The sequence below is a fragment of the Thalassotalea mangrovi genome (assembly GCF_005116735.1).
GTDB lineage: Bacteria > Pseudomonadota > Gammaproteobacteria > Enterobacterales > Alteromonadaceae > Thalassotalea_A > Thalassotalea_A mangrovi.
On sequence record NZ_SWDB01000031.1, the window covers coordinates 1 to 57,671 of the forward strand.

The following is a 57,671-nucleotide window of genomic DNA, read 5'->3' on the forward strand; positions in this document are numbered from 1 at the left end:
TTCTGCTGGTCCTGGTTCTGCTGGTCCTGGTTCTGCTGGTCCTGGTTCTGCTGCTGTTGCTGTTGCTCTTGTTGCTGCTCTAACAAGGCTTCGACCAGCGCTTTGTTTGCCAGGGCATCTGGGTGGTCGGCTTGCTCTGCCAACACTTGATCATAGGCGTTAATGGCCTCTTCAAAGCGTTGTAATTGTGCCAGGGTATTGGCCCGATTATATTGGGCGTCCAGGCCATCAAGTTCATCAAACGCCTGCAGTGCTTTTTCATAGTCGCCGGCTTTGTAAAGGGCTGAAGCCTGCCAGTCAGGGCGCTCAAACTGAGCCGCTGCTCCGGCATAATCTTCCTCATTAAACTTATCCTGAGCCTGCTGGTCACTTCGCTTCCAGAAATCATCCCAGACCGATGCCTGTACTGGTGTCGGTTGCAATAGTGAGATACATAGTAAGCCCGGCACGGCAAATGAAAGCAGCACCCCTTTGCGGCAATACATAAGTATCATGGGCAGGGCCAGTAGCAGCAGGTAAGGGCCAAACTCCTGCCATTGATCGCCCTGTATTGCCTGCTCCTGCATTTTCGCCGCATCGAGCAAACGCGATGAATCGGTCAGGTCATTGATATCTTTATCGTCCACTCGAATGGTCTGGTAATTGCCGTCGTTGCGCTCTGCAATGCCTGCCAGCAGGCGAGCATTGAGTTTAGGAATGACGATGTTGCCACCACGATCACGCATTAATTCACCATTGTCCAGGGTTATCGGTGCTCCCTGCTCGGTGCCGACTCCAAGAATGTTTATACGGTGCTGGTTATCGCGACCAAATTCATTAAGATCCTGCAAATCATCCATTGCAATACCATCGGTAAACCAATAAATATCGCCTTGCTGATATCCGGCGTTGGTTAGCATGTCATTGGCGAGAATTAATGCTGGATACGGATTAGAGCCAAGCTCGGGCATGATTTGTGGCGTTAACGATGGTAACAGCAGGCGGATATTGTTGATGTCTTCTGTCAGAGGGCTGATTACAAAAGCATCACCTGCATAGGCTATCAGGCCAACATCGCCATCGGCAACCTTTTCCAGTAAATCCAGTGCCTTAAAACGGGCACGGGTAAGGCGGTTGGGCTTGGTATCGGTAGCTAGCATGGAAAATGACATATCCATAATGATTACCGATGCTTTATCTGTCTGGTAGACCGGTTGCGGCAATTTTTTCCAGGTCGGTCCGGCAAGAGCAATGATCAGCAGACTACCCAGAACAAAGACGGGAAGCAGGGCAAGTGGCCTGGCTTTATCATCGCTAGTTAGTAACACTTTATTCAGGTGCCTGGGCACCACTCGTTGCCAGGCAGAATTTGCCAGACGTAGTTTTTTTAGCTGATAAATGACAAACAGTAAGGCAAAAAATGCCAGAAACCAAAGTGGCCGCAGAAAATGAAAATCTTCGAGCATTATTTTCTCTCCGTTTGCCAGTTCAGAAACGACCGGGTGGCGGCCTGCAGGCTGGGTAGCAGGCACAAGAACAGGATGATGCTGAGCATCAGTGCTAATGGATAATAATAAAGGGCAGTTAGTGGTCGCATTTGCTGTTGCTCTTGTTCCACCGGTTCGAGCTGATCTAACAGCTGATAAATATTACTCATTGAAGCACTATCGGTAGCCCGGAAATAACTCCCCTGGGTTTTATTGGCGATATTACGCAGGCTGTCTTCGTCCAGATCCCGTGACGGATTTACCTTGCGGTTACCAAACAATGAACGTTCCATCATCACTTCAGCGCCGATACCTATGGTGTAGATGGTGACATCATTGGCAACGGCAACTTCCAGCGCTTGTTCAGGGGTAATCTTGCCGGACGTGTTTTGGCCATCGGTCAGTAACAATAGTACCCGATTGGAATCTTCCTTATTGAGAAAGCGTTTTACCGACAAAGCAATCGCATCACCGATAGCGGTTTTTTGTCCGACCAGGCCTATCACCGCTTCGTCCAGCATTTGCCGGACCGTGTGCCTGTCATACGTCATTGGCGTCTGCATATACGCATCATCGGCAAATAGTATCAGGCCAAGCCTGTCGCCCTGGCGTCGTTCGATAAATTCTCCAAGTAGCTTTTTCAGCATGACCAGGCGATTTACCTGCCGCCCGTTGAGCTCCATGTCTTCAATCTGCATACTGCCGGATAAATCGACAGCAATCATCATTTCACGACTTTCACTGGCGACAGGGGCGGGCTCCCCCAGCCATTGTGGTCGCGTTAATGCAAGGACAAACAATCCCCAAAGTACAACGAACAAGGGGATCGGCAGGCTGCGGTTATTGGTGATCACCTGACGGGAACCAATTTCACCTAACCGGAAAGGCACTTTCAGGGCGGCATTGGATTGGGTCCTGGCGGGAAGGAGTTTCGCAACTATGAAAGGTAGTGGCAGGCACAGGGCTAACCAGGGCCAGGCAAACGTAATCATGACAGGCCTCCATTGCTCAATGCCTGCGATGAATTGGGAAGCTTTGCCTGCTGACACCATAACATCGCGGCTTTGTGTAATTCAGCGGCGTAAATGTCATGTTCATTTTTGCGATAGTGCTCGACAATCGCATTCTGCGCCAATACTTTGAATTTCGGCTGCACATCATCAGGAAGCTGTACCAGCAGGAAGCGCAATAATGCCTCCCCATGTAATGGGGCCACCTGCTGTCGAGGATAGTAGTGCAGGCAAACCCACTTTAATGTGTGTAAAATTTGAGCGCTGGAGAGTGAACCTGACTTACTCAGGAAAGCCAGCCCCTGACGTTTGACCCGCCAGTAATGTCGATATTGCCAGAATCGATACAGACCATATCCAACCAGGGCAATGATAAGCGTAATGACAATCCACCACCCGGGAGCGAGGGGCCAGAGAGGAATATCTTCAGGTAAATGGATGTCCTTTAAGTCTGCTAAGGGATCCAAGGTACAACTCCTGATTTTAACTGTTGTTCCAGACTTTCGCCGGCGCTAAACGATAAGCATCGAGCGTTGGCTTTGCGAAATTGAGCTTGTAAATCGAGATATCTTTGTTCCGCATGTTGCTGATAGCGCGTTGCGGTTTTTCTATCGCCCAGGGTCAGGCGTTGCTCACTTTCACCATTGTTGATTGCGACCGAGGTTTTTTGCGCTAAGCGCGGTAGTTTGGTTTCCAGCGGATCGAAAACGTGACAGATAACCAGTTCACAATGCTTAGAAATCTGACTTAACGGTTTGATGGCACGGTTGTCAAAATGATAACCATCGGTGATCAGGTAAACCAAAGCACCGGGCCTGGCGATTTGCTTAAGACGCAGGCAGTTATCGTAAAAATACTGGGTATCTCGATTTTCCATGGCCTCAGGTTGATGCATTTGTTCCAGGGCATGTAAATAGTGCAACACACCTTTTTGCCGGCTTTTCGGTTTTACTTCCAGATGCTGTTGCTGGTTAAATACCAGGCCACCGAGTCGATCACCACGTTTACTGGCGTGCCAGGCGAGTAGGGCAGCAATATGCGCCGCCTGGACCGATTTGAACAATAATCGCGAACCAAAATACATGGAGTTACCGAAATCGGTGGCTATCAGTACCGGACGCTCGACTTCTTCGCGAAACAGCTTGGTATGGGTCTTGCCAGTCCTTGCAGTAACGCGCCAGTCGATAGCGCGAATATCATCGCCGTTTTGATAATGACGAACTTCGTCAAACTCCATGCCCCGGCCCTTTGTACGAGCGAGGTAATTACCCGCCAATTGACCGGTGAGCGCTTTTTTCGGTGCCAGGTCGATTAACGACACTTTACTTTGATAATACAGCAATTCATCAATGGATAAATGCACACCATCGCTGGCCAGTGCTTCGAGTTGATGCTCGATCTGGGCATGGTTCAGGGAATCACTTACCTTATTAAACCACATCAGTTATTCACCATTGCATTAACCGACGGCTACAAGATTGAGCACATGATCCAGTACTTTATTGGTGGTGATACCTTCCGCTTCTGCCTGATAGGTGAGCAGTAATCGGTGTCTTAATACATTGTGGAACACTGCCTGAACATCTTCTGGACTGACAAAGTCACGGCCATGAAGCCAGGCTCTTGCCCGGGCGCAGCGGTCAAGGGCTATGGTTGCGCGCGGGCTGGCACCGTAGGCAAGCCAGCTTGCAAGCTGCTCGTCATATTTATCAGGTTGGCGTGTAGCCATGATCAAATCGACAATGTATTGCTCCAATACCGGCGCTAAATAGATTTCCAGCACTTCACGACGGGCTGAAAAAATAGTGTCCTGAGTAATAACAGTCTCTGGCAGACGTTTCTGTTGTAACGCTTCGCCACGATTCAAACGCAATATTTCCAGCTCGCTTTTAGCGTCAGGGTAATCAATCTCCAGATGCATTAAAAAGCGGTCAAGTTGCGCTTCTGGCAGTGGGTATGTGCCTTCCTGCTCTAACGGGTTCTGTGTTGCCATGACCAGAAATAGCTCGGGTAACTGATAGGTGGTTTTACCGACAGTAACCTGGCCTTCAGCCATGGCTTCAAGCAATGCCGATTGTACCTTGGCTGGTGCCCGGTTGATTTCATCCGCAAGGATCAGGTTTTGAAACAAGGGTCCTTGCTGAAACACAAAACTGCCATCTTCCGGACGATAAATATCGGTTCCGGTTAAATCCGCCGGTAATAAATCCGGTGTAAACTGAATGCGATGAAAGTCCGCATCCAAGCCCTCGGCAAGCGCATTGACGGCCCGGGTTTTTGCCAAACCTGGTGGCCCTTCAACGATCAAATGGCCGTCGGCGAGTAAAGCAATTAAAAGATTCTCAACGAGTTCACGTTGACCAATTATTTGTTCACTTAAATGTTCTTTTAATGAGGAAAAGTATTCAACTGCCATAATAATAATTATTTTCCTGAACGTTGAAACGACGACAGTATGAGTACAGTATTTAAACCATCGCCTATTAATTTTAACTAACAGAATATATGGTTACAGGTAATTCGAAATCAAGGCTTTTCATTTTTTTATTTAACCGATAGAATCGAATCACGATCAGGTCAGACCTCTTTGAATAAGGAATTACAATGACATCTATGCAAAGCTTGAAAACAGCTGGCGGGGATCGCGTCGCAATCGTCGCAGGCCTCAGAACGCCATTTGCCAAGCAGGCGACTGCCTTTCACGGTGTACCAGCCGTTGATTTGGGAAAAATGGTAGTTAACGAGTTAATCGCTAAACACGATTTAGATCCCGCTTTAATCGAGCAACTGGTGTTTGGGCAGGTAGTTCAGATGCCAGAAGCCCCGAATATCGCTCGTGAGATTGTGCTGGGTACACAAATGAATGTGTCGACCGATGCCTATAGTGTCTCTCGTGCCTGTGCCACCAGCTTTCAGTCGACCGTAAACGTTGCTGAGTCAATTTTGCTCGGCAATATTGATGTTGGTATCGCTGGAGGTGCGGACTCAACATCAGTAACCCCGATTGGTGTTTCCAAGAAATTTGCCCGTACCTTGTTAGACCTTTCCAAAGCAAAAACTTTTTCCCAACGGATGAAACTGATTTCTTCCTTAAAGTTCAAAGATATTTTACCTGTGCCGCCAGCCGTAGCGGAATATTCAACCGGCTTGTCGATGGGACAAACTGCCGAGCAAATGGCGAAAACTCATCAGATAAGCCGTCAGGCCCAGGATGAATTGGCGCACCGTTCTCATACCCTGGCAGCAAAAACCTGGGCTTCTGGCGTGCTTGGTGACGAAGTGATGACTGCTCACCCAGAGCCATTTGACCGCTTTATTGATAAGGACAATTGCTTTCGGGAAAACTCAGAACTGGCTGGCTACGCGAGGCTACGACCAGTCTTTGACCGTAAGCACGGTTCGGTTACGGCCGCGAACTCAACGCCTTTGACTGACGGTGCTGCTGCAGTATTGCTTATGCGTGAAAGTCGTGCCAAAGAGTTAGGTTATAACATTTTAGGTTACATTCGCTCCTACGCATTCAGTGCCATCGATGTATGGGAAGATATGCTGATGGGGCCGTCGTATGCGACACCAATGGCATTGAAACGAGCGGGATTAAATTTATCTGATTTGGATTTAATTGAAATGCACGAGGCATTCGCCGCCCAGGCACTTGCTAATATCAAGATGTTTGCCAGCACTAAATTTGCCCGGGAAAAGTTGGGCCAGGATAAAGCGATTGGCGACATTGATATGGATAAGTTTAACGTGCTCGGTGGTTCACTGGCGTATGGACACCCATTTGCGGCCACAGGGGCACGTTTGATAACCCAGACTCTGAATGAGCTGAAGCGTCGTGGTGGCGGTCTTGGCTTAACCACTGCCTGTGCAGCCGGTGGTCTTGGTGCGGCGATGATTCTGGAAGTGGAGTAAAGATAATGGACAATAATTCAACATTTACCCTCGAGCGTCAGGACAATGGCATCACATTGTTAAAAATGGACGTGGTTGGTGAAACTATGAACACATTGCGCGCCGAATTTGCTGATGAGTTCTCATCAGTATTGGCAGAGATTAAGGCCGATAACAGTATCAAAGGACTAGTCGTATACAGCGGTAAAGATAATTCCTTTATTGCCGGTGCTGATATCACGATGCTTGATGATTGTGAAACGGCTGAACAGGCGACGCAAATAGCAGCGCAGGGCCAGGCAATCTTTGATCAGATTGAACGTCTTAAAATTCCGGTTGTTGCTGCCATTCATGGACCTTGCCTTGGTGGCGGGTTGGAGCTGGCGATGGCATGTCACCAGCGTATCTGTAGTGACGATAACAAAACGGTACTAGGATTGCCGGAAGTGCAGCTCGGTTTGTTGCCTGGCAGTGGTGGAACCCAGCGATTACCTGCATTGGTTGGTTTACAAAAATCATTGGACATGATGCTGACCGGTAAACATTTACGCCCTAAACAGGCCTTGAAAGCTGGATTAGTCAGCGACGTAGTACCTCGTTCAGTATTGTTACAGGTAGCACAGGAGCTTGCATTAACGGCCAAAAAAGCCGGTAAGCGAAAGGCGCCTTTGGTTGAAAAAGCGCTGGAATCGAACCCCTGGGGACGTAAGCTGGTATTTGATCAGGCAACAAAAACCGTACTCGCCAAAACCAAAGGTAATTATCCGGCGCCGCTTAAAATTATCGATGCCATTCGCGTCGGCCTGGAAAAAGGTCGTGTACAGGGACTTGCTCGTGAAGCGGAACATTTTGGCCGTTTAGTCAAAACCACTGAATCGAAACAGTTACGCAACTTATTCTTTGCGACCACGCAAATGAAAAAAGAAACAGGCGTTGATGGTGTTGAACCGGCTACAGTTAGTCATGTCGGAGTCCTCGGTGGAGGCTTGATGGGTGGCGGCATTGCTTATGTAACCGCCAACAATGCCAAGTTACCAGTGCGTATTAAGGACATTAATCATCAGGGCATCAGCAATGCTCTGAAATACAGCTTTGATTTACTGAATAAAAAAGTTAAGCGACGCTTTATTAAGAAAAGCGAGATGCAAAAGCAGCTCAATATGGTGACTGGAACAACAGACTATAGTGGCTTCGCTAGCACTGATTTGATTATTGAAGCCGTGTTTGAAGATTTGGCTTTAAAGCAGCAAATGGTTGCTGATATCGAAGCAAACTGTAAACCAGGAGTCATTTTCGCGTCGAATACTTCGTCATTGCCGATTCATCAGATTGCCGCGAATGCCAAAGCGCCTGAAAATGTGATTGGCCTGCATTATTTCTCGCCGGTGGACAAAATGCCATTAGCGGAGATCATTGCCCATGAGAGCACTTCCGATGAAACAATTTCGACAACGGTAGCGCTGGCGAAAAAACAAGGCAAGACACCTATTGTGGTAAAAGATAAAGCGGGCTTTTATGTGAACCGTATCCTTGCCCCGTATGTTAATGAAGCCGCTAATATCCTGCTTGCTGGTGAGCCGATTGAAAAAATCGATCGCGCGTTAGTCAATTTCGGATTTCCGGTAGGACCGATCAAATTACTTGATGAGGTAGGTATTGATATCGGAGCAAAAATCAGCCCGATTCTCGAAGCTGAGCTAGGCGAGCGTTTTAAGGCGCCAGATGCGTTCAATAAGTTGATCGATGATAACCGTAAAGGTAAGAAAACTAAGAAAGGTTTTTATCTGTATACCGGCAAAAAATCGAAGCAGGGCAAAGCGGTTGATGAACAGGTTTACAGTCTGTTGGGTGTGGTACCGCAATCAAGATTATCGGAACAGGAAATCAGCGAGCGCTGTGTGTTACTGATGGTTAATGAAGCTGTCAGATGCCTGGATGAAAAGATTGTCCGCAATTGTCGTGATGGTGATATCGGTGCGATTTTTGGTATTGGTTTCCCACCTTTCCTTGGCGGACCGTTCCGTTATTTAGATACCCTGGGGGCGAGAACCGTCGTTGACAAACTTACCCAGTTTAAGTCTCAATACGGTGAGCATTTTGCTCCGTGTGACGCCTTAGTGGCCATGGCGGAAAACGAGAAAACCTGTTACTGATAAAAAATATGCGGAAAAATATTGCCGCATAAGGTTACTGAGGGGGCAAATCTTTGCCCTCTTTTTTTGGCCGCAGCCTAAACAAAGCATTAGGGCCATAAAGCTATAGGGCTTTACGGCTGTAGAGCTTTAAAGTTAGAGCGTTTTTACTTTACAGCTCTAAAGCGTTACAGCTTACAGCTTACCGCTTAAGGCTTACAGCTGATCTTTACACTCTTTAACTAAATGTTAATAGTGGCGGTTGATTGTTTTTGCTACAATGCCGTCGTTTCTTACCTTTAAGTAAAATTATCCCCGTAGGTGTATTAATGGCGTTGTTGTTTTTAGTTATTTCTTTATTGAGTGGATTATTTTTTTATTGTCAGGCGGTTAAGTCTGGACTTGGTTATAAACGCTGGACTGCTGCCGGTCTGATATTTGGTCCGTTAGTGTGGCCAATGTTTACGATGCAAAAGCGAATGGTGATATATCGTCAGCATGGCACATTGTTTAGCCTGATATATGTGTGACCCTGGATCCCAGGGCCCACGTACATGCATGCTTAGTCATTATCTGTGATGGTGTTACGTTTAGTAGCTTATGACCACCATTGATTGGCAGACATTTCCATCATCTCAATTTTTGCCACTGCAGGCTTGCGTGATTTAGTATTAAAAATATTTTTAATCATTTTAATCATAACGTTACTCCTTACGACCACCAGCTTTGCGCTGACATTTCTTTAATTTCGATACCTGAAACCGTCTTTTGAACCTGGTTTTTACTGCCTAAGATATTCTTGATAAATGTGATCATGTTCAAACTCCTTAGGCCTTGATGCGGTTTCTGGTGTTAATCGCAGGCTTGATGCGGATGCGAGTGTTAACGGTAGGCTTGATTCGAATACGTGTGTTTACTGTAGGCTTGATTCGAATGCGTGTGTTTACAGTAGGCTTGATTCGAATGCGTGTGTTTACAGTAGGCTTGATTCGAATGCGTGTGTTTACTGTAGGCTTGATACGAATACGCGTGTTTACTGTGGGTTTGATACGAATGCGCGTGTTAACTGTTGGTTTAATTCGAATACGAGTATTCACAGTATTTTCAATCAGAGGAAGAGTTGGACTCTCCATACTTGGCATTGCTGTGGTAGATAAAACTGCAGATAAAAGTAATGAGCTAAGCATAATAATTCCTAAGTGTATTTTAATTTTTATTAAGTTACGAAATATAATGCTAAAGGCGTGCCAACTTTTTGAAAATCTATAAAATCAATTGATTTTTATTAGGGGTGATAGAATAAATAGGTGATGAAAATGCGGTTGCAATCTATTTGACGCGATGAAAGGGTAGAAATGAAGTGGCCAGAGTTCGCTGGCCACTGTTAGAAGTTTAGTCGGCCGAGTAGGTAGTTGATTCGCGACTAATAATATGTGACAACAGGTATCGGCCAAAATCTTCTGAAGACAATGGCTTCGAATATAAGTAGCCTTGCAGTTGCTCACATTCTTTCGATTTCAGGTAATTCAATTGATATTCATTTTCAACACCCTCGGCAACCACATCAAGACCTAGGTTATGAGCAATCGTAATGATGGTCGCTACCATATTCTTGCCTTGTTCAGACACTTCGATATCATCGACAAAAGCTTTATCAATTTTAAGGGTATTGAGTGGGAACTTCTTCAGGTATGCCAGGGACGAATAGCCGGTACCAAAGTCATCCAGTGATAAGCTTATACCCATTCCCCGCAACCGGTGCATGGTATCGATTGCTTCCTGAGGAGAATTCATCACCGTTCCTTCGGTGATCTCCAGTTCCAGGTATTGCGCAGGTAACCGGGTTTCAGCCAGAACCGATTCTATCATCCGCACCAGATTCGGTTGGCGGAACTGAACCGCCGATAGGTTAACGGCTATGCGCCCATCAAAAATCCCCTTGTCGACCCATTCTCTGGTTGCCAGACAGGCTTTACGCAGGACGCTTTCGCCAATTTCAATGATTTGTCCGGTTTCCTCTGATATCGGAATAAAAATATCGGGGCGGATAATACCTTTGGAACCCGCTTCAAATCGCACCAATGCTTCCATACCACTGACTTTGCCTGTAGTGATATTAATTTTCGGCTGATAGTAGACTGTAAACAGGTCTTCTTTTAGACCATGTCGGATCAGGTTTTCAATTTGCAGTCGTTTAACCGCCTGGGTATTCATTGAATCATTAAAGAACTGATAGCAATCACCGCCTTTGTCTTTAGCATGATACATGGCAGTGTCGGCATTTTTTAATAGCTCGTGAGAGTTCAAGCCATCTTCAGGGAATAAAGCGATACCGATACTGCAGGATAAGGCAATTTCCTGATTGCGAATGTTGTATGGCTCAGCAACCGCTTTTAATATTTCATCGGCAATCGTGGTGATCTCATGAAGATCATTAGTGCCTTCAATGATCAGGCTGAATTCGTCACCACCGAGTCGATAGCAGGTATCCTTTAAGTTACCAACCGTTGCGATTCGCTCAGTAACTTTACACAGTAAAACATCACCAATTTGATGACCCAGGGAATCATTAATTTTCTTAAAATTGTCTAAATCGAATACCAGCAGGGCATGAACAGTTTGCTGATTAACCAATATGGTGTGGTTGGTCTGGAAATATGAGCGATTGGGCAATCCAGTTAAAGTGTCCGTATTGGCTAATTTTCGCAATTCTCGTTCAGTTTCTTTGCGTTTGGTAATATCAGAAAATACACCAACGTAATGGGTAATTTTCTGATTTTCGTCACGAATAACGTCCATGGTGATATCAATTAAATACCCCTGACCGTTTAAGCGCTTGCTCTCGATTTCCCCCTGCCAGGAACCGTGGTGAATTAGATTCTTTTTCAGATTTTGCAGGAAGCTTTGTGGATACGACTTAAATTCCAGTGGGCGGCCAATAGCCTCTGAACGCGTTTGTCCGGTAATTCGCTGAAATGACGGATTGCAGTCAACGGTCGAGAAATTCTCATCATAAACAACGACCGCATCAGAGATGTTGGCAATGCATTTGGCAAATAGTTTCAGGCTTTCTTCGGTTTGCTTAATTTTTGAAATATCTTTGATGGTCCCGGTCATCCGCGACGGGGCATTATTTATGTCTCTTTCCACCACCTTGCCTCGATCCAAAACCCAGGTCCATCGGCCTTGCTTGTTTTTTACTCGGTAAGCAGATTCAAAGTGTTCGGTTTTTTCCGATAAATGATCATCCAAAGCCCGGTTTACGCGGGCTGAGTCTTGAGGGTGAATATTTCCCTTACCATTGTTTTCGGTCTGATTACGTTGGCCGTCCTGAGGAAACTCAAGGATACCCCAGATATTTGAGCGGAACATTTGCCCTGTCTTGATGTTCCAGTCCCACATTTCATCGCCTGAACCCCACAAGGCCAGTTTGAGTCGTTCTTCACTTTCTTTGATTTGCAGATTGACTAGTTGCTTTTGTTGCGCTTGACGGTAGAAATAGTATGCAATCGCCAACAACAACACACCGTAGGTTAGCCAGGCCCAGTTTGTTAACCACCAGGGCGGAAGAATGGTCACAATTAATGTTGGCGCACTTTTGTATTCTTGTGACTTTGAGCTGAAAGCCTGAACATTGAATTCGTAACTTCCGGGGTCAAGCTTAGTGTATGTGGCTCGCTTATTTAGTGAATTTGTATATACCCAGGAGTCATCGATACCTTCCATTTTGTATCGATACTTTACTTCGCTGGAAAACGTTGCGTTTGGTGATGCAAACTCAATGCTAAAAGGAGATTGATCGTACTTTAGGGTTATATCATCTGAAAGGTATAGTTGGTTTATCGTTTGTTGTGTCTCTGTTGTTTCAGTTAGTTTTAATGGCTCCACACGCTCATTGGCTATTAATAAATGCATATTAAGAGGGGTGTTAATGGTCTCAGACTCCAACTTAATATTGTAAGGAAAAAAGCTATTAAAGCCGTTTACGCCACCGAAATAAAATTTATTGTCGCTTGCTTTTAAATAGGAAAATGAAAAAAACTCGTCTGCTTGAACTCCTTGATTTATATGGTAGTTTTCAATTTTTCCGCCGTCGGGGTCTAAACTTGAAATACCTTTGGCTGTACTGACCCAGGCTTTGCCATCGTCATCGGTCAATAGCCCTGCAATCATATTGTTTGCCAATCCGTTACTTTCGGTAAACTGCATAAATGTATTTCTCTGTTTATCTAGAGCGACTACTCCTTCACCATCAAATCCAAACCAATAATAGTCTTTAGACTCCTGAATGACGACGAGGGAATCGCCAGCAAAGAAATCGGATTGAGGAAGTTTCAGTTGTTCGAATTGCTCCGTTTCGATGTTAAACCGATAGACCTCTTGGTTAGCACTGTATGTCCAAATATTAGAATCAATATCAAAATTGATGGTGTACAGGTCATTCACTTTACCTTTGTCTAGAGAAAAGTGTTCGAGAGTCTGTTCACGAGGCGAATATTTGTATATTTTTGATGCTGATGAGCCAAACCAAAATGCACCCTTAGTAAAAATGTAGTCGAGTCGTCCGTGCTGTTCAGTGTATCCCTGTAACCAGTTTTTATGTTCACGAAGTTCACCTGTGTCAATGTTGTAACTTAAAAGGGACTCAATATTTGTGATAATCCAGAGTATGTTACCGTCAGCATGAATCGAGGATATGGTTTCATTTAATTGTACATCAAGTTTTTCGACCGATGTCGAGTTCGCGGGATGATAATAAATACCATTACTTTCAGAGGCGATCCAAATTATCCCATCCTCGGTTTCGGTAAATGCTTTTATGCTTTTTTTATCGTTATAATTACCGGACAAGTGATGAGTAAATAGGGAGGAGATAGAGTTATATCGACTAACGCCGTCGTAAAAGGTCGCCAGCCATAACGAATTGGAATTATCCTGGAATATGGTGAAAATATAGTTTTTAGTTACTTCATTGGCATTGTTAGGCGCGGATTCGAGAAAATACATTCTCTCATCAACAAGGTCTAGCTCTAGTAAACCCGCTTCAGTGCCTATCCAGAAAAAACGCTCATCGATTCGATGAATACTCCGCACCCGATTATTCCCGGGTTCTTGAGTAAACATTTGCGGTAAAAAATATAAAGCTATCGATTTATCAGCATTGACGGCGTAGACACCGTTATCCGTCGCTAACCAGATTTGCTGGTTGAACTCTTTAATCTCAAAAATTGACTGGGCATCAATATCTAATTTCCATATGTTTTCTCCATTTGCCGGAGATACAAAGTCGAGTTCCTTATTAATAATAAATAAGCCATTTTCGAAGGTTCCTAGCCAATAATTTCCACTTTCATCCTGATGAATAGTTTTAATTTCTTTGACCACGGAATTAAAACTTTTGAAGTTTAGTGCGGTAAATGAGTTACGAGCTTCGTTGTATTTATGAAGGCCTGTGGCAGTAGCAACCCATAAATTATTGCTGTTGTCTTCGTAGATACTCCATATGGTATTGTCTTTCAGAGTGTCCTGATTTCCTTTTTCATGGAAAAAATTATCAAAATTATCTTTTTCAGCGTTGTATCGACTCAGGCCATTTGTGGTGCCAACCCATAACCGGTTTTTGCTGTCAACAAACACGGTTCTAACAAGGTTGTTTGCTAATGAGTTGGGTTCATTAGCTTGATATTTATAGTGAGTAAACTCATAACCATCGAAGCGATTAAGACCATACTGGGTAGCCATCCATATAAAGCCGTGTTTATCTTGTGTGAGAGATGTAACGGTACTTTGTGACAACCCCTGCTCTACGGAGTATTGCTGAAATTTTAGAGGAGGTTGTTCAGCATTGGCGATAACACTCAGGCAGAGGCCAAAGACAAGAAAAATGCGTAGGAACAGCTGTACATGCCATGCATGCTTATTTTTATTAGTAAAGTGCACTATAAAACCCTGAAAGCTACAACTCAGTTATAAGTAACATTACATTAACTAAGGGATTGTAATTGAATCGAATCTTTGTTCGATTTTCTGACGTCAAAAATCATCTTAAAACAATTGCATGACAATTAAAAGCAAACGCCTTAATCAGGGGGTTTAAGCCGTTAATATTTATACGGATATTGCTGGTGAAAGTGCTCGATTTCTCGATAAACAATTTGCTCAGGCGGATCCGAGTTCACGTCATCGACAGAGGAATGGCTTGTAAGCACCAGAGGTTTGCACCTGGCTGCTGATGTTAATTGTGTTTTAATGAAAGTAAGCACCTGCTGATCCGAAAGGCGGGCGATTTCATTTCTCAATAGGGTGCGGTTATTGAAATGATAATCATGGTTGCTGATACTGTGCCAATATCTTTGCCCCTTCACCCTTGGGCCGCTATCTTTTTCATCCAGTTGATTTAGCACACCTTGTTTTAATTTTTCCCAACCTGCGATGGCCTTTTTTTCGGAAAATTTCTGAAGAAACTCCATTATTTCATCGCCAAGCTGAACCGAGGGCATATGTGGCGATTGAACATAGCAGGCCAGGCCAGGATACTGATTCATTGTCAGGTAATTGATGCCGAGTAAATACCCGAGCTGCTTTTCGGTCCGTAACTGATGGAAGTAATCTGGCGCAAGTACCTGGCTGGCCATTATTGCCAACGCTTTGGTCGAGAACGCTTTATCGGCCAGGGCAAAATATAAAACGCAGGCATGGTCACTGTCTGCCATAGCAACTGGAAAACCGACTGGGGTCGTTTCAGAATAATTTGTAACTAATGGTTTTACCTGAGCGTTATCATTCAGGGCATGGCTTAAATGCGACTCAATGGCTTTTGCCAGTTGCAAAGCTTGATCAGCAGGCCAGTTACCGTAAGCGAATGCTTCAACATTGATCGTTGAAAACAGCGATGCGCAAAATGCTTTGAACTCATCGAGTCCGGCATGCTGTAAATTGTTGGCAAGATCCGTCGAGTGTGGGCTGTGGGGTTTCAACAGGGCGTTAAGATAGGCAAAAAGCTGGGATACAGGTTTGTTAAGGTGATGGTTGCGCCAGCCCTGGATCAGTTGCTTTTTAAAAAGCTGAAAGCGTTCGGTGGCGAGCGAGTGGTCACAGATTGCCATGAGAAGATTATCAAGCAGTAATGGTTGTTTTTCGCTAATACCACTGATGTGTATGGTGATTCCACCTTGGTGGGCGTACACCTGATAATGAATCCCGGCTAGTTCAGCCTGGTAGTTTTGTTCTTGTACGGATTCCGAAAACAGCTCGACAAACAGGCGCATCATGGCAATGTTTCGTGCCGATTTCGTTGCCATTGGCGATTCGAGGCTGATATAGATCTGGCCCTTTGGGGACCTGAAGCTCTGGTCTTGTTTAAACCAAAACTTTAGACCGCTGGTTTCATAAATACAGTCGGGTTGTGACATCGATTCGCCCGGATAAATTTGCGGGTCACGCACGATATATGGGTTTGCTGGTGGCAGGGTTAATTCGTCGAAGGATGCAATATTTTCCCACCTGTTTAATAAAGCTTTGGGTAAAGCCTTGGTGCTATATGGTGTTTGATACCAGCGACTAACCTGATCGCATTCCAGGCCCGGTCTTATTTCCTGAACCCGCATGTTGTCTGGGGTAAAAAAGTCCAGAAAACGGTTAAGCAGCCCAGGATTGAACGCCTGCATTTTGTAGTCACCGTAAATGTAATCAGCTGGCGGGTAGTGCTGCATATTAATTGCGAGTTGATTGACATTGTCTAACGGTTTGTTGAGCTCCTTGTAACGAAAAGCAAATTCACTCAGCGCTCTTTTTTCGTCAAAATACAGCTGACGAATACCGTCACTGCGCATGAGTTGCAGGTAAGAAAACAACACATCAATGATTTCATGCTGATATTTAATTCCTTTTTCGGTTAATCGAATACTGATATTAAAATCTTTAAAGTTTGAGCCATTGACGCCACCGCCTGATGTCAGGGACAACGCCCAGTTGCGCTTTTTAAGGTAAGAGAGAATACTGCCCGGGCCTTCGTGACCGAGCAGATAGCTCAGGTAGCTGACAGGTTTATTTTCATAAAACGGGTCCAGTCCGGGTAATGCAAAACTGATCACCAGTTTATGCTGTAACTGGTGTGGTGTTATGGATAACGTTAATGCCAGGTGTTCGGGTAAATACAAAGGCTCAGCAATCACAGGTTTTAGCTTCGAGTTACTGGCAATGTCAGTGAAATACTTTTTTGTCCACGACTCAGACACAGCAACTGGATGAGGTGACTCTACGGCCAGTGTCATCAGCTGTGCATGGTAATGCTGGTGATAAAAGTCTGCGACAGCTTGCTGTAAGGTAAACCCCGGCTTATCGCGCAAGGTCTCGAGATTCCCGACCGAGAACTTTCGAAACGGGTGTGCAGGGTTGACGGTTTCCTTATGAACGTCGTAAATGCGTCGCAAATCCTCTTTGAGTTTGAGCTTAAATTCCGCATCGACATTATTGCGCTCACTTTCGATATATTGACGGCTAAGTTCGGGTTCACAAAAAAAGCGGCTAAAGCGGTGCAGAGCCGGTTCCAGGTACTGTTGATCAATATCGAAATAGAAACAGGTGTGTTCGGTTCCCGTCCATGCATTATTGCTACCATTGTGCTGAGTTATGAATTGCTGGTATTCGCCACTATCAGGAAAGCTTTTAGTGCCCAAAAATAACATGTGTTCAAGGAAGTGAGCCATTCCCTGAGCGTCATCGGGATCATCAAAGTGTCCGGTATTTACAACCAAAGATGCCGCAGCGCGGGTTGTCTGGTCGTTTTCTACGACGACGACACGCAATCCATTGTCCAGCACAAAGCTGTGATACTGGCGCGGATCATTTGGGCTCGATTTCAACAAAGTCTCCTGATTCAGTCACTTCTCAAAGAAAAAGATAGTTAACGTCTCTGTTTGTAATGCAAAGTATCTAATAGCCTGTTCCATAATATAGTTTAAAAATGCCAGGAGCATGAGTCTGGAGGAGGGGAAGCGCCCGCATATGTGATCGACTGGCGCGGGCGAGGTGAATAGGGGGTGGCTAACGTTTCAGCTAAGGTTTCAGGGTCAGGACATTGGTTTTTAAAAGGCTGAGGATTTCTTCGGCGGTATTGCCAATGAGTTTACCGGTGATACCTTTTCGGCCTACAGTACCGACGACGACCAGTCCAACGTGTAACTCAGCGGCCATGCTGGGAATCACTTTTTCAGGCTTACCCGCTTTAATATGAAAATTTTCCAGGGCAATACCATAGGTTTTAGCCAGGAAGGTGACTTTATTCCTGATGTCCTGCTTTGCATCGTCCTCAATTTCATCTTTAAATTGAATACCAAAGTCATTAAGGATCTCGGATACCACAGGGGTGTAGCAAACATGCAGAGGTACATCGAAAACGGCAGCCAGATATTTTGAGGTGGCGAGTATTTTCTCGTTCAACTTTTGCTTTTCCGGAGAATCGGTCTGTAAATCAACCGCGGCCAATATACCGCTGCGTTTTCGCCATTTTTTCTCGGCGACAATTAACACCGGGGCCGGGCATTCGCGGATCAAGTGCCAGTCCGTCGGTGTGTAAAACATGGTTTCTGAGCGATGCCCGGTTTTCAACACCATATCGGTATTATTCTGTTGCGCATAATGGCTTACCCAGGCGTGCAGGTTTTCTTCCCAGATAATTTCGAAGCTATAGGGAATTTCGTCCTGCAGTATGTCCTGTAATTGCTGGCTGGCTTTGTCGTTGAGTCGGGTCAGTAATGATTGTTTCAATGCATCGCCTTTGCTACCCAGACCACGCAAATCTTCATAATAAAAGTAGACGATGTGCAATTTTACATCATCGCTAACTGATAGTTTCTTAGCCTGCTCAATAGCGGTGCTAGTTTCGAAGTTTGGGTCGGCAACCACCAGGACATTACGCATGGGCATCTCCGCAAAATAGTCATTGTTTTGCTAATCATAATATTTTTTTTCAAGAATGCTTTGATTTAAATCAGCATTTTTTCGCTAATGATTAACTAAGGACAGCTTCCCTGATATTTGCTGTGGGTTAATTCGGTGGTTTAAATTAAATGCAGTTTTTTCTCTAACCTCCATTATCTTGACTATATTTTTAAGAAGTGACGGCCAATGATCTGCTACAGGTTCGCCGTGATGAGATTTATCAAACGCAGCTGCTGATTCCGTTGCTGCGGGTTGTTCTGGTGCAGGAAGTAAAGCCAGACACACAAAGACAGTATCCCTCTTATAAAATGGACAGATTATGAAATATTTAGTAACCGGCGCAGCAGGCTTTATTGGTCACTTTGTGGCAACTCGATTATGTGAGCAGGGACATCATGTGGTAGGCCTGGATAATCTAAATAACTATTACGACGTCAACCTAAAGCTGTCGCGGTTAAAAAAACTGCAATGTTTTTCCAGCAAACAACAATCTGGCAGCATGGTCGCGGGCTCTGATATTGTTACTCAGAGTCACACATCAGCGGGCCAGTTTGAGTTTGTAAAGCTTGATCTTGAAGATCGGGAAGGGGTGGCAAGCTTATTCGCCACCCATAAATTTCAACGCGTGATACATCTGGCCGCACAAGCCGGAGTTCGCTATTCCATTGATAACCCCATGGCTTATGCCGATGCCAACTTAATTGGTCATCTCGCGATTCTAGAGGGGTGTCGTCATCATCAGGTGGAGCACCTGGTTTATGCTTCATCCAGTTCTGTTTACGGATTAAACGCCAAGACACCATTTGCAACTTCTGACAGTGTCGATCATCCCGTATCCCTCTATGCCGCGACTAAAAAAGCCAACGAGTTGATGTCGCACAGTTATTCACACCTATATGGTATACCTACGACGGGATTACGGTTTTTCACAGTATACGGCCCTTGGGGGCGTCCGGATATGGCGCTGTTTAAATTTACTAAGGCCATGCTCGCTGGTGAAGCCATTGATGTATATAACTATGGCGATATGAGTCGAGATTTTACTTACATTGACGACATCGTTGAGGGTATACTGCGCGTTCAAAATCATATTCCGACCCAGAATAGCACCTGGACAGTAGAAGCTGGCTCAGCAGCAAATAGTTCTGCGCCATACCGTGTTTTTAATATCGGTAACGGTAACCCGGTGAGCCTGATGGATTTTATCAAGGCGCTGGAGCAGGCACTGGGTATGGAAGCGACAAAAAATATGTTACCCATGCAACCCGGAGACGTGCAAAAAACCTTTGCAAACGTTGACGACCTGTACTCAGTTACCGGTTATCGTCCGCAAACGTCAGTGGTTGAAGGGGTGGCAAATTTTGTTCGCTGGTATAAGGAATATTACCAACACGTGAATTAATTTAATCTGTAATTGTTATCATATGGCATTAATTCCGTGGTAAAAACATAACAAAGAAAAACGCTAATAAGGATGCAATATGTCTGACACTGCAGGAAAAAGTATTAGAAAAGCAGTTATTCCTGTCGCTGGATTAGGAACCCGGATGCTACCAGCCACTAAGGCTATCCCAAAAGAAATGCTGCCAGTGGTTGATAAGCCATTAATCCAATATATCGTCAATGAATGTATCGCAGCCGGTATCAAAGAAATTGTCCTTGTTACCCATTCGTCCAAGAATGCCATCGAAAATCATTTCGATAAATCATTTGAACTGGAAACCTCATTAGAAAAACGCGTTAAGCGAAAATTGTTAAATGAAATCCAGGCCATCTGCCCTAAGGATGTGACTATTATCCAGGTGCGTCAGGGCGAAGCGAAAGGGCTTGGCCACGCAGTATTAAAAGCCTTGCCTATCGTTGGTAATGAACCTTTTGTTGTTGTCCTGCCGGACGTACTGATTGACGATAGCTCGTATAATCCGAAAACGGAAAACCTGGCAGCCATGCTTGCCCGTTATCAAGATACCGGTAATAGCCAGATCATGGTTGAACCCGTTCCAATGGAAAAAGTCAGCTCTTATGGCGTGGTGGACTGTAATGGTCATCAGCTGGCTGAAGGTGACTCGCAAGCAATGTCAGCGATTGTTGAAAAGCCTGAAGTTGAAGAAGCGCCTTCCAACCTTGCCGTTGTTGGCCGTTATGTATTGTCGCAAAATATCTGGCAGCTGCTGGAATACACGCCACCGGGTGCTGGCGATGAGATTCAGTTAACGGATGCCATTGCCAGTTTAATGAAACTGGAAACGGTTGAAGCATTCCACATGACGGGTAAATCCCACGATTGCGGGTCAAAGATGGGCTACATGAAAGCCAATGTGGAATATGGCTTACGTCACCCAGAACTGGCTGATGAATTTAAACAGTATTTGCAATCGGTACTTGATAAGTAATCGGGCATTAATTTGCTGATTAATGAAAGGCTCAGAAGTTATCTTCTGAGCCTTTTTTGTTCGTTGATATCATTATTAATAATCAAATTGATGTTCACTGAACAACTGCTGTGCCTGGTGCCATACATCACCCACGCGACCACCGCCAACCGGGTTGTTGTCGATGGAAATGACCGGCGCGACCTGCTTAGTCGAGCTGGTGATCCACACCTCATCAGCATTTAATACTTCTGCTTTACTGACTGACCTTTCTTCAACCGTAAAGTGTGAATATTGTCGTAATACATCGAGTAAAATCAGTCGGGTAATTCCCGGCAACAGTTGGCTGTCCAGGGGCGGCGTGGCGATAACTTTGCCTGTAACCACAAAGGCATTACATGCAGCGGCTTCTGTCAGCATATTGTCCTGGTTAAACAGCAATACCTCGTCAAAACCTTCTTTATATCCTGTCTGAAAATGCATGACATTACCAAGCAGCGCCGTAGATTTAATATTGCAACGTTGCCAGCGTAGATCGGATAAGGTTTTTACCCGGTAGGCTTTTACTTTCTCTTTATCGGCGACTGGAGCCGGGGGAATCTCAAACGCATAAGCGAACACGGTGGGTTCAATATCGTCTGGATAGGCATGATAACGAACCGGACTTGTTCCCCTCGAAACCTGTAAATAAATCCCCAGGTTGCCATTACCATTTTTCTTAGCGAGTTGCTGACAAATATCCCGCCATTGTTGCAAGCCAATTGGCAGGTTTATTTCAATCTCGGCCAATCCTTGCTGTAAGCGAAGTATATGGGGCTCGAACCCAACAAATTTGCCGCCATAACTGGGGATAACTTCATAGATGCCATCACCGAATAAAAAGCCTCTATCCATCGGCGAGATTTTTGCCTGTTCAGAAGGCATATACTCACCATTGAGAAATACCCAATTCATATATGTTTCTACCTTAATTGTTGTGCTTTTTGTTCCGCGATAAAACGCTGACAAAGCACTGAGATTTGTTGAATGACATCGGCACCAGCGCTGAAGCATAGGCTATCTTCGGTTAACTGGTTTTTACGGGTAACCCCATCGACACTGCCTTTGGCTGACAGAAACTCGAGTAGCGACTTTACATCAACTGTCGCCAGTAAGTCCTTGTCGTGCCAAATGCCCAAAAACGCGATTAATCCGTACGCTGCCCAATTGGATACGTCAGCAATTAATAACTCATCACATTTGGTTACCGACGGAATGATTTGCAGGCCAGCGATATGCTTTGCGACATTACCCATGCCAATTTCATTACCACCGTCACCAATCGCAATCGTGGGGCATCCAGCGAGACGCATAAAGTCATCAAACCTGGCGCATCGATGCGAAATATTTTCGCCACGCATATTTCGATAGGTGTCGTCGGCGGTAAGTCCGGGGCGTTCAATGGCAATAATCAGCTCGGGCTTGATTTTATCAACAACCGCTTTGATCTGTAATTCCTTTCCAGTACCAAGAGGAATTTGTTCACAGTGATAGCGATCTTGCAGGGCCTGATATAAAGGATTAGCAAACACCATTACAACCGATTTTCCCAGCGCCTGCAGACTTTCGTACAATGCCAACGCACCAACCGGACCATCAGTTTCAAACGTGTCGGATACCGGAAATCCGGTGGTAATTACTATCGTGCCCTGACACTCATCAATACGTTTTGCCGCCCGCATTACATAACCAGGGTTAAGAAACTGCTGGACATACTTCATTTGCCTGAGGTCTTTTGCAACCAACAGATCTTCTATTTCCTGGCTAAGTTGTTGTGCGGCCGTGGTGCTCATCGGGTCACTGCCTCTTTAATAAACTGAATTTTCTTAAAACGTGACTGCGCTAAATGTAATTCATTGTGGGCATTTTCAATGCTAATCGGTTCAAATCGAATGCTGGCTCCTTGCTGGCATTGCCCTAATTTATCAGCATCTAAAGAAAATACTGAGCCGATTTTCGGGTAGCCACCTATGGTTTGTCGGTCGTTTAACAAGATTATAGGTTGCCCATCAGCAGGAATTTGTACGGCACCATAGGCAATACCTTCACTGAGCATGTTGGTTTTCGGAAATTGAATTTCAGGGCCGATCAGGCGGTAGCCCATACGATCCCATTGACTGGATACCTGATATTCGCTGCTGAAAAAACGACGTCGTTCGCGCTCTGAAAATTGTTGGTACTGGTAGCCGGTGATAACACGAAGTGTCAGCGATGTTGAATAGTGGGGCACGGCATCGTCAGGTAATCGATTGGTATGGGTGCATTGCACATTAGTTATCGGCAGCCAGTCACCTTTTTCTAAGGTAGTGCCATTTAGTCCGCCAATATGCTCCCTGACGACCGTCGAACAGCTACCAAACTGCTGCGGGATTTGAATCCCACCTTTAACCGCTAAGTAGGCTTTGATGCCATTACGACTATATCCGATTTCGATAAAATCGCCTTTCGATACGGCAATACTGCGCCAGTTACCGACGATTTCATTATTGATTTTAATTTCCACATCAGCACCGGTAATCGCAATGCTGGTGTCGCAGCTGCTGTGTAATTTCAATCCACCGTAGGTGATCTCTAATGCGGCGCAGCCCCTGGGGTTTTCCAACAATCGATTGGCCCAGTAAAATGCCATGCGATCGGCAGGACCACCTGTGGTCAGGCCGAGACTGGCTTTACCGATTCGGCCAGCATCTTCAATCAATGTGTGCATTCCAGGATGCTCGATGTACAAGCCGTTCATCAAATTTTACCGCCTAAAGCTAAAAACTGCTTTTCGCCAATGGCGTTAAAACGCACTTTATCACCAACAGCGACTGGGATTGGTGGTTGCTGGGCGGGATTAAACATTGGAATTGGGCAGCGACCAATGATATTCCAACCGCCCGGCGAAGTTTGAGGATATACGGCTGTTTGCTTATCGGCAATGGCAACCGAACCTCGGGCAACGGCGGCGCGCGGGGTGGCAAGCCGGGGCATTGCAATTTTATCACTGACCTCACCGAGATAAGCAAAACCCGGGGCAAAACCAATGGTGTAGACGTAATAGTCCTGTTGTTGGTGCAGTTCTATGACATCTTCAACACTTATGCCCTGGTGATCGGCAATGCGCTGTAAATCCGGACCTACCGATGTATGGTAATACACCGGTAAGGTAATGGTGCGGCCAGATTCCTGCTGATCTAAATACACGCCATTGAGTAAATTTTCTAACTGGGTAAGGATATGGAAGTGGTCGACCTTCCAAATGTCATAGGTGATTAGCAGGGAAGCATAGGATGGAATGGTATCGACAACCAGTGCGCCCAGTGATGAGCGGATTAAAGCCTGAGCCTTAGTTATCGCCGCACAAAGCGTTGGCGTTATTTGTACCTGCTGGCTGGCATTACTGACGCCAAAATAGATGATCAGGGAATTCTCTGATGCCACTTCCACATAAAATTGCACTGGCTTTGCCTTGGTGTGCTGGACAGCTTGTGAGTCAGGCGTTAGCGACATAGGGCTTTTATTTCCTTAACCAGGGCGACAGCTTCGATGTTATCACCGTGCACACATAAGGTATCGGCTTTGAGGGTCAATCGATTGTCGTTATTGGAAATCACTACCCCTTCGGTAATCAATAACGTTACCTGTTCTATTACCTGCTGTTTATTAAGTACAGCACCGGGTTCAGTGCGTGGCGTCAGACGTCCCTTGTCGGTATAACGGCGATCAGCAAAGGCCTCGAACAAGAGGTCAACTGAATATTTGCTGGCAATATGTTGGTATCGCTCGTTATCGGCAGTGGATAAGATCATCAGTTTTAAAGGCCGGTAATAACGATCAATACTTTTTACTACCGCACTAAATACCTCGTCGTTTGCCATCATGTCGTTATATAAGGCACCATGAGGTTTAACGTATTTGACCAGGGCTCCTTGTGATTGCGCCATACCGTCGATGGCGCCTATCTGATAATGCATCAGATTAATAATTTCCTGCTCGCTGTGTTTAATTGAGCGACGTCCGAAACCAATCAGGTCATGATAGGAGGGGTGGGCACCAATAGTGACTTTGTGTTGTATCGCCAAAGATAAGGTCTGTTGTAATGTATTTGGGTCTGAGGCATGAAAACCACAGGCAATATTAGCCATATCAATATGTGGCATCACTTCGTCGTCCAAGCCCATTTTCCAGGCCGCGAAGCTTTCTCCTAAATCACAATTTAATTTCATCGTTAACGTCTCTATCCACACTTTATTCTACAAAACTGACAACTGACTATTGCGAATATCGGTGATCAGCATACAGCCGGGACTGTGAGTGATGCTGATTGCTGGTTTAGCATTACTGATGGCTACCTGCGGCGTGACACCACAAGCCCAGAACACCGGCACTTCACCAGGCTTTATCGTTACCCTGTCACCATAATCCGGATTATCTATGTCATAAATACCAATAAGTTCCGGATCGCCAAAATGCACTGGTGCGCCATGAACGTTTGGAAATCGGCTGCAAATCTGGATCGCCCGAATCGCATCGCTGGCTTTCATTGGCCGCATACTGACAACCATGTTTGCACTAAATGCGCCGGCGGGTTTGCAAGCAATGGTGGTGTTATACATAGGAACATTGACACCCTCAGCAATGTTGCGAATTTCGATGCCGTCGTCGATTAGGGCTTCTTCAAATGAAAACGAGCAACCGAGCAAAAAGCTGACAAAATTGTCCTGCCAAATATCCTGGACGTCATTAACCTGCGCGGTTAATTTACCGTGTTCAAACACTTTATATTGGGGAACATCGGAGCGAATATCGACATCCTTTCCCGCGCCACTAATCCGTGGATTACCCGGCGCATCGGACATGGCTACCAGGGGGCAGGGCTTGGGATTTTTTTGACAAAACAGCAGGAAATCTGCCGCCAGCTCCTGTTCCAGGATTACCAGGTTACACTGCACATAACCTTTTGCCAGTCCTGATGTGTGAGAGCGGAACAGATCGTTTCTTATTGCCTGGCGAACGTCGCGGGGACTGGACAGGGCATTGAGCGTATTTGCAGTTTTAGGTTCGGACATGGTGCAACGATTACCCGTGGTTTGTTGGCTAACTCTATATTTTAAAGCGTTTTTTAGCAAATTAGTGATGGCTTGTGGAAATATATCAGAATATATTATTTGGTAAAATGAAAATGATTGAATAATTTATTATTTTTTAAGGGCGAGATCGATTGCTGGAAGTTGTGTTCGTGGTCCGTGTGTTTTGAATTTGTCATCTTCACTCGCTTCCTAAACCTGTGATATTCTTGGCCAATATAATTATCTGTGCATTTACTGTTATGAAACTTAGTCCGTTAGTTCAGGAACTTATTGATAATCTCAAGCATTTACCCGGTGTTGGGCCAAAATCAGCACAGCGCATGGCGTTTCACCTGCTGGAACGAAATCGCAAGGGAGCAACAAGGCTGGCAAATGCTATGGCGAACGCCATGGAGCAGGTAGGTCATTGCCGTGGTTGTCGGACATTCACCGAGTTAGAGCAATGTGATATCTGTGCCAGTCCTAAGCGACAGGCGAGCCGTTTACTATGCATCGTTGAATCGCCATCGGATATCCTTGCTATCGAACAGACCGGCGAATTTGTTGGCCGCTATTTTGTGTTAATGGGACATTTGTCGCCAATCGATGGTATTGGTCCGGAAGAGTTAGGCCTGGATCAGTTGCAAAACCTATTGGCCAGTGGCGAATTTGATGAAATGATCCTGGCAACGAACCCCACGGTGGAAGGGGAAGCAACCGCTCACTTTATTGCCGATTTAGCGGGTTCTTACGATGTTTCGGTATCAAGAATCGCCCACGGTGTACCTGTTGGCGGGGAATTAGGTTATGTCGACGGTAACACCCTGTCGCACGCATTCTCTGGCCGAAAAAAACTGTAATCTTAAATCAAGGGGTCAGAGTTGTTGATCTAAGATCAACAACTCTGACCCCTTGATTTTTTCTGCAAAAAATTTCTCATCAACTCTTTAAATCCTTTTTCCTATCCCCACATTGATATCTATAACAACTGCCTCGGCAACAACAATCGACATATAGATTAGGAGAAACGTGTTTATGTCTGATTCAAGTCATAAAGAAGTTCACGGCTTTCAAACTGAAGTAAAGCAACTACTGCAATTGATGATCCACTCCTTATACTCCAATAAGGAAATTTTCCTGCGCGAACTGGTTTCCAATGCGGCAGATGCGGCTGATAAATTGCGCTTTAAAGCATTATCAGATGCCAGTTTATATGATGGCGATGCTAACCTGCGTGTTCGTATCAGCGCCGACAAGGACAACAATACCATCACCATTTCTGACAATGGTATTGGTATGACTCGTGATGACATCATCACTCACTTAGGTACCATTGCAAAATCCGGTACTGCCGATTTCTTCAGCCGTTTATCGGGCGATCAGGCGGCTGATTCGCAATTGATTGGTCAGTTTGGCGTTGGCTTCTATTCCGCCTTTATCGTGGCTGACAAAGTTGTCGTGCGTTCTCGTGCCGCAGGTGTTGATGCTGATCAGGCGGTCGAGTGGTCTTCTAAAGGTGAAGGTGACTTTTCGGTTGAAAACATCGAGAAGTCCAACCGTGGTACCGACATTATTTTATTCCTGAAAGAGGACGAAAAAGAGTTTTTAGATGACTGGCGCTTAAAGTCAATCGTAACTAAATACTCAGACCATATCTCGATTCCTGTTGAAATGTTGACCCCGGAAGTGCCTGAAGTTCCGGAAAGCAAAGGCGAAGACGGTGAAGTTATCCCAGCCGTTCCGGGCAAACCATCGCAATGGGAAAGTGTTAACAAAGCGGAAGCGCTATGGACTCGTGAAAAGGCTGATATCAAAGACGAAGAATACCAGGAATTTTACAAACACGTTTCCCACGATTTTGCTGAGCCATTGTTATGGGCTCATAACAAGGTTGAAGGTAGCACGGAATACACCTCGTTGTTATATATCCCGAGCAAAGCACCGTTTGATTTATACAACCGCGAGCGTCAGCATGGTTTAAAACTGTATGTGCAACGTGTCTTCATTATGGATGATGCAGAGCAATTCATGCCGACCTACCTGCGTTTCGTAAAAGGTTTGCTGGATTCTAACGATTTACCGTTGAATGTATCTCGTGAGATTTTACAAGACAATAAAGTTACCCAGGCAATGCGCAAAGGTTGTACTAAGCGTGTATTGACCATGCTTGATCGCCTTGGCAAAAATGATGCGGACAAGTATCAGACGTTCTGGAACGAATTTGGTCAGGTGATCAAAGAAGGTCCGGCAGAAGATTTCGCCAACAAAGAAGCGATTGGCAAGTTACTGCGTTTTGCTTCAACACACAATGATACCTCGGTACAAAATGTGTCGTTAACAGATTACATCGAGCGCATGAAAGAAGGTCAGGACAAGATTTACTATGTTGTTGCTGATAGCTTTGAAGCGGCGAAAAACTCGCCACACCTGGAAGTGTTCCGTAAGAAAGGCATTGAAGTGTTGTTGATGTCAGATCGCATCGATGAATGGTTGATGAGCCATTTGACTGAGTTTTCTGAGAAACAGTTCCAGTCGGTCACCCGTGGTGGTTTAGACCTGGGCGATATGGATGATGAGCAAAGCAAAGAAGCTCAGCAACAACTGGAGAAAGAATTTGACTCGGTTGTGACTCGTTTGAAGGAAAGTCTTGGTGATAAGGTTAAAGATGTGAAAATTTCACAGCGCCTGACAGATTCACCCGCGTGTATCGTCACTGACGAACACGATATGAGCTCACAAATGATCAAGTTGATGCAGTCGGTCGGGCAGGAAGTACCAGAGTCCAAACCGATTTTTGAAATCAATGCCGAACATGATTTGATCAAGCATGTGGCAGATGAGGCTGATAGCGATAAGTTTGCTGAGTGGGCACAAGTTCTGTTTGAACAGGCGATGCTGGCTGAGCGAGGCAGTTTAAAAGACCCGGCATCTTTTGTCGCTCGTCTTAACAAACTGATGTTAAGCCTGACTCACTAATTTTATTCTTTTTAAAGCGAGTAAGTGTTGAGCTTGCTCGCTTTCTTTTTTCTTAAAACCCCAATCTTCGTTTCGAACGCCTGCGTGCAACCACATTTAATGCCCCGTTTACGCTCTTCGACGAGCGGTTAATCGTTGCCTTTTTTGTGCATTTATTTTCACCACCGCCCTTGTTTGCACTGTCTCATCCAAGTATTATTGAGCCTTTTAAAATATAGCGTCACCCCATTTTCTTTGTGGTGATGAAAAAATTTAATCCGAAAAACACTTAGGGTTTAGCAATATGCGCATTATTTTATTAGGTGCACCAGGTGCCGGTAAGGGAACTCAGGCACAGTTTTTAATGAACAAATACGGTATTCCACAAATTTCTACCGGTGATATGCTGCGTGCAGCCATCAAAGCCGGAACTGAGCTTGGTAAGCAGGCCAAGCAGGTAATGGATGCTGGTCAGCTGGTTTCTGATGAATTAATCATTGGCCTGGTAAAAGAGCGAATTGCTCAACCGGATTGTGAAAATGGTTTCCTGTTAGACGGTTTCCCACGCACGATCCCACAAGCGGATGCAATGAAAGCAAACGACATTAACGTTGATAGCGTCATCGAGTTTGATGTGGCTGACGAAGTTATCGTTGAGCGTATGGGTGGTCGTCGTGTTCACCCAGGTTCTGGTCGCGTTTACCATATCGTCTACAATCCACCAAAAGTGGAAGGTAAAGACGATGAAACCGGCGAAGAACTGGTGATTCGTCCGGACGATGAAGAGACAACGGTACGCAAGCGTTTAGGTATCTACCACGAGCAAACTAAGCCGCTAGTTGATTACTACCAGGCGGAAGCCAAAGCGGGTAACTGCCAGTATTTAACCATCGATGGTACTCAACCGGTAGAAGCGGTTAGCGCCATTTTGGCTGAGAAGCTTGGTTAAGCTGTAGCCCGTCATTCGAAAAAGCCACCAACCGGTGGCTTTTTTTGTTTGTAGCATAATATTTCGAAACCCCATCTCATTGTTCGTGTTTCGAGACGAATCGCTTTTCGTTATACTGGCGACAATTGCTGCCCCATGTGCGTCTATTATACCAATCACATTAAGTTTGTGCTCAACTCAGAGTTAGGGGAGAGGTTTAGTTACAACACAGATTTCATTGATATAGTCATTCTATATTAATGAAATATAGGGCCGTAAATGGACCTCTGGTAAACTCCCTACGGGTGAGTTTTAAAGGCGTTTATCCGGCGTTACTGATTTTGACAATGGAGTAACCATTCTCTGCAATCAAAGCCTTGTCTAAACGCCTTTAAATTCTCACTGAGTGAGCAATAATTTAACGTGATTGGTATTAAATGAAAACAACAAAATCCGTTTCACAGGCATTCTCTTCAACGGGGCCCCTGGCATCGGCGATCGCCGGATTTAATCCCCGACAGGCCCAACTCGATATGAGTCTGGAAGTAGAGCAGGTAATTGCGGATAAACAAACTTTGTTGGTGGAAGCGGGAACCGGAACCGGTAAAACTTTTGCGTATCTGGTGCCGGCATTTTTAAGCGAACAGAAAACCATCGTATCAACGGGAACCAAAACTCTTCAGGAACAACTGTTCCATAAAGATCTGCCGTTGGTAAAAAAAGCCCTGGACAGTACCTTAAAAATCGCACTGTTAAAAGGTCGTAGTAATTACTTATGTACCTATCGTTTAGAAGAGAACTTTTCCAGTCAACCACACAAACGCAGACAAGCCGCGGTACAGCTCGATGCCGCTGCGCTCGCTGATCTGGTCAAGGTACGGCAATGGTCCAGTCATACTCAATCCGGCGACCTCGGGGAATTAACCGACGTTGCCGAAGATTCGGCGATTTTTCCTCAAGTAACCTCAACCACCGATAATTGTCTCGGGCGACAGTGTCCCGATTATGAAACCTGTTTTTTAGTTAAAGCTCGTGAACGCGCTATTGAAGCAGACGTATTGGTCGTCAATCATCATTTGTTTTTCGCTGATTTAGCATTAAAGGACACGGGCTTTGGCGAGCTGATTCCCAGCGCCGAAACCATTATTTTTGATGAGGCCCATCAGCTACCTGATATTGCCACCGAGTATTTCGGACAAAGCTTTTCATCCCGGCAATTATTAGATTTGGCCAGTGATTGTTTGCAGCAGTATCGGGTCGAGTTAACGGATGTTAAACAATTAGGCAAAGCGGCGGAAAAGCTACAGCGCTCAGCGGCGGATTTTCGTTTGTTATTCGGACAAAACCCGGAGCGAGGGGACTGGCGCCAACGTCTGAGAATGTCCACCTTTGCCCAGGGCTTTAATCATGTCATCGATGATTTAAAATTTTTGTACGAAGTACTCAAGCTCTGTGTTTCACGAACGGAAGCTATTGATAATTGTTTTGAACGTGCCACTACCTTATTGAATTTATGCGATTTAATGCAGCAAGTGGACAAGCCTGGGACCAGTCTCTGGTACGAAACTACCCGCCGTCATATTACCTTGCATCTAACCCCTTTAAGTGTTGCTGATAAGTTTTCCGAGGTTGTCTCTAAAAGTCAAAGCGCCTGGGTATTCACTTCAGCGACGCTTGCTGTCGATGGCAAGTTTGAGCATTTTTCCAGACAACTTGGCCTAAGCGCAGCTCGTAGTATGCTACTGGATAGCCCGTTTGATTATGCCCGGCAATCGTTGTTATTGGTGCCCAGGTATTTGCCGGAAGCCTATGCGAATAACCGTGCTCAGGCTTTGGTCGATTTGGCGATGCCGCTGATAGCAGCCAGCGATGGTCGCTGTTTTATGTTATTTACTTCTTATCGCATGCTTAATCAAGTGGCGGAAATTTTGGCGCAATCTATAGAAAACCCGTTATTAGTGCAGGGACAATTGGCCAAAAGAGTCTTGCTCGATCATTTTATTGAACAACCAGATTCGGTATTATTAGCCACCGCCAGCTTCTGGGAAGGAGTTGATGTCAGAGGCGATAACTTAACCTGTGTTATTATTGATAAATTGCCTTTTGCTTCGCCCGATGATCCGTTATTGCAGGCAAAAAGCGCTGATGTAAAACGTCAGGGAAAAGATCCCTTTGCAGAAATCCAATTACCGCAGGCGGTCATTGCCTTAAAGCAGGGGGTGGGGCGGTTGATTCGCGACATCGATGATCGCGGCGTCATGGCCATTTGTGACGCAAGACTGGTTAACCGCCAGTATGGACAAGTGTTTTTAAACAGTTTGCCTGATATGCAGCGCACCCGAGAACTGGATCGCGCCACCGCATTTTTAGAGACGATAAATCGTCAAACAGAGAGAGAAATTTAGTGAATTATCTGGCCATTGATGCTTCCACAGAAGCTTGCTCCGTTGCCCTTCAATATCAGGGCGAGCAATTTAGCCGTTATGAATTAAGTCCACAGTCCCATAGCAAGCTATTACTGCCCCAGGTAGACCAGGTGTTAAGTGAGGCTGGTATAGGTCTGAAGCAACTGGATGGCTTGATCTTTGGCCGTGGTCCAGGCAGCTTTACCGGCGTGAGAATCGGTATTGGCGTCGCGCAGGGCCTGGCATATTCCGCAGGTTTACCTGTGGTTGGGGTTTCAACATTGCAGGCAATGGCACAGCAGGCATTGCAAGAGTCGAAGTTGACTGAGGCGGTTGCCGCCATTGATGCCCGTATGGCAGAGATTTATTGCGGCTGCTTTAAAGCGGATGATAATGGCATCATGCAACCAGTAGCCGATGAACAGGTATTCTCTCCCGCGCTGTTAGCAGCAAAACTTAATGACTTAGAGTTGAATCACAGTGACGTGGCTGGTGTTGGCTCAGCCTGGCAGTCATATCCACAGGAACTTATCGATTGTCAGCTAAACCGCATCGATGATGTGATTCGATTTCCAAAGGCCGAATATATGTTAGCGATAGGTGCCCAGGCGCTTGCAAACGGTGAGGGCGTTGACGCCGCATTGGCGCAACCGGTTTATGTACGTGATACAGTAACCTGGAAGAAGTTACCAGGGCGCGAGTAATTAAAAACAATGGAACTAAAAATCAAGGGGTCAGAGTTGTTGAACATAAATCAACCACTCTGACCCCTTGATAATTAGAAAAATAACAGGATTTTATATGGCCGCAAAATCCACCTGGCTGCCACTTCACAATTTCTGGTTACTGGTCGTCATTGCTCTGTTATTGAGTCAGCTGCCGGTTATCAACATTCCATTTCAGTGGCTGGAAAGCTTCTTTCATGAAGTTAGCCACGGCCTTGCCGCCATCCTCAGCGGCGGTAAGATTATTCGCATTCAGTTATTTGCCAACGGTGCCGGTCTTTGCACCAGTGCCGGCGGTAATGCCATATTTATTGCCTTTAGTGGTTATGCCGGTGCAGTATTATTCGGAATGGCAATGTACTGGGGAGCAAGTGCTCATCGCCAGGGCGCAAAGTTGGTTAGCTCGGCACTGATCGGGTTGATCCTATTAACGGTGTTGTTATGGACCAGAGACCTGCTAACCGTACTTATCTGTATTGTGTTGGTCGCACTATTTTCCCTTAAACTGGCATACAGCCGCAGCGCCTGGCTGGCACCAATCCTGAAAATCATGGCGTTGATTGTGCTGTTAAATGCACTGCAAAGCCCCTGGTACTTATGGTCGACACCACATCAGAGTGATGCTTATCTACTCGCTCAATATACGTTGATTCCAGGGTTTGTGTGGATACTGATCTGGATAGCACTGGCAATCTGGGCACTGCTGTTATTAGGAAAACGCGGTTAATGAAAAACTCTTACAGTATCGAGTGCAGAAGTTATCCGCTTGCTAACCAAACGACTGACAAGGCATTTCAAATTGCCGCTCTGGAACTTGGTAACCTGCAAGGTCAGGTAATATTATGTTTACATGGCTGGTTGGATAATGCCACAAGTTTCATGCCCTTACTGGAGTCGTTGCAAGGTCAACGGTCACCATTACTGGATGATTATCGATTTATCGCCATTGACTGGCCGGGTCATGGATTGTCTTCGCATCGCTCAAACGATGCCCACTATTACTTTACCGACTGGGTAAACGATCTTTACCTGTTGCTCGAGTCGCAACACTGGCAGCAGGTGACAATCATTGGTCATTCCATGGGAGCCATGGTTGCCAATTTGTTCACCAGTGCGTTTAATGAGCGGGTAAAATCGCTGTTTTTGATAGAAGGCATTGGCTTATTGCCATTATCACAGCATCCCGCTAAACAATTAAGAGACGGCATTATTAGTCGCACCAAAATCAGGAAGAAAAGCCGACATCAAAGCTTAGAATCGGCCATTGAGGCACGTATGCTAGTCTCTGATCTCGACTTTGAGCAGGCAAAAATCCTTTGCCAGCGAAGTATGAAAAAAATTGACCTGGATTATCAATGGGTGTCGGATCCGCGAGTCCGGGATATCTCAGTTTTTCGATACACCAGCACTGAGATCAGAGAAATTATCACCCAGATTAACTGCCCGGTGACCCTGTTTTTTGGCGATCAGGGTTTTGAATCGGTAAAAACGGGTATTGCCACATGGCAATCGGATTTTCAAAACCTGGAATCGGTTCAACTGTGCGGAGGCCATCATGTACACATGGAAGATGTCGAGACACTGGTCCAGCAATTAACGAACCGTTTACCAAATTAGAACACTCCCACTGACCCATTGTCGCAAATATAAGCAGCCGAGTGAGAGTTTGTAACTTTTTGTGGTCTTACCTCTTGCTTTTAAAGAAAAGTGTGGAATCATAGGGCACTTTCGCTCGACAGTCAGACCTGGCTGCAAGTCGTCTATAATTGAGCTACTTAATGCATCTGCGCCGCTTTTTGGCGAAAGTCGCAGGCTCAACCTGATTTGTAACCTGGTGATTGACTACTTTAAAAACAATAATGATACAGCATCGAAATCAGTTAGTGCCTGAAATGTGCGCTTGATTAAAACAAAAGGATTTCACATTACCTTCGGGTACAAGTGAAATCAGATAATAAACGATGCTTGAAAAACGTTAGGAGAAGTGTTGTGGAGAAAATATGGCTTGAAAAAAGTTATCCTCCCGGAATACCTGCCGAAATTGATGCCGATAAGTATCAGTCTCTGGCGCAACTGTTCACAAAATATTGCCAAAAGTACGCTGACAATACCGCATTCATTAATATGGATGTTAAACTCAGTTATTCTCAGTTGGAGCAACAGGCGACGGCATTTGCTGCCTATCTGCAACAGGATTTAGGACTGAAAAAAGGCGATAAACTCGCCATTATGGTTCCCAACACTTTACAATATCCCATCGCTTTATTTGGCGGTCTGTTGGCCGGTTTGACCATCGTCAATGTTAATCCTCTATACACCGCACGCGAACTGAAACATCAGCTTAATGATTCCGGTGCCAAGGCGATCGTCATTATTGAAAATTTTGCAAAAACGCTACAGGACGTGATCGCTGATACGCCAGTGCAAAAAGTCATCTTAACTTCACTAGGCGACCGATTAGGATTTTTAAAAGGTAACCTGGTAAATCTCGTGGTTCGCCACGTTAAAAAAATGGTCCCGTCATTTCACCTGGACAATACCATCGGTTTTAACCTGGTGTTGGAAAAAGGCGCCAAACTGAATTTTCAGCCCGTCGAAATTCACAATGAAGACCTGGCATTTTTACAATATACCGGTGGCACAACAGGCGTTTCCAAAGGGGCAATGCTCACCCACCGTAATATGATTGCCAACCTCGAGCAGGCGAAAGGGGCGTTATCGCCGATGTTGGAAGAGGGTAACGAATTGGTCGTTACGGCACTGCCCCTCTATCACATCTTTGCATTGACGGCGAATTGCATGTTGTTTGTAACATTGGGTGGCACAAACCTTTTGATTACCAACCCAAGAGACATGCCAAACTTTGTTAAAGAATTGAAGAAGTACAAGTTTACTACCCTAACCGGGGTTAACACGCTATTTAATGGTTTGCTTAACGCCAGTGGTTTTAAGAATCTTGATTTCAGCCATTTAAAGCTTTCACTGGGTGGTGGCATGGCGGTTCAACAGCCCGTTGCAGAACGTTGGCAGCAGGTAACTCGCACTCGCTTACTGGAAGGTTACGGTTTAACTGAATGTGCGCCGCTGGTCACGGTAAGTCCGTTCAATCAACAGGCTTACAATGGCACCATTGGCCTTCCGGCACCGTCAACGGATGTAAAAATCGTTGATGAGTTGGGTAATGAGCGGGCAATTGGCGAAGCCGGAGAGATGATTGTAAAAGGGCCGCAGGTAATGAAGGGTTATTACAACCGTCCTGAAGCTACAGCGGAAGTGCTCAAGAATGGTTGGCTTTATACTGGTGATATCGCCTGCATGGATGAAAATGGTTACTTCAAAATTGTCGACCGGAAAAAAGATATGATTATTGTGTCGGGATTTAATGTATTTCCGAATGAAATCGAAGAAGTGGTCATGATGCATCCGGACATTATTGAAGCTGCGGCAATTGGCGTGCCTCATGACGTTAGCGGTGAAATGGTGAAAATTTTTGTGGTAAGCCGCAATCAAGATCTTTGTGAGAGTGATTTAATTAAACACTGTAAGCAGAATCTGACCAACTATAAAGTACCGAAACTGGTTGAGTTTAGAGACGAATTGCCAAAAAGTAACGTTGGCAAAATATTACGTCGGGAATTGCGATAACCTTATCGCATATTCGAAGCAGGGCGGTGTCTAGGTTGGATTCAATCTTGGCACCGCTCTTTTGGTTTTTGCATCTGCGAGTTGTTGGTATTAATTTAAATTGTTGATAGTATATGTGTTTTGGTAGATGTCATCTGCCGTGTTAAGCATGAACCGCTGTAATTTTATTTTTGCCAATCTACCAAGCCCCCGGAGACACTGTGCAAGCTGAATACATACAAGATCAATCCGCCCTGGATTCCTTTTGCCAGTCAATCAATCATGATGCTGTCCTCGCTATAGATACCGAATTCGTTCGCACTCGTACATTGTTTCCTAATTTGGGATTGATACAAGCCTGTGATGGCAATCGATTGGTGCTCATTGACCCAGTTTCGATTGAAGATTTATCGCCTTTCTGGCGGTTATTGCAAGACCCCAGCATCTTAAAAGTCATTCACTCGTGCTCTGAGGATCTGGAAGTGTTCATGCATGCCGGTAATTGTCAGCCGGTGAATATGCTTGATACTCAGATAGCCATGTCTTTTTTAGGGCATGGCCTGTCACTCGGCTACGCGGCGATGATCCAACATTTTCTAGGCATTGAACTGGATAAAAGCGAATCGCGGACCAACTGGATGAAACGGCCTCTTTCCGACCGACAACTGGAGTATGCAGCCGCAGATGTCAGTTACTTACATCAGATTATCGACCAGTTGTTGCAGGAAATTGGCGATGCTGGATGGTTGCAACAGGCTATGCAGGACAGTGCCCAAATGATCGAGCGAAAATTTCAGCCGGTTGATGAGTACAATCTGTATCTGGATAACAAGCAGGCATTTAAATTAAACAGTTCGCAATTGCTGCTGTTACAGCATTTATATGCCTGGCGATATCGAATGGCGGTCAAACGTAATTTACCACTAAACTTTATTGCCAAAGACCATACTCTGTTAACTATGGCTCGCCGTAAGCCGGGTAATGTAGGTGCCATGGCCAGTTATGAGGGAGTGGATATTCTTGACGTTCGCCATCAGGGAAAAGCCATGTTGATGGTGATCAAAAAGGCGATGAGTTTACCACCGGAACACTTTCCTAAACCTATTTCCCGACTCGATAGTTATCCTGGCTACAAAAACATTTTTAAAAACCTGAAAACGTATCTTGGACGACTTGCCGCCCGTCACAATCTTGACTTACCCGTGGTTGCAGGTAAAAAGCATATGAATCAGTATCTTAGCTGGTTTTGGCAGCTTAACGATCAAGATGTGCACCCGGAGCAGGTTGACTTAATTAACGGCTGGCGCGGGGAACTTTTTAAAGACGACTTACTCAAATTTTCCAGACAGGGGTTTAAACTTCAGGATAGCTGAGGAAAAACAGGAGTATAAGACCTTCTTTTGCATTCGAACAACGGTTGTTAAACTGACTCATTATGAGATTTTGAAAAAATACGCAAATATCGGTGAAACCTTTGGCCTGAGTGGCGTTGCGTGGTATATTTCAAGGCCAATTTCTAGCTGGTGAGTCAAAATGATTTGTGCTGTTTATCGAAGCCCTAAAAAGCCACAAACTTTCTTATACATTGTTAAACGTGACGACTTTTCTACCGTACCTGAAGCATTGTTATCTACATTTGGCACGCCGCAGCTGGTGACTCTGGTTAATTTAGCCGGCCGGAATAAACTGGCACTAGCAGATATTGAAAAAGTAAAAGCAGAACTGTTAGATAAGGGCTTTTATTTACAACTACCGCCCCCAACCGAAGATTTATTAAAGCAGCATAAGGCTGAGCAATTATCACAACAAGACTAAAAGGGGTTGCTATGTTTTCCACAAGCAAGTTTCGTCGACTGATTTTCCTTACCGCATTTTCTTCTGCGGCTTTCTCCAATGTGTCGTTTGCACAGAAAAACCTGACTCAGGAAGGTTTTGACCAGTATGTCGAAGGTCTGAAACAACAAGCCATTGCCAAAGGCTTCAGCCAGCAATTGGTCGACTCGGCCTTTGCCAACGTCGAATTTCACAAGCGCGCCATCAAAGCTGATAAAAACCAACCAGAACGAGTGGAAACCCTGGAAACCTATTTACCCGTTCGTGTTTCTGAGTGGAAGGTAAACAAAGCAAAAGAAATGATGAAGCTTCATCATAATGAGTTACAACGTGTTAGCAAACAATTTGGGGTGCAGCCACGATTTATTGTTGCCTTGTGGGGACTGGAATCAAATTTTGGCAACATCACCGGCAATTACAATGTGGTATCAGCGTTAAGTACCCTGGCATATGAGGGACGCCGCGAGAGCTTTTTTACCAAGCAATTGATGGATGCACTCACCATTCTTGATCAGGGGCATATCGCTGCCGAAGACATGAAAGGTTCCTGGGCAGGTGCGATGGGACACAATCAGTTTATGCCAAGCTCGTTCCTGGCCTATGCTGCCGATGGTGATGGTGACGGTAAAAAAGATATCTGGAATAACACCACCGATGTCTTTGCCTCTATCGCCAACTACTTAAAGTCCGTTGGCTGGGATGATTCCATTACCTGGGCCAGACAAGTGAAATTACCGGAAGATTTTGACTATTCGCTGGCAATTCCCCAGAACACCGGTGGACGATCTAACTGGTTAAAAGCATGGAAACGTACCGAGATGTCATTGGCTGACTGGCAAAAGGCCGGGGTAAGACGGTTTAACGGCCAGGATTTGCCTAAGGTGGATATCACTGCCGCGCTGGTATTTCCCGACGGTGAAAAAGGACGGGCGTATCTGGCCTATGATAATTATAAGTGCCTGATGCACTGGAACCTGTCGTACTATTTTGTTACCAGTGTTGGGCATCTGGCCGATCGCATTAAATTTAATCGCTAAGCAGGTTACAGACATTGAAAAAGACTCAGGTTGTAGAGTTTTGGAAAGAAAAAACGCTGTCGCAAATGAACCGAACCGAGTGGGAGGCTATTTGTGACGGCTGCGGTAAATGCTGTTTGCATAAAATCATCGAAGATGACAGCGACGATGACGGCGAAGAACACGAGCCCGTTGAGTCTTTGAGTCCAACCGACTACATTCGCGAAGGCGAGGAACTGTTATACACCAATGTGGTCTGTCATTTGTTGAATGATAAAACCTGCAGTTGCTCGAAATACAGTCAGCGAACAAAATTGGTCCCTGACTGTGTGCAGTTAACGCAAGACAACCTTGATGATATCTTTTTCATGCCACCGAGTTGCAGCTATCGACGCCTGCACGAGGGCAGGGGGTTACCATCATGGCATCCGCTGCTCAATAAAGGCAAAAAAACGGCCATGCATAAAGCCGGTATGTCAGTACGGGGCAAAGTGATGAAAGACGATGAAGTGGATATTCACGATTATGAGGATCATCTGGTCACCTGGCCGTTAGAGGATGTTGATTAAAACGTGGCTGGATGATTATGACGTGTCCCGAGACCTTTCCCCACGCCGTACACAAACTTTATCAATACCGAAAATCGATAAGTACCCGGCCATTTAACGCTCGTGGCGCTGGCGTTACGCGTTGTGAATACTGTCGTATCGATATTGATCACTGTATTTGTCCTTTAGTGAAGCCGCAATCCGCCAATGCCAGTTTTGCCCTGTTAATGTATGATGATGAGGTTTTAAAACCCAGCAATACCGGGCGCTTGATTGCCGATATCCTGCCAGATACAAAAGCCAGTCTCTGGCATCGCACCCAAGTTTGTGAGCAATTTAAGTCACTGCTTAACGATCCGCACTACCAACCAATCCTGATCTTCCCTGATGAATATGCGGTGCCTGAGCAACCACTTATGGGCATTGATGAGCTGGAAAAATTAGGCGTTGAGGGTAAACAGCGAGTCCGCAGACCATTATTTATTTTACTTGACGCCACCTGGCGTCAGGCTCGAAAAATGTATCGTAAAAGTCCATACTTGCATCACATTCCCATGCTGTCAGTGCCGGCGCAGTTAATGACTCGGGAGCCTGAATCAGCCGTAGGAGATATTACTGATGGGTTAGCGGGTTCCCGTTATCATGTACGAACAGCCCACAAAGAACAGCAATTGGCAACGGCAGAAGTTGCTGCCCGGGTCTTGCAGCTGTCCGGTAATCAGCGAGCCGGTGATGTGCTAAACCTGTGGTTTGATGTGTTTAGTTACCGTTATCAATGCGGGGTGAAGCAACCCAATCTCGGTGATAAAAGTGCCGTTCAGCGATATCAGCAATACCTTCAACAACATCCTTAGATACCGTCCCCAGCATTGACATCATTACCTGAAAAGGCGACAGTATTTGTAAAAAGATTAAGGATGTCATCAATGAAAGTAGTTAATGGTTCAGGTCAGTGTCGATATCAATTGCGGCGAATTGTTCCCGTGACAATCAGTCTGATAATCTCAGTATTGGCGTCAGCAAACGTTGCCGCAGAAGATGAAATTTATCTGGCGACGTTATCTCAGGATGAGGTAAGTGAGGTCGTCAATATTAGTAATCGTAGTGGCTATGACAACCAGCCACATTTTACCCCTGACTCTAAAGCATTGCTTTATACCGCGATGTACGCACAAGGGAATGGCGAAGAGACCAGGCAGCAGTCTGATAGCATGCATTATGATCTGGCAAGCGGCAAATTATCCAACCTGACTCAATCAGATGCCAGCGAATATTCACCCACCGTAACCCCGGATGGAAAGCACTTTAGTGTGATTCGTGTCGGTGCCGATGGACGTCAGTTATTGTGGCAATACCCGTTAAATGAACCGGGTGCCAAAGGAACCTCTTTATATCCAGAGCTATTTGATGTCGGCTATCACGTCTGGCTGAACCCGGATGAGTTGCTGTTATTTGTACTCGGTGAGCCAATGGCGCTGCAGCGTGCCAACATCAAGGAAAAAAAATCCGAAGTTATAGACACTCATATCGGTCGCACCTTACGCCAGGTCCCTGGAACTCAATTATTTAGTTATAACAAGGAACACGGCCAGGGCTGGCAGATGTATATCTATCATCAGGAACAACAAACAACCTACGGCAATATCAGCTTGCCATCCGAGAACATGTATTATGCCTGGCATCAGGACGGCTCTCTTCTAACGGCCATTGGCAACCAGGTTTACCAGGCAAAAGTCGATTTCAACCCGGATGCGCAGGCAATAACCCTCAAACAACCTAAAGTCAGTGGTGCTGACTGGAATGTATGGCACGACTTTTCCAATGAATGCGATGGCAATATTACCCGCATGGTAATGAGCCCAGATCAAAAGTATTTTGCTTTTGTCTGTAACTCGGTGGATTAAAAACGAGATACTCTGGATGGCTCTAAAGAGCGAACTGCAGCCGTTCAGTAGAGTCGAAACCTGAAGGGATAAGGATGAACATCGTCTAAGTTACCTGATTCACTGGTACTTTAACTGATTTGGTAAAGCTTAGCTCGCGCTCGTACCTCGCTAACTTTATTTGATCCCTTTTGCCGTTCATTGTGGCATTGGTTTTTGGAACAACGAACAATGCAAAATCTTCTTGAGCAATTAAAAGATAAAAGGTCTCCCAAAAGACGCTCTGCAGCAAAGAAGCTAAGAAAAATGAGTAATGTGGAAGCAGGTCCCTATTTACTTGATGCTCTAGAAAAGGAGATTAAAGATGTACGAACTTGGGAAACTCAGTATCAGATTATAATGGCTTTGGGAGAGTGTGGTTATACGAAAGCTCTGCCCTTTCTTATAAGGCTATCTGATAAATACTTCGAAGCCACAATGATTTACATGGCTTTAGGGGATTCAATTGTTAGGTTGTCAAAGCAGCATGAGAATGATGCATCTCCTGCTATAAATCTTCTCGACTCTGGAAACGAAAGTCTAGCCGATGGCGCACTCCGTGCTGTAGCAATGCTTCGGATGCAACCAAATAGAGAGCAGACTTCAGCAATTTTAGAATTTGTGTCTTCTTCCAGCTTAAATGAAGGTATTCGTTTTTGGGTAATCGCAGCGGCACCAGGTTGGGAAGGCGATGATGTTAAACATTTCTTAGAACAATGTAGGAACTCTAGTCGAGAAGAATTTAAGGACGCCGCGGAACTCGCGCTCAAGAAGAAGTATCGAAAATGGCACCCCCTTTAAAGACTAACAAAAGATTGCAGTGCGTTCCGGCTTACGAGCTCCAAAGTACACCACCAACTTATCGTACATTAGCAATTGCTAACGGGCCGAGTTATGGCCCATTTGCGACGCCGCCACAAATAACGTAACTTATTGAATACTATATAGTCGTAAACGGCTGTAGTGAGCGAACTAGAGTCACTCATTCGAACTGAATGGACTACAAATTAAACTAAAAAAGACAAATTATGACTCCCGAAGTAAAAGCAGCCATAACCTACTTTATGCTATGTTTTATTGCCTCCTGCGGAATGATAATCCACGGATATAACCTTAAGAAAAACAAAGTGACGTTGCCAACAGAAGACAGCGGTGACAAAGCTCAAATAGGACAACTTCTGATTGTGATTGGAGTTTTGACATTAGTATGGCAAGCCTATGAGTTATATCTGAAACTGATTTAAGTTGAAGAGATTCTTCTATAAAGGAACGTAGGTGGAATTACTGCTCATTTTGAAATACATCGGTATTACTTATTTTTGCCTTTTCGCAATACCATTGATTATCGGCAAATTTGCCACGTTTGCTCTAATGTTTCTGGAACGCTTAACCGATCATGATATTCACACTTACCTTACAGAAAAACATTACAAAGTCTCTCCAATTGAGGAGGTTCGATTCTGGGGTAGTGTCCTCGAAATTATTAACGAGATTATACTGAAGTTAATAGGTTCATTTAGTCATGTAGTGGTGATTTTTAGTTTTATAGTTTTACTGTGGGTAATGGTCAATATTCAACACTAATTCATGCTTAATTTGACTTTGTATATTAGCAATTGCTAACGGTCTGTTCCTGGCACAAAGCCGCCGTTTAGGCTGGCTCGAATTTTGCCAAAAAAACGAGATTACGGCCTACGCCGCAATGACGAATTTCAAGCTTTTCGACAGCGTCCTCACCGACAACGTCCTCAGCGATGAAATCCTCACCGACGCAGTCCTCATTCCAATAAAAAGCTCACTTCTGTTCCTGGTACGTTAGAGACATTCGGCTCTAGCTTAGATTCCCTATCGTGGCAGGGGATGATTCAAGGTTTTTTGCTTTTCCTTCCTCTTCCGCCAGCGAAGCTTACCTCACTCGGAGGGACGTTTTTTGTCCCGTACTCGAAACAATCTTTGATTGTGTGCTCGAAGTGGCGTTTTCTGCCACGTGCTCGGAGTATCGCTTGCGATACGTGCTCAGGGAGTTTTAACTCCCGCTATGCGCTGTAACCCTTTCTTATACCGCTTTGCATTTTCCACATAATGGCTGGCGCCCTGGAGAAGTTGCGCTTGCTGCTCTTCGCTTAACGTTTTTACCACTTTTGCCGGAGAACCGAGGACCAAAGAGCCATCAGGGATGACCATATTTTCGGTGACCAGAGCGTTAGCACCTATCAGACAACCTTTTCCTATTTTTGCGCCGTTAAGAACCACCGCATTGATGCCTATCAGGCTACCATCGCCAATGTCACAGCCATGCAACATAACTTTATGACCTATGGTAACGTTTTTACCCAGGCTCATCGGCATACCAGGGTCCACATGTAACACGCTGCCATCCTGGATATTGCTGCCTTCACCAATGGTTATCGTATCGTTATCGGCTCTGATCACAACGCCAAACCAGACTGACGAGTCCGCGTTTAAGGTGACCTGGCCAATAACCGTGGCATTGTCGGCAACAAAACAGGAAGGGTGTAATGTTGGTGTATATTCATCGAGTTGAAAAATCATAAATTATCTCGGGAAAGCCATAAGGCTGTAAGCTATAAGCTGTAAGGAATCTGGGCTATAAAGCTATAAGCCATAAGCTGTATGGCTATAAGCTGTAAGGATGTTGGGCTTTATAGCGTTAATGCTTTACCGCTTTACATCTCTATAGCGTTTCGACTTTACAGCTTTATAGCGTTACAGCTCTACAGCGTTTCCGTGTTACAGCCTTTTAAAAAACATTTTTATATTTCTATCATGTTATCAGTTGTTTGTAATTCAATTGTTAATTTTGTTATATTGGCGTTACCTGATTTAGATTGAAGGAATAATAATGTCTAACTCTGAGCAAAAGGTTTCAGAACGCCGTCAATATTTCCGTATTGATATGGAGTATGAAACCGTCGACTTACTATGGCGCGATGAAGAAGGCCAGTCCCACAAAGTGAAATCTGTTTGTCTTGATTTTTCCCGTGGCGGACTTCGCATCGAACATGAATTTGCCATAACGGTTGGCACCGAAGTCAGTATTTGTTTTCAGGCCGATCATCCTGAAAGCCAAACACTAGTCGCCACAGTTGTGCGTTGTATCGAGTTAACGGGTAATCGTTTCTCGATTGGCCTGCAAATGGTTGACTAACCCTCTATTTTTTAGCCCCCACTAAAAACGTATATTTAATAACAAGGAATTAAACTCATGATTGTTCTGGTTGGTGGTGAAAAGGGTGGCAGCGGAAAAAGCTGTCTGGCTCAGAATATAGGTGTTTATTTAGCTAAAGAAAAAAATGCCAGTGTGTTGATCGCCGATTGCGATCCACAAAGAACGACCTCAGACTGGATTCAGGCACGTAATAATGATCCCGACTTAGTAACGATTAACTGCATTCAGCTATACGGAAAAATCCGCAACGATTTATTAAGTCTTAATGAGCATTATGATTACGTAATCGTCGACTGTGGTGGTCAGGACAACCTGGCATTACGTGCTGCCATGTCCGTTGCTGAGCACGTATTGATCCCGCTGCGTCCGAAGCGTCGCGATATCAAAACAGCGCCACACATGGAAGACATGTTAAGCACCTGTAAAATGGTTAATCCAAAGATGATTGCTTCGTTTGTGATCACCCAGTGCCCATCGTTACCGAATCAGGCAGGGCGGATTATCGAAGCCAAGGAAGTATGTGCATCCTACGGTATCAACGTATTAGACTCGGTGACCTATAACCGTAACATTTACGATGACTCCGAAGAAAAAGGCACATCGGTTTTTGAAGCGGAACCCAATGGCAAGGCAGCTGAAGAAATTCGCGCGATTGCTAATGAGTTCTTATCGATTGAACAGGAACTGAGCTATGAGTTTAGCTGATCTGAAAAAGCAGGAAAAACCTAAGGCAAAAGTATGCTTTAGCGTCGATGATTTTATCGAAGATGCGAATAACTATGCCATGGGAAAACCGCAAATCGTCAGCGCCGAAGCCAGTCAGCAAGCGGAAAAGTTTAAAAAGCAGTTTGCTGAGGATAATCATTGCGAAGCGGGTACGCCATTCAAACATGCCACTTTTACCTTAAGTGATAGTGCCATCCAACAATTGAATGAGCTTTCCGAACAGACTCATATTCCTAAATCCCGTTTATTGCGGATTATGGTGCATGATTTCTTCTTCAATGAAAATCCAAATAAGTTTTTTCTTTCTGATATCAAATAGGGCTGCATTTGTCCTTTTGCCACGTTACCTGGCGATAGCGAAGAACAAGCTTTAGTGCGATGGAGCAGGGTGTTAAACTAATACCAATCCCATTAAGTTTGTGCACAACTCAGAGTTAGGGTCGAGGTTCATTTACAACATAGATTTTATTGATATAGTCATTCTATATTAATGAAATATAGGGCATTAAATGGGCCTCTCACTAACTCCCTACGGGTGAGTTTTAAAGGCGTTTATCCTGCGTTACTGATTTTGACAATGGAGTGACCATTCTCTGCAATCAAAGCCTTGTCTAAATGCCTTTAAATTCTCACTGAGTGAGCAATAATTTAATGGGATTGGTATAAAGCACCTATTTGTACTGACTATTCCCCTGAATAGGTCAGCATTGTCGTTTTCACCTTGTTACCTGATGCCACTGATTTATGCGCCTTGATAAATTTATTTGCCGTTGCAGCGAACTATCTCGCTCGGAAGCCAAAAAACTGTTGAAGCTCGGCGAAGTCCGAGTTGCCGGGACGGTTGTTAAAGACCCTGGGTTCCAGGTTTATCCAGAGTCCGACGTGACCTTATTTGATAATCCCCTGCGGTTTGAGCAGGCCCGCTACTATATGCTTCACAAGCCTCAGGACTGTATCTGCTCCAACATTGATGAACTGTATCCATCGGTGCTGCATTTCCTTGATGTCGACCGGGCATTTGATTTACACATTGCCGGTCGCCTTGATGCCGATACTACCGGGTTGGTATTGATAACCGACGATGGTCACTGGTCTCATCACATCACTTCGCCAAAAAAAGACTGTAATAAGCGCTACCGGGTCGTCACCTCAAAGGATATTCCAGAATCTGCCGTACAGGCATTTGCCGACGGCGTGCAATTGCAAAATGAAGCCAAACTCACCAAGCCAGCCAACCTGGAAATATTGACACCGCGGGAAGCTTTGTTAACCATCAGCGAAGGCAAGTACCACCAGGTGAAACGCATGTTCGCGGCCATTGGTAATCGCGTTGTCGGATTACACCGCGAACAAGTCGGTGATATCGAATTGGATCCGGATCTTGAGCCTGGGCAGTGGCGGCCATTGACGGATGCCGAAGTTGCATCGGTTACTCACAAGGCGTAAGTCAAATTGATAAAGAACCGTCGATCCCTGCCGGGGAAATATCTTTCTTCAGTAAATGCCGTGTAATCGGCTCGCTCAGCATAAGCTTTATTTGCCAGGTTCAGTGCTTTTAAGTCAATTCGCCAGTTATCATTGAGCTGGTATTGGTAATAGGCGTCATAAAGCACATGGCCATAATATTTATGCTGATTTTCAATGTCGGTGTAATAATGGCCCATGTGGCTGATTGCCAGCGATAGTCGATGGCTTGCAAATGGCTCATAGTCAAGGCGCCACCTACCGAACATGCGAGGCGCGGTATCGACAATATTCCCTTTGATTTGGGTGTCTAAACCGACCGGGTTATTGGCATAAGTGTGCTTGGCAAAGTTATACTCGATCTGGCTTTGCAAGGAATCCGTCAGGCGGTACAACCAGCTGATTTCAATACCGCTGTGGTCGGTTTTCGCGCCGTTGCGGGTGTACTGCTCACTATCGCGGAAAATCACATTCTGTTTCTGATAGTGATAGCCTGACAGGTTAAACTGATGGTCTTGCCAGTCACCGCGCCAGGTTAGCTCAATCCCCTGTATTCTTTCTGAATCCAGATCTGAAACCAGTTGTTCACCTTGCAATCGGTATAGTTCTGCAATCTGCGGTGGCCGGAAACCTTTCGACACAGTGAACAGCCACTGCTGTTGCTTATTAATGTCATAGATAACCCCCAGGTTGGCGGATAAATCCGTAAAGGTGTTAATGGCGTCTTCCGGCCTGGTATAACGACATCCGCCAAAGCCACAGGTATTCCCTTGTTCATCGACCCGACCACTGTTCATACGATTATCGTAATCATAACGAGAATATTCCGCCCTGACTCCGGCATTAAGTTGCCAAAGTGAATTCAGTTGCTTGTGCATTTGCACATATGCGCCACTGTTAACAGTCGTAACCTGAAAGTCATATTGTTTACCTTCCGGTATTGTAGCCATCAAAAATGCCGAACCCTGAGTTGGCGCAAACTGCTCTTGCACAAGTTCAATATCCGCCAAATCCGCATCAAATCCAAAGCTTAACGTCCCCCACAGATCCGATTGCCACTGATTTTTCCACAGCGCGCCAATACTACGGTGCTCATTGGTCTCCAGTGGTTTGCCTGGTAAGAAGTGTAACAGGAACTCCATCTCAGAATACCTGGCATAGGGCGTCAGTTGGCCAAAGGTTGCATTCTCGCCGAGCTGATATTGCTGGCTTAACCGCAGAGCCCTGAGATTCCGATACGCTTCTGGGTTCGGGTTACTTCGTGCCAGTACACTGTCCTGGTAACTGTTAAGTCCGGTGATATATCCGGCGGTATTCTGATTGAGATTAACCGCCGTTAATAGGGTGTTTTGCAGGGATTCGCCTGTATCACCAGAGTAGGCCAGGCTAAATTTTTGCCAGTCGGCCTGAGAGTCATCACTATAACCATCTTCATGAAAAATCGTCGTAGTGGTCGCCCAGTTTTTACCGGCTGTCTTTAATCCCAAACGTCCGTAGCCATATTCGCCTGCCTGTAAGGAAAGTTCAGGGTTCTGGTTAATACTGGCGGGATTAATAACATTAATGGCACCATGCACGGCGTTACTGCCGTAGAATCCGTTACCCGGGCCCTTTTGCACTTCAATTAATTGCGCCTGTTCATGATGAGACTCTATCAGGCCATTAACATTACAAAAGCTTGCCGGACGAATCGGCACATTATTTTCCAGCAGCAAAATTGCACCGCATGCGCCGCTTCCGGTTAATATAGGAGAGCGGATAGAAGACAGGTATTCCTGACCACTGCCACGGTTAATGTTTACGCCTGCAATGCCGTTAAGTACCTGTTGGATATGAGCAATATTCTCCCGTGCAAGGGTGTCGGTATCAATTCTGCCGATATTGATTTGCGAATTTCTGGTTTTGGTTGCCTGGCGTTGTGGGGTGATCAGAATGGTTTCGAGAATATCCTTTTCCGATGCTGCTGATTGCGGTTTATCGGCATGGATAGTGGGTACCGATGCCCCTTGCTCGGACGCAGAAATCGGGGGGCTGGCAATAAGTAGCAACGATGGCAACAATGCCCGACTGGCTTTTAACATAGTTGTTTTTTTCATGGAGCTAGCGCTCGGTTTCGAGCAGTGCCCCGGCGTTGATTAACGACAGTCAGGCCGGGGATAAGGTTTCATCGCGGTTATTTTTGTTTCGGAGACGCGGCGAACTTAGCTTTTTGTTCTTCTGTGGCCGGTAACTGATATTTTTCTTTCCACTCGTCGTAGGGCATGCCGTACACGGTCTCGCGAGCTTCATCAAGTTCCATATCTACGCCCAGTTGTTCGGCTTCTGCCACCATCCATTTAGAAAAACAGTTGCGGCAAAATCCGGCCAGATTCATTAAATCAATGTTCTGTACATCCTTGCGATTATCCAAATGGGCAAGTAAACGGCGAAAAACGGCGGCTTGGATCTCAGTGGATTTATCCATGGTTTAGTCCTGTGTTGAAGTCGTTGTTGGTTTCAAGGGCGTATCTGAAACTCCCTGGCGTTGATTGATGCGTCTTGCCAATACCAGAAAATAATCAGACAAGCGATTTAAATAGGCGATGATCAGCGGCGACGCCAGGCCTTGTTTATTGAGGCGCACGGCAATACGTTCGGCACGTCGACAGATGCTGCGACAGATATAGGCAAGCGCGGCATTGGTGTCACCACCAGGTAAAATGGCACTGTTTTGATTTGGCAATAACGCCAGTTTAGCATCAATCCAGTTTTCTAACTGTTGAATTTGCGTATGCTCAACCGGACAGGCATTGCTATCACTGAGGCTTAAGGCATACAGCTGACGCTGAATTTCGGCAACTTCACCAAGTGCCGGTGAATCCAGGGTCAGTTTCGACTTCAGTAACCCAAGGTTAGCGTTTAGCTCTTCAGCGGTACCATAGAACTCGATGACAAGGTCATCTTTGCTAACTTGTGTGTGTGGATCCGCTGGTAAACAGGTGCTGCCCTTATCACCTTGCCGTGAGTACAACGAATGACTCATTATTTTCTAACTCCCCAATATTTGCGGCATCAGCCTCTTTGCGGGCTGTTATGCCAATTATTCACCGGTTAAGTCATAATCGACTTGTTCAGAATCTTCTTTTTCAAAGCGACGGATTTGCACGACCATTCCCATAAAAGGGTGGTCAAAATAATGCAATTCTCCAGAAATCACCCGGCGATTTTGTTTAAACGGAATCGATGTCACGATGTTATCGATTGCCGCGGTATTATTTTTTTGAGCGGCCTTGATAATGTCTTCGGTCAGAGGTCGGTAGACATTAAAGTCGCCGTTAATAAACAGGTAGTGATCGAGATGCACTTTAAAAAAGCCCTCGATGAACCAGTCCTGCGCCGGTCGCTCAACGATTTGTGCCAGCTTCTGGGCTTTTTGTTGCTTTTCGATGGACTGTTGTTGCTGCTTTAACGTTGCCAGAATTGGTTCAACATCAATATTGTCATCGGCAGATTGCAATAAGGTAATAATACGCTGCAGGTTTGCCTGAATTTGCTCCTCATTAGCCAGCGAGGTGTTCACCTGCTGAACTTTTTGCTCCAGCATTAATGCATTTATCGCCTGTGCCTGGGCGGCGTATTGATAATTGATATTGTCGCCGGCCATCAGCTTGACGGGCAGAGCCTGATCTTTTCCTAACACCGGTTGGCGCCAGCCTATGTGCATTAGCGGGCGAAAATGCTTAGAGCGAGCAAGACTGCGATAGATATGGCCCAGTTGCAGGGCATCCTGTTGCAGTAAGTATGCCTGCTCTGAATCGCCCTGCGGCCGACCTTCAATAGTGGTAGGTATGTAAGCCAGCCCGGATAAGTCACCTTCGGTAAGTTGATCAAATAATTCTGGCGCCTGTCTAGGCTTGCAACCTAGTTCAACGTTCAGGGATTTTATTTCTGCATCTTTTAAGGTTGCGCCATTGCTGGCCTCTAGCAGATAAGCTTTGTCACTGGCGCGGGCTTGATTAGGCTCCTTCGAGGTGCATTCTGGCAAGGCGTGCTGATAATTTTTTAACTCATACAAATACGGCTCGATCAGGTCGATTCGCTGACCGTGATACGGTTTTACGATATCCGTGTCAAATTGCTCGTTAGAGGCATACTGGCTCTGCAGTTGCTGGACTAGAATTACCTCAATCTCGAACCAACGAGGCTGCTCGCTGTCATCACTCTCGGCAGCTTGAACCGAAGCGACCATGCCGGACGCAGCGGTCAGGCTCAGCAGGGTTGAGGTAAGCAGTTTTTTTACTAAGCGGGTCATTGTTTTTGGTTTGGTTATTAGCGTCATATATCATCCAATTATGCGGAAAAATCAGCAAGCATTTGCTGTACCAGCTGTAGTCTGGCTTTATTATCTGCTGTGTCTTTCACAAATTTTAATTTACTGGCACCATCCATTTTAAACACCGTCGGTTGTTTTTGAATCAGGCCAATAATAACCATTGGATCGATTTGCGTGTGTTCGGCAAATTCCAGTGAACCACCTTTGGGGCCCGCATCGATTCGGGTAATGCCTATAGTTTCTGCTTTTAAGCGAAGTTTGGCAATATGAAAAATGTTTTTCGCACTTTGCGGTAATAAGCCAAAGCGGTCAATCAGCTCAACCTGAATATCATCAAGCTCCGCCTCGCTTTTACAGCTGGCGATACGTTTATAAAATGACAGCCGGGTGCTGACATCGAAAATATAATCGTCCGGAAGCAGGGAGGGGAGTTTCAAATCGACCTCGGTCTGCTGGGCGGTAAGATCTTCAAGGCTGGCCTGTTTGCCATTTTTCAGGGCGTTAATGGCCTGATCTAACATTTCCATGTATAGGCTAAAGCCGACGCTGGCCATCTGGCCACTTTGATCTTCGCCGAGCAGTTCACCGGCACCGCGAATTTCTAAATCGTGAGTTGCCAATGCGAAACCGGCTCCCAAATCTTCCAGAGAGGCAATGGCTTCCAGTCGTTTGTGAGCATCCTTGGTCATTCGCTTCGGATGCGGTGTTAACAGGTACGCATAGGCCTGATGGTGCGAACGTCCGACCCGCCCGCGCAGTTGATGCAATTGTGCAAGGCCGAGATGATCGGCACGATCCATAATGATGGTATTTGCTGTCGGCACATCAATGCCGGTTTCAATAATCGTAGTACAGACCAAAACATTAAAACGCTGGTGATAGAAATCACTCATGATCCGTTCCAACTCACGTTCCCGCATTTGTCCATGGGCGGTTACGATTTTCGCTTCCGGTACCAGCTCCTGAATCTCCTGAGCGGTTTTTTCAATGGTCTGTACATTATTGTGCAGGAAATATACCTGACCACCGCGGAGAACTTCCCGTAAAATCGACTCACGGATCAGCGCATCATCGCGTTGGCGCACGAAGGTTTTGACCGCCAGCCGTTTGGCCGGAGCGGTGGCAATGATTGATAGATCGCGCATGCCGCCCATCGCCATGTTTAGGGTTCTTGGGATTGGTGTTGCGGTCAGGGTGAGAATATCAACATTGGCTCGAAGCTTTTTGATTTTCTCTTTTTGCTTCACTCCAAAGCGATGTTCTTCATCGACGATCAAAAGGCCCAAATCGTGAAAGCGGATATCATCGGACAGTAATTTATGGGTACCAATCAGAATATCGACCTTACCATTGCCGATTTGCTCAATGATTTGCTTTTGTTGTTTCGGGGTTTTAAATCGTGACAGGACTTCAATATTAATTGGCCAGTTGGCAAAGCGGTCGCGGAAGTTTTCATAATGTTGCTGGGCGAGCAGGGTAGTAGGTACTAACACTACCACTTGTTTATTGTCATTGGCTGCGACGAACGCAGCACGCATTGCCACTTCTGTCTTACCAAAGCCAACATCACCGCATACCAGGCGATCCATCGGTTTATCATCGAGCATGTCACCGATAACATTATGAATGGCCTGCAACTGGTCTTCGGTTTCTTCAAAACCAAAACTTTCGCTGAAATTCAGGTAGTCCTGTTTATCACGTTTAAACGCATAGCCACTGGAGCTTTCGCGTTTTGCATAAATATCTAACAATTCGGCGGCTACATCGCGTACTTTTTCCGCGGCTTTTTTCTTGGCTTTATTCCAGGCGTCAGTACCCAGGCGATGTAATGGCGTGCTTTCGCTATCACTACCACTATAACGGGATATCAGGTGTAAAGAAGCGACCGGAACATAAAGTTTGGCATCATTGGCATAGCTGAGCACCAGAAATTCGGTGGCGATACCGGCGTTTTCTAGCGTTTGTAGCCCCTGGTAACGACCGATACCATGTTCAATATGAACCACCGGCTGGCCAGGCGTTAATTCGGTAAGGTTTTTGAAAATCGCTTCGCTGTTGGTTTCCTGAGCCTTACTGCGACGCCGCGACTGACGCACCCGGTCGGCAAATAAATCGTCTTCACAAATAATTACCCAGGACTGTTGCGGATCGTCAATGTTAAAGCCATTGGCCAGGCCATTGACGGTAATGCTTATTGCTACCGGATCGGTGAAAGCATGCTTGAGGCTACTGCGTTTCTGCGGTTTTATCCGTTCGCGCGCAAGAAGCTCCATCAGCGTCTCCTGACGCCCCGGGCTTTCGGCAATGAATATCACGTTAGCGTTGCGTTTTTCCTGTTCAGCAAGCAAATCGGTTAATTTCTGCAATGGATGTTTTAGCTGGTGGTTAACCGCAACGTCTTCCAGGGGGGCGAGATTGAAGCGACAATCGGCAGCGCCGCCGGGCTCAACCGGGCCTTTACAAAGAATCCTCGGATACGCTTTGAATTTGCCGAATAGCTCTTCTACCGGAATAAACAGCTCGTTTGGCGCCAACAATGGGCGCAGAGGATCGTATCGCCGGTCTTCATAGCGGTACTGGATATCAAGCCAGAACTGTTGCAGGTGCTTTTCTACATCACCATGGATGACGATTTGCAATTTGCCCGGTAGATAATCAAACAGGGTCTGGGTGTTCTCAAAAAACAGTGGCAGATAATATTCAATACCCGCTGGCATTATGCCCTTACTGACCTGGTGGTAGACCGAATCTTTTTCGTTACTGGCATTCAGTTTGTCGCGATATTGTTGACGAAACAGGTTAATCGCTTGCTGGTCATTGCCAAATTCGTGGGCCGGCAGCAGTTCGATTTTATCAAGCTGGTCGCCACTGCGCTGAGTATCAGGGTCAAACAATCGAATGGAATCAATTTCGTCATCAAAAAAATCGAGTCGATACGGTAACTGACTACCCATGGGGTATAAATCAAGGATGGCGCCACGAGCGGAAAACTCGCCATGTTCCATAACCTGGGCTACTGCCCGATAGCCGCATGACTCGAGTTCCTGGCGCAGTTGATGCTGGTCTTTCTTCTGGTTCTGGGTGATCAGCAGGCTGTTCGCCTCCAGGTATTGGCGCGGTGCCAGGCGGTGGCTTAGGGTATGAGCGGGAACAATGACAATTCCTTTTGCCATTCTCGGCAATTGATAAAGCGTCGCCAGGCGCTGGGATATAATGTCCTGGTGTGGAGAAAAGCTGTCATAAGGTAAGGTTTCCCAGTCGGGAAACAAACAGATATCGAGCTGGTCGTCATTTATGGAATTCAGTTCATGCTCGAGCTTAAGGGCCGATGCGGTATCTTCACAGACCACTAACAAGATTTGTTCAGCGCTTCGAGCCGCCTGATACAGGGCTAATGAATCACTGCTGCCCGGAAGTTGCTGCCAGACTTTTTTATCGGCGCTGTTATTGGTCGATTCCTGTGCCAGAACCGGGCTGAAAATACTGCAGTCTTGGGTCATGATACCTTCTGTCTGTGTCATCACACGGCACTGTCGCATAGCAAAGCATGCAACATCGGTGTGGAATAATTGGGACTTGCTGTCTGTTTGGGTATAGATGCCAGCAATTCTATAGCTGCACAGATTGTAATTAGATCTCAAAGGGATGCAAGTGCACTGTGGTAAAGGTTATGAGATTAATTGTGACCTTTGTCGGTTTGCGCCTTGTACTTAGGGCGGCGAACTTTTATCATCAGGTCAATTCTCTTAAATTTATAAAACTAAATGTTTCAACCGGTTAGTCTGTTCATTGGCCTGCGTTATTCGCGCAGCCAAAATCGTTCTGGATTTGTATCCTTCATTACCTTCTTTTCAATTGCTGGAATTCTCTTGGGTGTGACTGCATTAATTACCGTGGTATCAGTGATGAATGGGTTCGAAGGACAGTTAAAAAAACGAATTCTGGGTCTGGTCCCGCATGCTGTTCTAAGCGCACCTGAACCGATTGAAAATTGGCGACAGGTCGCCGAACAACTACAAGCCAATCCTCAGGTCCTCAAAGCCACCCCTTATCTTGAAAGTGAATCGCTAGTGCAGTCAGCATCGCAACTCAAGGGGGTGTTGATGCAGGGTATTTTTCCGGAATATGAAAAAGATAGTTCGATCATCGCCGAAAATATGCAGGTCGGTCGTCTTGAAGATCTAGTCGCTGGCGAATACAACATGGTGATAGGCGCCTCGTTAGCCCGGGAACTGGATGTGCGTGCCGGTGATAAAATTCGCTTGTTGCTGCCAACGAAAACGATATTTACGCCGATGGGCCGGGTGCCGGTGCAACGGACATTTACCCTGAGCGGAATCTTTTACCTGGGTTCGCAGGTCGATAACCAAATGGTGCTTATCCATGGTCAGGACGCAGCAAGGTTACTTCGACTTGATTCGGATGGTGTCAGTAATATTCGTTTGTATCTTGATGATGCGTTTCGTGCCAAAGAGCTGGTAAGCGATTTACAGGTAGCGCCGATGAATGAAGAATTTCAGTTTACAACCTGGGATAAAACCCAGGGAAATCTGTTTGCGGCGGTAAAGGTTGAAAAGAACATGATGTGGCTGATGCTGTCGCTGATCATCGCCGTTGCTGCCTTTAATATCGTTTCCGCATTGGTGATGGTCGTCATCGACAAACAAGGCGAAATTGGCATATTGCAGACCCTGGGGATGTCCCCGCAGGGTGTTTTGAAAATATTTATGACCCAGGGCATGGTAAATGGTATCTGGGGCACGATTCTTGGCTGCATTGCCGGCGTTTTGGTGACATCAAACCTAAATAGCCTGCTGTCAGTGTTTGGAGTCAATGTCTTAGGTTCAGGTTTTATTATGCAACAATTGCCAGTCGAGCTTCGGTGGCAGCAGGTGGTAATTATTCTATTGTCCGCATTATTGATGAGTTTTCTGGCAACATTATATCCCGCCTATCGGGCCTCCAAAACTCAACCAGCAGAGGTATTAAGGAATGAGTAAGGTTTTAGCATGTCAGGGGCTGGTAAAAGAATATCAGCAGGGACCACAGATCACCAAAGTGCTGCGCGGCCTGGATCTTGAGGTTGCTGACAAAGAGCTGGTTGCCGTTGTCGGTAGCTCGGGCTGTGGAAAAAGCACGTTTTTACACCTGGCCGGTGCTTTAGACACACCTACCTCTGGGCAGGTGTATATTGATGGCGTCGATATTTATCAACTGTCAGCAAAAAAACGCGCACGTTTTCGCAATGAAAAAATCGGCTTTATCTACCAGTTCCACCATCTGATGATGGAATTCAGCGCCTTGGAAAATGTCGCAATGCCGTTATTGATTCGTGGTGATTCACCTGTGGATGCGAAGCAACAAGCTTCGCAAATGCTCGATAAAGTCGGGCTTTCTCATCGTCTTGGACATCGACCTGCACAATTATCTGGCGGCGAACGTCAGCGCGTGGCAATTGCCCGGGCACTGGTGACAAAACCATCCCTGGTACTGGCGGATGAGCCTACCGGGAATCTCGACTTTGATACTGCTGAGCAGATATTCCAGTTAATCTGCAAGCTCAATCAAACCGAAGGAACTTCCTTTGTGGTCGTCACTCACGACCTGACCCTGGCATCGCGTATGGGCCGGCAACTAAAACTTGACCATGGCAAATTGGTACAGATGGAAACTGCGGCGACAAATGTAACACCGGAGTCAGCATAGTCATGTTCAAACCGTTAAGTTTATTTCTCGGCATCCGTTATGTTCGCAGTCGTCACGGCCAGGGCTTTTCGTCGTTTATCTCCGCGTCATCGACCTTAGGTATTGCCCTCGGCGTGATGGTGTTAATCATTGTGCTGTCAGCGATGAATGGGTTTGAAAGAGAGTTAGCCAAACGGTTGTTGTCGGTAGTACCGCACGGTGAGTTTATTACGGTGCTGGATCCGCTCGATAACTGGCAGGAACAGATAAATACCATTGACGACCACCCGGATGTCATTGCCGCTGCACCTGTGATTAAGCTCAATGGTATGCTGCAAAAGGGAGAGAAACTAAAAGCGTTGGAGGTCCGGGCCGTTGATCCGGAATTGGAGCGTAAGGTTTCCGACATCACCCAGTTTATTGCGAAAGGAC

48 protein-coding genes (1 of these 48 running past the window's edge) are annotated in these 57,671 nt (G+C 45.6%); 28 read left to right on the forward strand and 20 right to left on the reverse strand.

Going from position 1 to position 57,671, the window contains the following annotated elements; all coding sequences use genetic code 11:
- From E8M12_RS12715 to E8M12_RS12735, 5 genes are all read right to left on the reverse strand, one after another.
- A partial coding sequence (locus E8M12_RS12715; RefSeq protein WP_136736558.1) for a vWA domain-containing protein occupies window positions 1-1,445 on the reverse strand: 1,445 nt, incomplete at its 3' end.
- Window positions 1,445-2,458, reverse strand: a complete 1,014-nt coding sequence (locus tag E8M12_RS12720) for a vWA domain-containing protein (protein ID WP_136736560.1) — start codon at window positions 2,456-2,458, stop codon at window positions 1,445-1,447. The genes E8M12_RS12715 and E8M12_RS12720, both read right to left, overlap by 1 nt.
- Complete coding sequence (locus E8M12_RS12725) at window positions 2,455-2,943, reverse strand: DUF4381 domain-containing protein (protein ID WP_169303138.1); 489 nt, start codon at window positions 2,941-2,943, stop codon at window positions 2,455-2,457. Before E8M12_RS12725 ends, E8M12_RS12720 begins: the two co-directional genes overlap by 4 nt.
- Window positions 2,931-3,917, reverse strand: coding sequence for a DUF58 domain-containing protein (locus E8M12_RS12730; RefSeq protein WP_136736564.1), 987 nt, complete (start codon window positions 3,915-3,917; stop codon window positions 2,931-2,933). The genes E8M12_RS12725 and E8M12_RS12730 overlap by 13 nt, the downstream gene beginning before the upstream one ends.
- A gap of 18 nt (window positions 3,918-3,935) precedes the next feature.
- Window positions 3,936-4,892 carry an AAA family ATPase gene (locus E8M12_RS12735; RefSeq protein ID WP_136736565.1) on the reverse strand — a complete coding sequence of 319 codons (957 nt, stop codon included), beginning with the start codon at window positions 4,890-4,892 and terminating at the stop codon, window positions 3,936-3,938.
- A 188-nt stretch (window positions 4,893-5,080) separates the two neighbouring features.
- Here E8M12_RS12735 and fadI point away from each other — a divergent pair, with 188 nt between their 5' ends.
- The 3 genes from fadI to E8M12_RS12750 all read left to right on the forward strand — a co-directional run bounded on the left by fadI (window position 5,081) and on the right by E8M12_RS12750 (window position 9,032).
- Window positions 5,081-6,391, forward strand: coding sequence for an acetyl-CoA C-acyltransferase FadI (fadI, locus tag E8M12_RS12740; protein WP_136736566.1), 1,311 nt, complete (start codon window positions 5,081-5,083; stop codon window positions 6,389-6,391).
- Between the two features lie 5 nt (window positions 6,392-6,396).
- Window positions 6,397-8,523, forward strand: coding sequence for a fatty acid oxidation complex subunit alpha FadJ (fadJ, locus tag E8M12_RS12745; RefSeq protein ID WP_136736568.1), 2,127 nt, complete (start codon window positions 6,397-6,399; stop codon window positions 8,521-8,523).
- 308 nt (window positions 8,524-8,831) lie between these two features.
- Window positions 8,832-9,032: a hypothetical protein gene (locus tag E8M12_RS12750; RefSeq protein WP_136736570.1), complete on the forward strand. Its 201-nt coding sequence runs from the start codon at window positions 8,832-8,834 to the stop codon at window positions 9,030-9,032.
- Between the two features lie 862 nt (window positions 9,033-9,894).
- On the opposite strand, the gene E8M12_RS12755 is transcribed toward E8M12_RS12750, so the two are convergent.
- The 3 genes from E8M12_RS12755 to E8M12_RS12765 all read right to left on the reverse strand — a co-directional run bounded on the left by E8M12_RS12755 (window position 9,895) and on the right by E8M12_RS12765 (window position 18,423).
- Window positions 9,895-14,442 carry an EAL domain-containing protein gene (locus tag E8M12_RS12755; RefSeq protein ID WP_136736572.1) on the reverse strand — a complete coding sequence of 1,516 codons (4,548 nt, stop codon included), beginning with the start codon at window positions 14,440-14,442 and terminating at the stop codon, window positions 9,895-9,897.
- Window positions 14,443-14,603: 161 nt separating this feature from the next.
- Complete coding sequence (locus E8M12_RS12760) at window positions 14,604-17,366, reverse strand: insulinase family protein (RefSeq protein ID WP_136736573.1); 2,763 nt, start codon at window positions 17,364-17,366, stop codon at window positions 14,604-14,606.
- Between the two features lie 193 nt (window positions 17,367-17,559).
- Window positions 17,560-18,423, reverse strand: a complete 864-nt coding sequence (locus E8M12_RS12765; protein ID WP_169303139.1) for a universal stress protein — start codon at window positions 18,421-18,423, stop codon at window positions 17,560-17,562.
- A gap of 340 nt (window positions 18,424-18,763) precedes the next feature.
- Between E8M12_RS12765 and E8M12_RS12770 the strand changes: the two genes are divergently transcribed.
- Together E8M12_RS12770 and galU are read left to right on the forward strand one after the other, a co-directional pair.
- Complete coding sequence (locus E8M12_RS12770) at window positions 18,764-19,846, forward strand: NAD-dependent epimerase (RefSeq protein WP_136736577.1); 1,083 nt, start codon at window positions 18,764-18,766, stop codon at window positions 19,844-19,846.
- A 79-nt stretch (window positions 19,847-19,925) separates the two neighbouring features.
- A complete protein-coding gene (galU, locus tag E8M12_RS12775) occupies window positions 19,926-20,837 on the forward strand; it encodes a UTP--glucose-1-phosphate uridylyltransferase GalU (protein WP_136736579.1) in 912 nt (303 codons plus the stop codon).
- 75 nt (window positions 20,838-20,912) lie between these two features.
- On the opposite strand, the gene E8M12_RS12780 is transcribed toward galU, so the two are convergent.
- Genes E8M12_RS12780 through E8M12_RS12805 form a run of 6 tightly spaced genes read right to left on the reverse strand, consistent with a single transcriptional unit; the run spans window position 20,913 to window position 25,906 of the window.
- Window positions 20,913-21,770: a D-amino acid aminotransferase gene (locus E8M12_RS12780; protein WP_136736581.1), complete on the reverse strand. Its 858-nt coding sequence runs from the start codon at window positions 21,768-21,770 to the stop codon at window positions 20,913-20,915.
- Between the two features lie 8 nt (window positions 21,771-21,778).
- Complete coding sequence (locus E8M12_RS12785) at window positions 21,779-22,648, reverse strand: DUF4392 domain-containing protein (protein WP_136736583.1); 870 nt, start codon at window positions 22,646-22,648, stop codon at window positions 21,779-21,781.
- Window positions 22,645-23,592 carry a 5-oxoprolinase subunit C family protein gene (locus tag E8M12_RS12790; RefSeq protein WP_136736697.1) on the reverse strand — a complete coding sequence of 316 codons (948 nt, stop codon included), beginning with the start codon at window positions 23,590-23,592 and terminating at the stop codon, window positions 22,645-22,647. Before E8M12_RS12790 ends, E8M12_RS12785 begins: the two co-directional genes overlap by 4 nt.
- Complete coding sequence (pxpB, locus tag E8M12_RS12795) at window positions 23,592-24,347, reverse strand: 5-oxoprolinase subunit PxpB (RefSeq protein ID WP_136736585.1); 756 nt, start codon at window positions 24,345-24,347, stop codon at window positions 23,592-23,594. The genes E8M12_RS12790 and pxpB overlap by 1 nt, the downstream gene beginning before the upstream one ends.
- Window positions 24,338-25,063, reverse strand: coding sequence for a 5-oxoprolinase subunit PxpA (locus E8M12_RS12800; protein WP_136736586.1), 726 nt, complete (start codon window positions 25,061-25,063; stop codon window positions 24,338-24,340). Before E8M12_RS12800 ends, pxpB begins: the two co-directional genes overlap by 10 nt.
- A 27-nt stretch (window positions 25,064-25,090) precedes the next feature.
- Window positions 25,091-25,906 carry a putative hydro-lyase gene (locus tag E8M12_RS12805; protein ID WP_136736588.1) on the reverse strand — a complete coding sequence of 272 codons (816 nt, stop codon included), beginning with the start codon at window positions 25,904-25,906 and terminating at the stop codon, window positions 25,091-25,093.
- A gap of 260 nt (window positions 25,907-26,166) precedes the next feature.
- On the opposite strand from E8M12_RS12805, the gene recR reads away from it, so the two are divergent.
- The 16 genes from recR to E8M12_RS12890 all read left to right on the forward strand — a co-directional run bounded on the left by recR (window position 26,167) and on the right by E8M12_RS12890 (window position 43,106).
- Window positions 26,167-26,766: a recombination mediator RecR gene (gene recR / locus E8M12_RS12810; protein WP_136736590.1), complete on the forward strand. Its 600-nt coding sequence runs from the start codon at window positions 26,167-26,169 to the stop codon at window positions 26,764-26,766.
- Between the two features lie 175 nt (window positions 26,767-26,941).
- The gene (htpG, locus tag E8M12_RS12815; protein ID WP_136736592.1) at window positions 26,942-28,882 is read left to right on the forward strand and encodes a molecular chaperone HtpG; all 1,941 of its coding nucleotides are present in this window, start codon (window positions 26,942-26,944) and stop codon (window positions 28,880-28,882) included.
- A 283-nt stretch (window positions 28,883-29,165) separates the two neighbouring features.
- Window positions 29,166-29,810, forward strand: a complete 645-nt coding sequence (gene adk, locus E8M12_RS12825; RefSeq protein ID WP_136736596.1) for an adenylate kinase — start codon at window positions 29,166-29,168, stop codon at window positions 29,808-29,810.
- Between the two features lie 416 nt (window positions 29,811-30,226).
- Window positions 30,227-32,194: a DNA repair helicase YoaA gene (gene yoaA, locus E8M12_RS12830; RefSeq protein WP_136736597.1), complete on the forward strand. Its 1,968-nt coding sequence runs from the start codon at window positions 30,227-30,229 to the stop codon at window positions 32,192-32,194.
- A complete protein-coding gene (gene tsaB / locus E8M12_RS12835; protein WP_136736599.1) occupies window positions 32,194-32,898 on the forward strand; it encodes a tRNA (adenosine(37)-N6)-threonylcarbamoyltransferase complex dimerization subunit type 1 TsaB in 705 nt (234 codons plus the stop codon). Before yoaA ends, tsaB begins: the two co-directional genes overlap by 1 nt.
- A 97-nt stretch (window positions 32,899-32,995) precedes the next feature.
- Complete coding sequence (locus E8M12_RS12840; RefSeq protein ID WP_136736601.1) at window positions 32,996-33,646, forward strand: M50 family metallopeptidase; 651 nt, start codon at window positions 32,996-32,998, stop codon at window positions 33,644-33,646.
- Window positions 33,646-34,536, forward strand: coding sequence for an alpha/beta fold hydrolase (locus E8M12_RS12845; RefSeq protein ID WP_136736603.1), 891 nt, complete (start codon window positions 33,646-33,648; stop codon window positions 34,534-34,536). Before E8M12_RS12840 ends, E8M12_RS12845 begins: the two co-directional genes overlap by 1 nt.
- 372 nt (window positions 34,537-34,908) lie before the next feature.
- Window positions 34,909-36,564: a long-chain-fatty-acid--CoA ligase FadD gene (gene fadD / locus E8M12_RS12850; protein ID WP_136736604.1), complete on the forward strand. Its 1,656-nt coding sequence runs from the start codon at window positions 34,909-34,911 to the stop codon at window positions 36,562-36,564.
- A 200-nt stretch (window positions 36,565-36,764) separates the two neighbouring features.
- Window positions 36,765-37,916 (forward strand): ribonuclease D, encoded by a 1,152-nt coding sequence (gene rnd / locus E8M12_RS12855; protein WP_136736606.1) that lies wholly within the window; start codon window positions 36,765-36,767, stop codon window positions 37,914-37,916.
- Window positions 37,917-38,076: 160 nt separating this feature from the next.
- Window positions 38,077-38,358: a YcgL domain-containing protein gene (locus tag E8M12_RS12860; protein ID WP_136736608.1), complete on the forward strand. Its 282-nt coding sequence runs from the start codon at window positions 38,077-38,079 to the stop codon at window positions 38,356-38,358.
- An 11-nt stretch (window positions 38,359-38,369) separates the two neighbouring features.
- Complete coding sequence (locus tag E8M12_RS12865; protein ID WP_136736609.1) at window positions 38,370-39,413, forward strand: lytic murein transglycosylase; 1,044 nt, start codon at window positions 38,370-38,372, stop codon at window positions 39,411-39,413.
- A 14-nt stretch (window positions 39,414-39,427) separates the two neighbouring features.
- Complete coding sequence (locus E8M12_RS12870) at window positions 39,428-39,961, forward strand: YcgN family cysteine cluster protein (RefSeq protein ID WP_281277720.1); 534 nt, start codon at window positions 39,428-39,430, stop codon at window positions 39,959-39,961.
- Between the two features lie 17 nt (window positions 39,962-39,978).
- Entirely contained in the window at window positions 39,979-40,794 is an 816-nt protein-coding gene (locus E8M12_RS12875; protein WP_136736611.1) for a tRNA-uridine aminocarboxypropyltransferase, read from the forward strand.
- 72 nt (window positions 40,795-40,866) lie between these two features.
- Window positions 40,867-41,844, forward strand: a complete 978-nt coding sequence (locus tag E8M12_RS12880) for a TolB family protein (protein ID WP_136736612.1) — start codon at window positions 40,867-40,869, stop codon at window positions 41,842-41,844.
- Window positions 41,845-42,054: 210 nt separating this feature from the next.
- On the forward strand, window positions 42,055-42,663 hold the full coding sequence (locus E8M12_RS12885) for a HEAT repeat domain-containing protein (RefSeq protein ID WP_136736613.1): 609 nt from the start codon (window positions 42,055-42,057) through the stop codon (window positions 42,661-42,663).
- A 227-nt stretch (window positions 42,664-42,890) separates the two neighbouring features.
- A complete protein-coding gene (locus E8M12_RS12890) occupies window positions 42,891-43,106 on the forward strand; it encodes a hypothetical protein (protein WP_136736614.1) in 216 nt (71 codons plus the stop codon).
- Window positions 43,107-43,878: 772 nt separating this feature from the next.
- On the opposite strand, the gene E8M12_RS12895 is transcribed toward E8M12_RS12890, so the two are convergent.
- Entirely contained in the window at window positions 43,879-44,415 is a 537-nt protein-coding gene (locus E8M12_RS12895) for a gamma carbonic anhydrase family protein (protein ID WP_136736616.1), read from the reverse strand.
- 310 nt (window positions 44,416-44,725) lie between these two features.
- Here E8M12_RS12895 and E8M12_RS12900 point away from each other — a divergent pair, with 310 nt between their 5' ends.
- From E8M12_RS12900 to rsuA, 4 genes are all read left to right on the forward strand, one after another.
- Window positions 44,726-45,031, forward strand: a complete 306-nt coding sequence (locus E8M12_RS12900; RefSeq protein ID WP_136736618.1) for a PilZ domain-containing protein — start codon at window positions 44,726-44,728, stop codon at window positions 45,029-45,031.
- Between the two features lie 57 nt (window positions 45,032-45,088).
- Window positions 45,089-45,757, forward strand: a complete 669-nt coding sequence (locus E8M12_RS12905) for an AAA family ATPase (protein WP_136736620.1) — start codon at window positions 45,089-45,091, stop codon at window positions 45,755-45,757.
- A complete protein-coding gene (locus E8M12_RS12910) occupies window positions 45,744-46,097 on the forward strand; it encodes a ribbon-helix-helix domain-containing protein (protein WP_136736622.1) in 354 nt (117 codons plus the stop codon). The genes E8M12_RS12905 and E8M12_RS12910 overlap by 14 nt, the downstream gene beginning before the upstream one ends.
- Window positions 46,098-46,522: 425 nt before the next feature.
- Window positions 46,523-47,224: a 16S rRNA pseudouridine(516) synthase RsuA gene (gene rsuA / locus E8M12_RS12915; protein WP_136736623.1), complete on the forward strand. Its 702-nt coding sequence runs from the start codon at window positions 46,523-46,525 to the stop codon at window positions 47,222-47,224.
- Here the strand turns inward: rsuA and E8M12_RS12920 are convergent.
- The 5 genes from E8M12_RS12920 to mfd all read right to left on the reverse strand — a co-directional run bounded on the left by E8M12_RS12920 (window position 47,212) and on the right by mfd (window position 55,054).
- Complete coding sequence (locus E8M12_RS12920; RefSeq protein ID WP_136736625.1) at window positions 47,212-49,338, reverse strand: TonB-dependent receptor; 2,127 nt, start codon at window positions 49,336-49,338, stop codon at window positions 47,212-47,214. The two genes, rsuA and E8M12_RS12920, sit on opposite strands and share 13 nt — an antisense overlap.
- 77 nt (window positions 49,339-49,415) lie before the next feature.
- Complete coding sequence (locus E8M12_RS12925; RefSeq protein WP_136736627.1) at window positions 49,416-49,706, reverse strand: DUF1244 domain-containing protein; 291 nt, start codon at window positions 49,704-49,706, stop codon at window positions 49,416-49,418.
- Window positions 49,707-49,709: 3 nt separating this feature from the next.
- Window positions 49,710-50,264, reverse strand: coding sequence for a cob(I)yrinic acid a,c-diamide adenosyltransferase (locus tag E8M12_RS12930; RefSeq protein WP_136736629.1), 555 nt, complete (start codon window positions 50,262-50,264; stop codon window positions 49,710-49,712).
- A gap of 57 nt (window positions 50,265-50,321) precedes the next feature.
- Complete coding sequence (locus E8M12_RS12935) at window positions 50,322-51,533, reverse strand: CsiV family protein (RefSeq protein ID WP_169303140.1); 1,212 nt, start codon at window positions 51,531-51,533, stop codon at window positions 50,322-50,324.
- A 38-nt stretch (window positions 51,534-51,571) separates the two neighbouring features.
- Entirely contained in the window at window positions 51,572-55,054 is a 3,483-nt protein-coding gene (gene mfd / locus E8M12_RS12940; protein WP_136736632.1) for a transcription-repair coupling factor, read from the reverse strand.
- A 264-nt stretch (window positions 55,055-55,318) separates the two neighbouring features.
- Between mfd and E8M12_RS12945 the strand changes: the two genes are divergently transcribed.
- The 3 genes in view from E8M12_RS12945 to lolE are tightly spaced (at most 2 nt apart) and all read left to right on the forward strand, a layout consistent with a single transcriptional unit that may run on beyond the window.
- A complete protein-coding gene (locus E8M12_RS12945) occupies window positions 55,319-56,554 on the forward strand; it encodes a lipoprotein-releasing ABC transporter permease subunit (RefSeq protein ID WP_136736634.1) in 1,236 nt (411 codons plus the stop codon).
- Entirely contained in the window at window positions 56,547-57,260 is a 714-nt protein-coding gene (lolD, locus tag E8M12_RS12950; protein ID WP_136736636.1) for a lipoprotein-releasing ABC transporter ATP-binding protein LolD, read from the forward strand. Before E8M12_RS12945 ends, lolD begins: the two co-directional genes overlap by 8 nt.
- Before the next feature lie 2 nt (window positions 57,261-57,262).
- On the forward strand, window positions 57,263-57,671 hold the start of the coding sequence (gene lolE, locus E8M12_RS12955; protein WP_136736638.1) for a lipoprotein-releasing ABC transporter permease subunit LolE. The gene runs 842 nt beyond the window's last position; 409 of the gene's 1,251 nt are visible here — the first part of the coding sequence; its start codon is at window positions 57,263-57,265; its stop codon lies off the right edge, out of view.

Excerpts from the sequence above, each read along its gene's own strand:
- E8M12_RS12720 (WP_136736560.1), bottom strand. The coding sequence starts at position 2,458 with ATGATTACGTTTGCCTGGCCCTGGTTAGCCCTGTGCCTGCCACTACCT.
- E8M12_RS12730 (WP_136736564.1), bottom strand. The coding sequence starts at position 3,917 with ATGTGGTTTAATAAGGTAAGTGATTCCCTGAACCATGCCCAGATCGAG.
- E8M12_RS12735 (WP_136736565.1), bottom strand. The coding sequence starts at position 4,892 with ATGGCAGTTGAATACTTTTCCTCATTAAAAGAACATTTAAGTGAACAA.
- fadI (WP_136736566.1), top strand. The coding sequence starts at position 5,081 with ATGACATCTATGCAAAGCTTGAAAACAGCTGGCGGGGATCGCGTCGCA.
- fadJ (WP_136736568.1), top strand. The coding sequence starts at position 6,397 with ATGGACAATAATTCAACATTTACCCTCGAGCGTCAGGACAATGGCATC.
- E8M12_RS12750 (WP_136736570.1), top strand. The coding sequence starts at position 8,832 with ATGGCGTTGTTGTTTTTAGTTATTTCTTTATTGAGTGGATTATTTTTT.
- E8M12_RS12765 (WP_169303139.1), bottom strand. The coding sequence starts at position 18,423 with ATGCGTAATGTCCTGGTGGTTGCCGACCCAAACTTCGAAACTAGCACC.
- E8M12_RS12770 (WP_136736577.1), top strand. The coding sequence starts at position 18,764 with ATGAAATATTTAGTAACCGGCGCAGCAGGCTTTATTGGTCACTTTGTG.
- galU (WP_136736579.1), top strand. The coding sequence starts at position 19,926 with ATGTCTGACACTGCAGGAAAAAGTATTAGAAAAGCAGTTATTCCTGTC.
- E8M12_RS12780 (WP_136736581.1), bottom strand. The coding sequence starts at position 21,770 with ATGAATTGGGTATTTCTCAATGGTGAGTATATGCCTTCTGAACAGGCA.
- E8M12_RS12785 (WP_136736583.1), bottom strand. The coding sequence starts at position 22,648 with ATGAGCACCACGGCCGCACAACAACTTAGCCAGGAAATAGAAGATCTG.
- E8M12_RS12790 (WP_136736697.1), bottom strand. The coding sequence starts at position 23,592 with ATGAACGGCTTGTACATCGAGCATCCTGGAATGCACACATTGATTGAA.
- pxpB (WP_136736585.1), bottom strand. The coding sequence starts at position 24,347 with ATGTCGCTAACGCCTGACTCACAAGCTGTCCAGCACACCAAGGCAAAG.
- E8M12_RS12800 (WP_136736586.1), bottom strand. The coding sequence starts at position 25,063 with ATGAAATTAAATTGTGATTTAGGAGAAAGCTTCGCGGCCTGGAAAATG.
- E8M12_RS12805 (WP_136736588.1), bottom strand. The coding sequence starts at position 25,906 with ATGTCCGAACCTAAAACTGCAAATACGCTCAATGCCCTGTCCAGTCCC.
- recR (WP_136736590.1), top strand. The coding sequence starts at position 26,167 with ATGAAACTTAGTCCGTTAGTTCAGGAACTTATTGATAATCTCAAGCAT.
- htpG (WP_136736592.1), top strand. The coding sequence starts at position 26,942 with ATGTCTGATTCAAGTCATAAAGAAGTTCACGGCTTTCAAACTGAAGTA.
- adk (WP_136736596.1), top strand. The coding sequence starts at position 29,166 with ATGCGCATTATTTTATTAGGTGCACCAGGTGCCGGTAAGGGAACTCAG.
- yoaA (WP_136736597.1), top strand. The coding sequence starts at position 30,227 with ATGAAAACAACAAAATCCGTTTCACAGGCATTCTCTTCAACGGGGCCC.
- E8M12_RS12840 (WP_136736601.1), top strand. The coding sequence starts at position 32,996 with ATGGCCGCAAAATCCACCTGGCTGCCACTTCACAATTTCTGGTTACTG.
- E8M12_RS12845 (WP_136736603.1), top strand. The coding sequence starts at position 33,646 with ATGAAAAACTCTTACAGTATCGAGTGCAGAAGTTATCCGCTTGCTAAC.
- E8M12_RS12860 (WP_136736608.1), top strand. The coding sequence starts at position 38,077 with ATGATTTGTGCTGTTTATCGAAGCCCTAAAAAGCCACAAACTTTCTTA.
- E8M12_RS12865 (WP_136736609.1), top strand. The coding sequence starts at position 38,370 with ATGTTTTCCACAAGCAAGTTTCGTCGACTGATTTTCCTTACCGCATTT.
- E8M12_RS12875 (WP_136736611.1), top strand. The coding sequence starts at position 39,979 with ATGACGTGTCCCGAGACCTTTCCCCACGCCGTACACAAACTTTATCAA.
- E8M12_RS12880 (WP_136736612.1), top strand. The coding sequence starts at position 40,867 with ATGAAAGTAGTTAATGGTTCAGGTCAGTGTCGATATCAATTGCGGCGA.
- E8M12_RS12885 (WP_136736613.1), top strand. The coding sequence starts at position 42,055 with ATGCAAAATCTTCTTGAGCAATTAAAAGATAAAAGGTCTCCCAAAAGA.
- E8M12_RS12890 (WP_136736614.1), top strand. The coding sequence starts at position 42,891 with ATGACTCCCGAAGTAAAAGCAGCCATAACCTACTTTATGCTATGTTTT.
- E8M12_RS12895 (WP_136736616.1), bottom strand. The coding sequence starts at position 44,415 with ATGATTTTTCAACTCGATGAATATACACCAACATTACACCCTTCCTGT.
- E8M12_RS12900 (WP_136736618.1), top strand. The coding sequence starts at position 44,726 with ATGTCTAACTCTGAGCAAAAGGTTTCAGAACGCCGTCAATATTTCCGT.
- E8M12_RS12905 (WP_136736620.1), top strand. The coding sequence starts at position 45,089 with ATGATTGTTCTGGTTGGTGGTGAAAAGGGTGGCAGCGGAAAAAGCTGT.
- E8M12_RS12910 (WP_136736622.1), top strand. The coding sequence starts at position 45,744 with ATGAGTTTAGCTGATCTGAAAAAGCAGGAAAAACCTAAGGCAAAAGTA.
- rsuA (WP_136736623.1), top strand. The coding sequence starts at position 46,523 with ATGCGCCTTGATAAATTTATTTGCCGTTGCAGCGAACTATCTCGCTCG.
- E8M12_RS12920 (WP_136736625.1), bottom strand. The coding sequence starts at position 49,338 with ATGAAAAAAACAACTATGTTAAAAGCCAGTCGGGCATTGTTGCCATCG.
- E8M12_RS12925 (WP_136736627.1), bottom strand. The coding sequence starts at position 49,706 with ATGGATAAATCCACTGAGATCCAAGCCGCCGTTTTTCGCCGTTTACTT.
- E8M12_RS12930 (WP_136736629.1), bottom strand. The coding sequence starts at position 50,264 with ATGAGTCATTCGTTGTACTCACGGCAAGGTGATAAGGGCAGCACCTGT.
- E8M12_RS12935 (WP_169303140.1), bottom strand. The coding sequence starts at position 51,533 with ATGACCCGCTTAGTAAAAAAACTGCTTACCTCAACCCTGCTGAGCCTG.
- mfd (WP_136736632.1), bottom strand. The coding sequence starts at position 55,054 with ATGACCCAAGACTGCAGTATTTTCAGCCCGGTTCTGGCACAGGAATCG.
- E8M12_RS12945 (WP_136736634.1), top strand. The coding sequence starts at position 55,319 with ATGTTTCAACCGGTTAGTCTGTTCATTGGCCTGCGTTATTCGCGCAGC.
- lolD (WP_136736636.1), top strand. The coding sequence starts at position 56,547 with ATGAGTAAGGTTTTAGCATGTCAGGGGCTGGTAAAAGAATATCAGCAG.